The organism is Faecalibacterium prausnitzii (assembly GCF_003324185.1).
GTDB lineage: Bacteria > Bacillota > Clostridia > Oscillospirales > Ruminococcaceae > Faecalibacterium > Faecalibacterium prausnitzii.
This window is the reverse complement of record NZ_PXUP01000006.1, coordinates 57,364-115,034: the sequence shown is the minus strand read 5'-3', so window position 1 is coordinate 115,034 and position 57,671 is coordinate 57,364. Positions and strand designations below refer to the sequence as shown.

Sequence of the window (57,671 nt, the reverse complement as noted above, 5' to 3'; positions counted from 1 at the left end):
CGCAGGCGCTGGGCAAGGCAGAGGACGCAGTGCAGTACCGCGACACGGCAGAAAAGGCGGTAAAGGCGTACCGCGCCGCCTTTACGGACAACGGGAAAATCACTTCGGACCGCCAGTGCGAATACGTCCGCGCCATTGCCTTTGCACTGCTGGGCGAGGAGGAGAGCCAAGCCGCTGCGGATACCCTGAACCGGATGGTGGCGGAAAACGGCTACCACCTGAACACCGGCTTCCTTTCTACACCCTTCCTCTGCGAGGTGCTGGCAAAGTACGGCTATGCCGACACCGCCTATAAGCTGCTGTTACAGGACACCGCTCCCAGCTGGCTCTATGAAGTCAAGCAGGGCGCTACCACCGTCTGGGAGACATGGACGGGCATTGACGCAAACGGCCACCCCAGCGAATCCCTGAACCATTACTCCTACGGTGCCATCTGCGGCTGGCTGTTCGGCGGCGTGTGCGGCATCCGTCTGGCAGGGGAGACCCTGACCATCGCCCCCACCCCGAACCCGGCTCTGGGTTGGGCAAAAGCGGTGTACGATTCCCCGGTGGGGCGCATTGAAAGCGGCTGGCAGTATGCAGGCGATGCCGTGACCTACACCATCACCGTGCCCTGCAACAGAACCGCAGAAGTTACCCTCCCGGATGGCAGAAGTCTGACCTTGCAGCCGGGCACCCACACCCTGTAACGCAAAAAGATTCCCCGCAAAACACAACGCCCCGCACCGGAAGGAGTAACCGGTGCGGGGCATTGCTTTTATGGGGTAATGAAGAAGAAAAATGATGAGAAAATGGCAGATCAGAATTTTTGTGCAAGGTATTTTGCACTGAGCTGGAAGCTCTTGATGGGGGAATTGTCCACCCAGTTGCGGTGGCTTTCCAGAATGACGGCATCCACATCCATGGCAAGGGCCTGCGCCATCAGGCTGTCAAGGTCCATATTGCCGGTGCCCAGCTCCATGCTGTCGGTTTTCAGGATGGGTGTGATGGCGCTGCCGGTGATGCGGGTGCCCCGGTCGTTGATGTGCCACAGCTTCATGCGGGAGCCGAGCCGCTGCATCCAGGCCAGCGCATTCGCACCGCCCTCGGTGAACCAGTAGCTGTCAAACTCAAAGTTGACAAATTCGGGATTTGTTTCCTCGATTAAAATATCGTAGGCGCGCTTTTCTGCATTCACATGCCGCAGCTCGCAGTTGTGGTTGTGGTAGAGCAGGTGGATGCCCTCGGCTGCCAAGGTTTCGCCGGCTTTGTTCAGCCGCTGCGCAAGCTGGTGTATAACGGCTTCATCGCCGTAATCAAAGCGGTACATCCCGGTGATGACCACATACGGTGTGCCGAAGCTCTTGGCTTCCTCGGCCACTGCGTGGGCATCCCGCTCCAGAGAGCCTAGGTCGGTGTGCAGGCTGACCACCTTCAGGCCTGCCTCCTGCACCAGCTTGTGCCAGTCCAAGTTGCCGCCCTTGCCCACCGGCATTCCGGCGGCCTTGGTCAGCAGCTTTACCACAAAGCCAATGGGGTGGATCATAAATCCACACAGTTCAATGCCGTCGTACCCGGCGGCTTTCATGGCAGCAAGCGTTTCTCTTGCCTGCTGCTCGTTGCTCAGTACAGTGCCCAGCATAAATTGCTGCACGGCTTTGATGGGCATGGTTTACCCCTCCAGTTTGAAAATCTTACCCGGCGTGATGCCGTTTTCGTTAAAGCTGTCCACGCAGACATAGTATTCCTGCCCGGCGGTCAGGGTGGAAAGGGTCACTTCGTCTGCGTCATACACCAGCCAGCTCAGATAGAGTTTATCGGGCGCAGCGCCGTAGCGGACATTGCAGCCCTGTGTATTTTCGATGTGCTTCCAAGTGATCTTTGCATCCAGTGCATCTGTACGGGTCCCGGCAGCTTCGGCCTGTGCGGGCTTTGCATCCTCGCCGTTGCCGAACACCCGCAGACCGCTGATGCGCAGCGTCTGCCCATAGGGCAGTTCGCCGCCGGTGACCCGGACGTACCGGGCGCGGATGCCGTCTGCATATTCGTAGTAGCCGTTGGAGCACTCGCGCGCAACCGTTTCGCGGGTCGTCCAGTCTGCGCCGTTCACACTGGTCTCCACCGTGTAATGGGAAATCTGCGGGCGGGTCTCGATGTGGCGGGTCTTGCGGTCGTCGCCGTAGCTGTCCGCCGGGAAATCCACCACCAGCTTTTCATCTGCCATGTTTACCTGAATGGCACGGACATCATTCTCTTTGCCAAGGTCCACGCAGAGCCATTCGCCCGGCTCTGCACCGGCGGCACTCCACCAGCTGCGGCAGTCCTCGTTGACTGCCAGCTCCGGACTGCTGTTTTCTGCGGTGCTGGAAGCCGTGACCGGCTTTTTGTAACTCAGCAGCATCCATTCCGGCTGCTGGCTGGCGGCATCGAATTTGCCAGCCGGGATGCGGTGGGGGTAATCGGAAAAGTTCTGGTTGCAGTAAAGCACGCCGTCCTTGTCGAACCCGGCAGGGAACAGCCCCACCCGGCGCTCAAAGTCATAGTTGACGGAAATGCGCATGGTAGAGGCGTGCCACCAGTTGCCGTAGATGTCGGCAATGGTGCTGCCGTGGCCTGCGCCGGTGATGAATCCGCCGGGCTTTGCGGAAAACGGATTGGATGCCTGCTGCACAAAGGGACCCAGCGGAGAACGGGAGGTGTATACACCGTCGGCGTAGGTGTTGTACTGGGTGCCGGGGCAGGCGTACTGCAGATAGTAGGTGTCGCCGTGCTTTGTCATGAACGCACCCTCAATGTAGGGCTTGCCGATGGCGTTGAACATGGCAGTCAGGCTTTCGGCACTCAGGCCGGGGATGTTTGCCATCTGCGGCGGCAGATTCAGCTTGCCGGTCTTGGGGTCATAGAACTGCTTCATGGACTGGTACAGCACGCTGGCTTCCCGGTCTACGATGCCGTTGTTGCCGGGGCGTTCGTAGCCAAGGGTAGTTTCATTGCCGAAGATCAGCTCCTGTTTTTCACCGATGGGGGTCATGGTGTCCGGGTCCAGTTCCACGCCGTAGATAGGGGCGATGTTGGAACAGCCCCAGTAGAAGTACACCCGGCCATCGTCATCGCAGAACAGATCCGGGTCCAAGAAAGCAAAGGGCGCGGAAACCTCCGTAAACGGCTCGGTCAGGGGGTCAGCGGTGCGCAGGATGGGGCAGTTGCGCCCCTTGCGGCTGGCGCAGAAGTAGAGGTAATTGCCCACCTGCCGCACATCCGGCGCGTAGTCATAGATCAGCAGGTTGGGGTCTGCGTGGAAGTTCCAGTCCAGAAGATCCTCCGAGTACCAGAACCCCGCCGACATGGAAACGAACAGATAATATCTGCCTTTGAAGTACACCAGCGTCGGGTCTGCGCCCTCCCGGAAACCCGCCACGCGGGGGCCTTCCTTCATGTGCTGGTAACGGTAGCCCAGATCAAGAGGATTGCAATAGGTCTGTTTCATCGAAGCTTACTCCTTGGCAATGCCCTGCAATACCCGGTTCAGCTGCTTGATGTCCTCTTCCGAAGCGCCTGCCTGCATCAGCATGGATTGAATGGTCATCCGCTGCATGGCACGCTCCATCATGGCCACCAGAGCCGGATTGTCCTTCACGGCGGCAGCCACATCTCCGCGGGAAGCAGCGGCCTTTTCCCGGATCTGCTTCAGGATGGGACCAGCTTTCGGGTCTGCCATGGCGGCAGCCATGTTGTCCTTGACTGACCAGCAGCTTTCGTCCAGCTCGCCGTCAAACCAGTTGGTCACGTTCTTGCGGTTGTCCATGGCGTAATCCGGGTTGGGGGCGTCCACCTTGTTCACCAGGATCACGCTGCTGTGCTCGCCGGAGCGTGCCTCAATGCTGTGCTTGCCGGTAATGGGCAGCTGGAAGGTGAACACTTTGTCGCCATGCTTGGTCTCCACCAGCTGACCGTCCTTGTACAGCGAGACCTCCGGCAGATTGGAGTAGACCTTGATCTCGGTCACATCCTCGGCGCGGTCCACATAGCGGCTGCCGCACAGGTGCACGAACGGCTCCTTGCTCCAATAGGCCTTGTAGAGATAGAAGGGGTCTTTTTTGATCTTGCGGTCAAAGGTGACAAGTCCCTTCTGGTTCTCGCCATGCTTGCCGCCCTCATCGCGTCCATCGGCGGCAAAGTCGAACATGTTCCACACATGGGTCGCCCACAGCCAAGGACGGTCGGCAATCATCTTAGCAATGTGCTCGTGGTAAACGCACTGGTAGCTCTCGGTGTAGTCGCCTTTTTCCGGGTGGCTGCTCTGGTACTGGGGGTTGGCATCTGCGCCATACTCCGAAAAGCCGATGCAGCGGTCAGGGTAATCGGTATGGTATTTGTCAAAGAACTCGTCGTTCTGCTCAAGGTCCCCCAGATACCAGCCGAAGTAGAGGTTGTAGCTGTTCACATCGGGAATTTCCAGAATAGGACTGGTGGTCTCCAGCATAAACACGTTTGCCATGGTGGTCTTGCGGGTGGGGTCCAGCTTGTGCGCCAGCTCGTTCAGCAGACGGTGGTTTTCCAGCAGATCCTCGTTGACAGCAGAAGCAGCGGTGATCTCGTTAGAAAGGCCCCACACGGCAATGCAGGGGTGGTTGTAGTTCTGGACGATCAGCTCTTCCATCTGGGTCAGGGTGTTGGCACGGCCGTTGGTCATGTGCATGGTGATGTAGGGGATCTCTGCCCAGATGACAAGACCCTTTTCATCGCACAGGTCGTAGAAATACTGTGCGTGCTGATAGTGAGCCAGACGGATGGTGTTGGCCCCGATCTCCAGAATGATGGAAATATCCTCCTCCATCATTTCGTTTGTCAGGGCATTGCCCGCACCCTTGCGGTCCTGATGGCGGGAAACGCCGCGCAGGGGATAGCTGCGGCCGTTCAGGATAAAGCCCTTCTGGGGGTCAAACTCAAATTTCCGGCAGCCGAACCGGGCGGAAGTTTCCTCGCCATTGCCCAGCTTGGCAGAGACGATGTAAAGGAAGGGGTCGTCCACGCCATCCCACAGATGGGCATCGTGCAGGGTGAAAACAGCCTTTGCAGTGCCGTTTTCCACCGGGGCGGTGATGCTCTGGCCTTCCAGCGCAAAGGCTACGCTCTGTGCGCCGACCACGGCAGCTTCCACGGTGACCTCGACGGTCTTGGTGGCAAGGTCGGTGACGATAGGGGTCACCTTCAGCGCCGGTGCGCCATTAGCGGGCAGGGCAAAGTGCTCTGCCGGGACGATGTGCAGGGTCATATCCCGGTAAATGCCGCCGTAGAAGGTAAAGTCTGCCTTCTGGGGGTACACGGTGTCGTTGTCGCAGTTGTCCACGGAAATTGCCAGCAGATTTTCCTCTTTGAGGTGGTCGGTCAGGTCCACCCGGAAGGTGGAGTAGCCGCCCTTGTGCTCGGCCAGTTTTTCCCCGTTCAGGTAAACGGCGGCGGTCATGGCTGCGCCGTCCAGCTGCAGAACAGCCTTGCCGCCTGCCGGGATGGCGGGCTTTGTCAGGGCCAGTGTATACCAGCAGGTGCCGCGGTAGTAATCGTTGCCGCCGTCCTGACCGTCCACCGCGTTCCAGGTGTGGGGCAGGGCAATGGCCTCGCCCATAACGGCGGCGGGGATGCCGGGGTTCTCCTTGGTAAAATGCCAGTTGCTATGATTCAGCAGGATGGTCTTGCTCATGGTAAAAACTCCTTTGTGAAAGATAGATAGAATCAGCAAAAACCGAAAGAGCGTATGAGCCTTTTCGGTCTTTGCAGGGTGTTACTGCATATGTTCTGCAATTACTTCACGGCGAAGAGCGTCTTTTTTATCTGCGATGCGCTTCTGGACGTTGACCATTTCCTCCTTGGTCAGGGGGCAGCCCACCATGGCGAGCAGGGTGACGACCCAGCCCAGCATCGGCAGACCGTACTTGATGGCAACGGTCATCCAGAAGATGCCGGAGGTGTAGGCATCCGTGGGCTGAGGCATGGTGGTGGTGTAGCCCAGAACGGCGACGGCACCGGTGGCGATGACGGCAGCCACCGAGGTGATGAGCTTGTCGATCAGGCTGTAAGTACCGGAGACTACCGCCGGGATGTAACGGCCGCTGCGGTCCAGCTCGTAGTCGATGGTGTCAGCCATGTAAGAGTTGTTGGAGGTGGTGATGCACATATTGGAACCGTTCTGCAGCAGGGTCAGCAGGACGTAAACGATCATGTTCCAGCTGCCGATCACACCGATCTGACGGGTGTCGGTAAAGATGAAGAACAGGATCAGCACAGTGGTGATGGTCATGCTGATGCAGGTCCAGGTCACGATGCCCTTCTTGCTGCCTTTTTTGCCCACATACTTTGCGCCGAAGGCTGCAAAGAAGATGGAGGGAACCATGCTGATCATGCTAAGGGTGGTAGCAAGACCCATGTTGCCGATGAGGATGCCGTTCAGCATCGTGTTGATGATGGCCTGACTGCCTACCTGCTGAGCCAGCTTATCGGAAGCGTTGGAGGCAATGTAGCACTGCAGGGGCTTGTTGTGCTTGAGCACCTCAAGAATATCCGCAACCTTCAGCGGTTCGTGATTTTTACTGATGCTATCAAAGTTTTCGGGCTTGTCGTAAGCGGAGATGCCAGCGCAGACGATCAGGGTGCCGATGCCGGCAATGATCAGGACGATGGTGCAGACGGTGCTGAGGAAGTCCTGATTAAAGGTGCCGCCGCACTTGGGCAGGATGACGGTGTAGATCAGCATACTCATGCCCATGGGCACGGCGTAGTTCAGTGCAGTGGTCCAGACACCGATGGTGGGACGCTGCCGGGGATCGTTGGTCATGATGGCAGGCAGGGTCTGGGCGGTCATGTTGGTGACGGTGTAGCCGATGATGTAGATAATGTAGGTCAGGGCAAACACCGGCAGGCCGAAGCCCTTGCTGGAGCACAGGTTGAACATGCACAGCAGGCCGACTGCCTCGATCAGGTAGCCGCTGATCAGCAGAACGCGCAGCTTACCGAAACGGGTGTTGACGCGGTCGTAGACGAATGCCAGCAGCGGGTCGGTGAAGCCGTCCAGAATGCGGGCCAGCATCAGGATGATGCCGACGGTTGCAGTAGTGATGCCGTAGCCGATACTGGCAGAATAACTTGCCATACCGATCAGGGAATAGACGCTCATGCCCACAAAGGCGTTGCAGGCGTAGCAGATGATCTGCCAGGTTTTGGCGCGGCGGTACTGGACGCCGTCTACCTCACTGGCGCTGGGTTTCTTTTGGAACATAATGATTTTTCCTCCTTTTTGTGTGAAACGGGTTCCGCTTTTCTTGACACCAGAATAACAGAATGCAATAGGTACTGCCAGACAAAAAATTGGAATTAAGGATAAAAATTCGTGCAGTTCTGACCACTCGACGAAAAATTTACCAATAACGTGAAAAATTATCCTTTTTGCTCCGCACAGACCTGTTACAATAGGCACAGAGAAAACACGGCTTCTGAATAAAAAGGAGAATCATCATGCAGAAATTTGAAAAAGGCTTTTTCATCGGTGCTGCAACAGCAGCCCATCAGGTAGAGGGTAACAATACCAACAGCGACTACTGGGCACAGGAGCAGCTGCCCCATTCCAGCTTTACGGAGCCCAGCGGCATTGCCTGCGACCATTATCATCGGTACGAAGAAGATATTAAGCTGCTGGCCGATGCCGGGCTGAACGCCTACCGCTTTTCCATCGAGTGGGCACGGGTGGAGCCGGAGGAAGGAACGTTCAATCCGGAAGCCATTGAACACTACCGCAAGGTGATCGCCTGCTGCAAAGCGCATGGTGTAGAACCGGTGGTGACTCTGCTGCACTTCACCAGCCCCAAGTGGCTTATCTGCAAGGGCGGCTGGGAAGCAGAGTCCACGGTCGAGGACTTTAAGCACTATGCAGCCTTTGTCATGGAGCAGCTGGGCAGCGAGCTGCATTATGTCTGCACCATCAACGAAGCGAATATGGGCTTGCAGCTGGCCGCCATTTCCAAGCGGTTCCGCCTGATGGCAGAACAGGCAGCCAAGAATGCCGCTGCTGCCGGAAAGTCTGCCGAGGGCACGGTGCAGGTGGGCATGAACTTCCAGAAGATGATGGAAAACATGAAGTATGCTGCCATGGAGAACGCGCAGGTGTTCGGCACACCCCAGCCGCAGATCTTTGTCAGCGAGCGCACCTCGGAGGGCGACCTGCTGGTGCTGCGTGCCCATGCAGCCGCACGGGATGCCATCAAGGCCATCTGCCCGCAGGTCAAGGTTGGCCTGACCCTTTCTCTCCACGACTTGCAGGCACAGCCCGGCGGCGAAGCCTTTGCCGAGGCCGCATGGCAGGAGGAGTTCACCCATTATCTGCCCTACATCAAAGAGGATGATTTCTTAGGTGTGCAGAACTACACCCGCACCCTTTACGGCCCGCAGGGGCAGCTGCCGGCACCGGAGGGCGCAGAGCTGACCCAGATGGATTACGAGGTTTACCCGCAGGCACTGGAGCACGTTCTCCGCAAGGTGGCAGAGAAATTCAAGGGTGATCTCATCGTCACCGAAAATGGCATTGCCACCGCCGATGACACCCGCCGTGTGGCGTTTATCCGGCAGGCACTGGACGGCGTGCAACACTGCATTGCCGACGGCATCCCGGTGAAGGGCTACTTCCATTGGAGCCTGATGGACAACTTTGAGTGGCAGAAGGGCTATGCCATGCAGTTCGGCCTGATCGCCGTGAACCGTGAAACCATGGAGCGGACCGCAAAGCCCAGCCTTGCGGTGCTGGGGGAGTATTGCAGAGCTTGAGAGGGGGCTCCGGGCATCGGTAGAAAAAACGACGAAAGTATGATATACTATTTCTATCAATGAGTCAATGAGCCGGAGGGGTTACACATGGATGTTCTCCAGAATATGATGCTGTTTTCCGAGCTTGTCCAGTGCGGCGGCAATGTTTATACATGGTGCTATGATGCAAAGGGAAAGCTACTACGGAGCAACTGCCCGGACGAGGCCTTTCTTGCCAGCGCATTTGAGCTGTTCGGCTGCAAACAGCGGATGCTGGAGCATGGGAACCGGGACGATGTGCCCGTTACCTTGGGGACGGCATTGGGTCTTTTGTGGGGCGCAGCCTTTGAAAAGGAAGAGGGGAAACTGAAGCGTGTCTGGGTCATCGGGCCGGTGTTCCATCGGGATGTGACAATGCGCGGGATCGAGGAAGGGCTGAAATATTACAGCAAGCTGGAGATCAGTGTGGCATGGACGATCCAACTTTACAAAGCCCTTGAAAAAGTTCCTACCCTGCAAAACACCATTATGAACCGCTATCTGCTGATGATGCACTACTGCCTGACCGGGCAGCGGCTGGAGTTGAGCGATGTGAACAGCAGTGCAGCACAGGACGAACGGCTGAAAAGCGATGCGATTCCCCATGACCGGTATAAAATCTGGATGGCGGAGCAGGGAATGCTGCAGATGGTCCGCACCGGAGATATGAATTACAAGCAGGCGCTTTCTAACTGTATGAGCATAAGTGCAGGTGTACCGGTGCAGAGCAGCGATGTGCTACGCCAGAGCAAGACCTCCATCATCGTGTTCACCTCTCTGGTCTGCCGTGCCGCCATTGAGGGCGGCCTGTCCCCGGAGGAGGCATATTCGCTTGGGGACAGCTACATTCAGACGGCAGAAGCGGCAAAATCGCTGGATGAGCTGGCCCCCCTTGCAATGATGATGTACGACGACTTTATCCGGCGTGTCCACAAGCATCGGACGAACCCGAACCTCAGTATGCAGATTCAGAAATGTGTGGATTACATCGAGATGAATCTGGACAAAAAGATCGTAGCGGAAGATCTTGCCGCCCTGGTGGGCTACACGGAATATTATCTCACCCACAAATTCAAGGAAGAAACGGGTCTGAGTGTGACGAACTATGTAAAGTTTGCAAAGGTCGAACGTGCGAAAGTTCTGCTGAAAAGTACACCGCTCAGCGTCCGGGAAATTTCCGAACAGCTTGGCTTTGCCACCCGCAATTATTTCAGCGCAGTCTTTCAGCAGGTCACCGGAAAAACGCCCATGGAATTCCGGGAAACATAAAGCAGAACAGGCATCCTGCGTTACCGTTTGGCGGTATCGGACGGGATGCCTGTTCTGCTATGATGAAGAAGAATGGAGAAAGATGGCTTAGTTGAGAAACTTCTCGTTCAGGGTCACACCAAAGTCGCGGGCGATGGCGCGCAGGTCGTCGTCGGTGATGGTCTGACGGATGATGCCGCCGCCCATGGAGAGCACCTTGACGTAAATTTCGGCACTCTTTTCGATGGTGTGGGCCAGACCAAAGGTGATGTCAAAGTCCGGGCCGGAGGCAAACAGACCGTGCTGTGCCCAGATGGCGGCCTGATAAGTCTTCATCAGCTCACTGGTGGCCATGGCAATGTCTGCCCCGCCGGGCACCATCCACGGGCAGACGCCCACGCCCTCCGGGAACACCACCGGGCACTCAGTAGCGCTCTGCCACAACGCACGGGTGAAGTCCCGGTCGGTCAGGGGCAGAATGTAGGTCAGGGCAATGACGTTGGTGGCGTGGCAGTGGTAGATAACGCGGTTTGCGCCATTGGTGGCGGCTTTGCGGACGCTGTGATTCATAAAGTGGCTGGGGAACTCACTGGTGGGCTTTGCGCCGCCTTCCAGACCCCAGACGATGCGCCAGCTGTCGCCCTTGCCGTTGATCTCCACAATGCCGATGCTGTGGACAGGGTCCGGCTCCACGTTGCGGAAAAACTTGCCGGAGCCGGTGGTAATGAAATACTCGCCCGCCAGATTGTCCGCCTGCACGCCCATGTTCACCCATTCGTGGGGCTGCGGGTAAAAGAAGGGGCGGCACTGGGCCACTTCCTCTTCCTTCATGCGGTAGGTCAGGTTGCCGCCGTTGCGCTCGTGCCAGCCCTGCAGCCAGCCATCGTTGCACATCCGCATAAAACCTTTGACAATTTCAATATCCAGAATACCCATCTTCAAAAACCTCTCTCATTCAAATGCGCTTGCTCAGCACGTTCTGCTCGTATTTCTTTACTTCCTCAAACCATGCGCCGTCCACCGGCACACCGTTCCGGCGGCAGTATTCGTCCCAGACCACGCCAAAGGGCAGGGTCTTCAGCTCCTCCTGCCGCACCATCAGCTCGGTGAACTGGTTGGTGTCCTGCAGCTCCTTCAGTACCGTATGCGGGGTGCACAGGGCAGACAGCAGCGCCTTTTCCACGTTGCGGAAGCCCACCGTCCATGCGGAGATGCGGTTGATGGAAGCGTCAAAGTAATCCAGTGCAATGTTCACCCGGCCGTCCAGACCGCCGCAGCGCACGATCTCCTTGCAGATCTCCTTCGTTTCATCGTCAAACAGCACCACATGGTCGGAGTCCCAGCGGATGGGGCGGGTGATGTGGAGGGCAATCTCCGGGAAGAAGGCCAGCAGGGCGGGAATCTTGTCGCTGACTACTTCGGTGGGATGGTAGTGGCCGTTATCCATCAGAGGAATGCACTTTTCCCGGTTGAAGGCGGTATAGCTCAGGGCAAACTCGGCACTGCCCACGGTGTACGCCTCCACACCGATGCCGAACACCTTGCTCTCGATGCAGGGCTTCACCAGCTTGAAGTCGTAAGGCTCGCTCAAAATCTCGTCGATGCTGGCCTTGTAGCGGTCGCGGGGACCTTTGCGATCCGCCGGTACGTCCTTGAAGCCGTCGCCCGTCCAGATGTTCATGGTGCAGGGCTGCCCCAGCTCCTCGGCCAGATACTGGCTGATGCGGATGCAGGCCTTGCCGTGTTCCACCCAGAATTTCCGGGTCTCCTCATTGGGGCTGGCAAGGGTCAGCGGGTCGCACTTGGGGTGGGAGAAAAAGGTGGGGTTAAAGTCTGCGCCCAGCCCTCTTGCCTTGCAAAAATCTACCCATTTTTTGAAGTGCTTCGGCTCCAGTTTGTCCCGGTCTACCCACGGGTTCTCCTCGTCAAAAATGGCGTAGGAGGCATGGAGATTGATCTTTTTGGTGCCGGGGCAAAGGGAAAGCACCTTGTCCATATCTGCCATCAGTTCCTCCGGGGTGCGGGCACGGCCGGGGTAGTTGCCGGTGGTCTGGATGCCGCCGGTCAGGGGCTTGGTGGGGTCGGTATCAAAGCCACGGACGTCATCTCCCTGCCAGCAGTGCAGAGAAATGGGCACGGTCTTTAACCGGGCAATGGCGGTTTCGGTGTCCACGCCAATGGCGGTGTAGCGGGCTTTTGCTTCTGCGTAACTCATACGGTTCCTCCTTTAGAAATGCTCATCTGAATCTTCAAATTGCCGATGGCGGTGGCCTCGATGGGCAGAGCCACGACCTGTTTTCCGGTATAATGGGCGGTCAGCTCGTTCAGGGTGGCGTTCTTTGCGCCGCCACCTGCGATGTAGAGTTTATCCCAGTGCTGCCCGGTCACAGCCTCCATCTCACGATAGGCTTCCCCGTAGCAGTACGCCAGCGAGTGGTAGATGCTGTTGATGAGGTCGGCATCCGTGGCAGGGGCTTCGCCGGTCTCGGCAAGAGCCGTGCGAATCTCTGCGCGCATATCCTGCGGGGCAGAGAAGCGGGCTGCGTTTACATCAAAAATGCGGGTGTAGGTGCTGGTCTTGGCCAGCTCCACCATCTCGGCAAAGGAGATGCCCAGCTGCTTTTGCACGCACTGGATGATCCACAGACCCATGATGTTTTTTAGGTAGCGGATGTACCCCACGCCGCCCTCGTTGGTAAAGTTGGCGCGGCAGCTCTTCGGGCTGGTGATGGGCTTTGCCAGCTTGACCCCCAGCAAACTCCATGTGCCGGAGGAGAGAAACGGTGCATCGCCCTGCTCCATGGGGATGCCCTCCACGGCGCTGGCGGTGTCGTGGGTGGCGCACAGCACTACCTTGGTCTGTCCGCCCACCTCGGCGGCAATGTCCGCCTTCAACGGGCCCAGCACCGTACCGGGAGCCATCAGCTTGGGGAACATCGCCTCCGGCAAGCCCAAAGCTTTGAGAATCTCCGGGTCGTACTCTTTGGTCTGAGCGTTCACGAGTCCGGTGGAGGTGGCGTTGGTGTACTCCCGTGCCTTTACGCCGCAGAGCTTCCACAGCAGATATTCCGGGATCATCAAAAAGTCCTCGGCCTGCGCCAGCCGCCCGGCTTTTTTGTCGGCATACAGCTGATAAATGCTGTTGAAGGGCTGGAATTGGATGCCGGTGCGCCGGTAGAGCTGCGCGAAGGGCAGGATGCTGTGGACTTCATCCAGCACCGCCTGCGTCCGGCTGTCGCGGTAGGCGTAGACAGGGGAGAGGGGCTGACCGTTTTTCAGCAGCACATAATCCACCGCCCATGTGTCGATGGAAAGGCTCTCAATTTCCGGGAACTTTGCAAACGCTTCCCGGATGCCCTGCTTCACGTTGGTAAACAGGCTGTCGATGTCCCATTCCAGATGACCGTCCACCCACCGGACGCTATTGGGAAAACGGTACACTTCTTCGGTGCAGAGAACGCCGTTCTCCATCCATCCGACAATGTGCCGCCCGCTGGATGCACCAATGTCGATGGCAAGATAGTTTTTGTACATAATGCGCCTCCTGTGTGGCTTTGACTGCTACCAGTATAGCGGTAGAACACGGACGATTCCATCTGCAAAGGTGACGCATTCTTTGTGAAAAGTCTACTCTTGCACTGCAAAGGCTGGTGCGCTATACTGAACCTAGGGTGTATCTGAAAAGTCGAAAATTTAGTCTATTTCTACAAGCACAGCTGGATTTTGCGTTAAACAGCCTTGAAATCCACAAAGGATTCCTGCGGCTATTTGCCTTAAATCCCGCTTGTGCTTGCGAAATATTCGTCATTTTCTTTGTTTTCAGATACACCTCGGAAAGAGAGAAAACAGAAAATGCTGACCTACAACATGGATGTGACCCCGGAAAGCGTCTGGAAACGCACCACTCCCAGCGAAGCAGAGCTGGCGCAGCCCTATTACTGCACCGAGGCAGGGGTGTTCTACGCCCAGCAGCATTTTTCCACCGCCCGCACGGATAAAGAAAGCTATCTTCTGTTTTACACCCTCCGGGGTGCAGGGCTCATCGAGCAGGGGGAAAGCCATGTGGAGCTCCGCACTGGGCAGGCGCTGCTGCTGAACTGCCGCATCCCGCAGAGCTACTGCACCGCCCCGGGGCAAAGCTGCTGGCATCATTATTGGGTGCATCTGGACGGTGCAGGAGTCGCCGCCATGGAGCCGCTGCTGCTTCCGGGCAAAAAACTGACCCCGGTGCAGCTCACCGGGGTCAAGATACAGGAATATTTTGAAATGCTTTTGGGGCAGATGGAGCGCAGCACCGTGGACAGCATGGTGACCGCCGGGCTGGTGCTCCACGAGATGCTGGCGCTGTGCGCCCGGAGCATTCTTTCACAGGCCGAAGCCACCAGCGCGCGGCAGGTGATTTTGCAGGCAGCGGAGACCCTGCGCAAAAATTACCAGAAGGAGCTTTGCCTTGCCGACCTGCTGGCCGATGCCCACATGAGCAAAAGCTATTTTCTGCGGCTGTTCCGGCGGTATATGGGCACGACACCGTATAATTATCTGGTCAACTTCCGCATTACACAGGCAAAGGAACTGCTGGTTCTCACCGACCACAGCGTCAGCGAGATCGCGCAGAAGGTAGGCTTTGGCGATGCCAGCAACTTTTCCACCCGGTTTGCAAAAGCCACCGGGCAAAGCCCCCTGCAATACCGCAAAAGGGCGTTGAAGCCGCAGGAGGGCACAAGGTGAACAAAGGTTCTTGACCTTTTTGCCGGAGCTATGCTGTATGTGGTGGTGTAGGAACTGATCCCGGAAATAGGGCTTTATGGGGGCGGAATCTTTTCCGCAGGGGAAAAGCGTGGTATACTGAACGCAATGAACCGGAACGGATCAAAGAAAGATGAGGACTGTGAAATGAACATCAAAGAACGGGCAGCACAGGCTGCCGCATGGAAAGCTGCCGGACAGTGCAACTGCGCGCAGGCGGTGCTGAAAGCATTTGAGGATAAGCTGCCGGTGGATGCCGACACCCTGATGAAGCTGGGAGCAGGCTATGCCGCCGGCATGGGCTGCATGGAGAGCACCTGCGGCGCACTGATCGGCGCAGTGATGGTGGCGGGCGTTGCCACCGACGGCAAGGGCACGCCCCGCATTTCCAAGGAACTGCTGCAGAACTTTCAGGAAAAATGCGGCGCTACCATTTGTAAAGACCTGAAAGGTGTGGAGACCGGTGCACCGCTGTGCCCCTGCCCGGAGTGCGTCCGCAACGCCGTGCTGGCACTGGGCGAGGTGCTGGGGGAGTAAGATGAAAAAAGTCTTGTTTATTTGCCACGGCAATATCTGCCGCAGCCCCATGGCGGAATTTGTGATGAAGGACTTAGTGGAAAAGGCCGGGCTTTCCGCGCAGTTTGAAATTGCCTCGGCTGCCACAAGCACCGAGGAGATCGGCAACCCGGTCTATCCGCCTGCCCGGTGCAAGCTTGCGGAGCACGGCATCTCCTGCGCGGGCAAGACCGCCCGGCAGATGACCCGGCGGGACTACGAGACTTACGATTATCTTATCGCCATGGATCACAACAACCTGCGGAACATGGCACGGTTTGTGGGCGGCGACCCGGAGCACAAGGTCTCGCTGCTGATGGATCACACCCGCCGCCCCGGCGATGTGGCAGACCCGTGGTACACCGGGGACTTTGAAGCTACATGGCAGGATGTGCTGGAGGGTTGCACCGCCCTGCTGGAAAAACTGCGATAAAAAGGGGAAGGCTACGACAGAACGTTATTGCGAAGGTGAACGGTTTACCGGCCTGTCATTTGCAGGGGAAGCCTTTGAAAGCTGCGATTTTGCGGACTGCGTATTTGTGGACTGCTCCTTTTCAAAATGTGAGCTGGACCACACCACCCTGAACGAGTGTCGGTTCGTGCGGTGCGAGATCACCGGGCTGCGGAGCGTGTCCTCCTCAGTGCAGTCGCTGGATTTTGAGGACTGCCGCCTGCAGGAGATCGAGTGGGCATCGTTGCTGTCAAACGGCGCATTCCCGGACCCTATCCACACCCTGAAGGACTGCAGCCTGAAATACAACACCTTTACCGAAATGAACTTCAACCGCTTCGATTTTTCAAACGGAAACGAGATCGTAGGCTCCATGTTTGCCAAGTGCGAGATGCAACTGGCAAGTTTCAAGGGCACAGAGCTGCACGAAACGGAGTTCTACCAGTGCGATCTGCGCAAAGCGGATTTCCGGGACGCCACGGGCTATAAGGTGGATATTCTGGGCAGCCGCATGAAGGATGCCAGGTTCTCGCTGCCGGAGGCGGTAAATCTGCTGGCTGATTTGAAGATCAAGCTGTCCTGAACAGGGAGGGCAACAGCCACACCGCCATCAAGCGGAACTTGCAGAAGCCGGAAGGCGGCCAAGGCACAATACGATAAACGCAAAAGGGAGCTCTGCCCGGACATTGGTCCGGGACAGAACGCCCTTTTTTGCTTTGTGTTTCACGAAAAAAGACCTGATACACCGACAAGGACAAGGCAGAAAAACACCTTGCCTAGGTCTGCTGCTTTCGGCAGAACGACAGAAATTTTCTTTAAAATTTGTGCAATTTTCAACGGAAGCAAAGTGACCTGCAGTCAGCACTTTATTATTTTAACACGGTAAAGGCTTTTTGCGGCGTCTCCTGTCGGAAATGTATCCAAAAGCTGTTCGCGCTTTAGTCATACTCATTTGACAGAAACTGCTTTTTTCGGTATCTTGTCCGTATCACGAGGACGGCGGGCAGAAAATACCCGCTTTTTTTCGTTTATTCTGTATTTATAGGAAGGACAATCTATGGCAACCATGAAAGATATCATCCAGAGCCCGCTGCTGCTGGCGATGGTCATCGGCGGTCTTTTGTACATTTCCGCATTCTCGCTGGTCTACCTCAAAAAGGCCTACGACCACTGTTTGGAGTTGGGCATCACCCACAAGGAACTGAGCAACGTGATCAAATCCAGCCTTATATTTTCCGTCGTGCCCAGCCTTTCCATCGTGGTGGGTCTGTTCGTGCTCATTGCGGTGCTGGGCAGCGTGTGGGCATGGTGGCGGCTGTCGGTCATCGGTTCTCTGTCCTACGAGACTATGATCTCCAGCTCCATTGCGCAGGTGCTGGGCTACGCATCCTCTGCGGAAATGCTGGAAAGCGCCACCGGACGGCAGTTCGGCGTGGTGATGATCCTGATGAGCGTGGGTATGCTGAGCGGTTTCCTGATCCTGCTGCCCCTCGGCAAAAAGCTGTGCAAGAGCGTGGACCGCTCTGCAGCCGAAAACGGCGGCAGCACTTGGAAAAACGTGCTGTCCGGCGTGTTCATGCTTGTGATGTTCTCGGTATACATTCCCATTCTGCTGTTCACTGACAATGTGCAGGCTGCCGTTATGATCACCGGTCTTGTGATCGCCATTGGTGTGGGTGTGCTGGCAAAGCGCCCGGGGCTTGCATGGCTCAATAACTTCGTGATGGCATTCTCCATGCTGGGCGGTCTGATCTCGTCGCTGGCGTGGGTACGGATTTTCGGTTGAGGAGGGAAACGGACATGAGCAAAGCAAAGATTGAGACCAAAATGGACTCCTTCCAGAGCTGGGCGCACCGCTGGGGCCGTGTGGGTACTCTGATCGCCCTCATTTACATGGTGGCGCTGCCCTTTGTGGTGCTGGCTGCCTACGACAGCATCCCGTCTCTGGGCGAGGTGTTCAACGTGAACACCTTTTCCATCCTGCTCATCTACATCCCGGTGGGCTTTTCGGAAGCACTGAGCTACACCCCCATTCTGGGCTGCTCGGCCTATCTGGCCTTCATCACCGGCAACATTATGAACCTGAAGCTCCCGGTGGCAGCAAACGCCATGAACCTGACCAAAAAGCAGCCCAACACCCCGGAGGGTGAGGCCATTGCCTCGGTGGCTGTTGCGGTTTCCTCCCTGATGACGGTTGCCATCCTGACGCTGGCAGCGGTGTGCGCCTCCTTCATCAGCCCGGTGTTCGAGCTGCCCGCCGTCAAAACGGCCTCCGGCTACCTGCTGCCGGCCCTGTTCGGCTCCATGGCGCTGGGTCTGTTCGCCAGCTCGTCCAGCGGCAGCAAGGTGGTCAAGGGTGGCATCAAGGGGGTGCTTCCGGTGCTGATCATCATGACGGTGCTCTCCCTCGCCGCACGCCTTGCGGGCTACGGTTCCGTGCTGGGCGGACTTGTGGGCATCTTTATCATCGTGATGCTGCCCATCGGCATCCTGACTTCCTATGTGTTGTGGAAGAAGGGCAAGATCCAGGTAGTGGACAAAGAGCAGAAGTAAAGCAATCGGAACGGTCTGGATCCTGTATGGTACAGGGCTCAGGCCGTTTTGCTTTCATTAGGGGGCAGGGGTGCCTACTCCGCACCTTTCGAAAATTGACAAATAATTCTCAATTTTAGTATTCTCAACGAGGCCATTGAGCAGATCAGCTTTCAGGCTGTGAAGGCCCGAGCCTTTGCCGCTGGCAGATAAAGGCATAGAATAACAAAAAAGTCTGAACTGAGGCATGAGCCACCGGTTCAGACTTTTTTCATACTATGAAAACACCAGCTGCTGCGGATAGCAGCGTGCAGTTCAATTTGTTATCAGCACTCGTCGTACTGTTTTTGCAGATATTGCAGGCACTGGACTGCGTTTTCCGGGGTGGTGTTCTCCAAGGTGGCGAACACATAGGGCTTCTGTTCCTTGGCAAACCGCAGAATGGTGCGGTAGTCGCCCATACCGCCCTGTCCGGCACCGGTGGCAGCCAGCTGCCCGTCGGCGTCCTGCAGCAAAAAGTCCTTGAAGTGGATCATGGCCACATCCTTGCCCAGCAGCTCAATGGTCTCGGCGAACACTTCCTCCCGCTGGTCTACGTTTTCCATGTTCAAAAGGTTCACCGGGTCGAGCAGAATCTGCAGATTGGGGCTGCCGATCTCGTCCAGCACGGTGCGGGCGCGGCGGGCGTCATACACAATGTGTCTGACCACCGGCTCAATGGCAATGGTCACGCCGTACTGCTCGGCGCAGCGCACCACCGGCTTGAAGTTCTTGATAAAGGTAGCAAGGGCGGCATCGCTGCGGCACTCCGGGCAGAACTTGTACTCCGCGTTGGGTGCACCGGTCTCGGTGCCCACCATGCCGCAGCCCAGCAGGCTGGCAAAGCGGATATGCGCATAGTACTTTTCCTGAATGGCGTGCAGGGCAGCCGTATCCGGGTGCGCCAGATTCAGGTAGTTGCCCAGCACCGCAATGTCCAGCTCGTTTTTGGCAAACAGGCGGCGCAGATAGGCCGCGTAGCCGGGGGTGAGGGCAGAGGGGGTGTTGGGCACCTCCTTCAGGGATTTGCTCAGCGCCAGATGCACGCAGGAAAAGCCCTTCTGGCGTACCAGCGGCAGCACCTGTTCAATGGGCAGCTTTTCTGCATCGTGCAGACGTAGACCGAATTGGATCATGCTTGGTTCCTCCTTTTGTTCCGGGGCGTGTTTTCTCTATTATACAACAAGATCCGCCATTCGCAAACACCCGGACAGAGAAAAAAGTGCAGGTTTTATGCTTCTTCGATCCGGCCATCCTGCATCCGCAGCACCCGGTCTGCCTGCGCCGCAAGCCCCTGGTCGTGGGTGACATACACAACGGTCTGGTGCTGCTGTGCGGCTGCCTCCCGCAGCAGGCGGAATACCTCCACGCTGTTCTGGTGGTCCAGGTTGCCGGTAGGCTCGTCTGCCAGCACGACCGCAGGGCGGGTGATCAGTGCCCGGGCAATGGCGGCGCGCTGCTGCTGCCCGCCGGAAAGCTGGGTGGGCTGGCGCTGCAGCAGCGCGGTCAGCCCCAGCTGCCGGGTAAGCAGGGCAAGGTATTCCTCGTCCGGCTCCCGTTTGTCCAGCAGCAGCGGCAGCAGGATGTTGTCCCGCACCGTATACTCCGGCAGCAGGTGGAATGCCTGGAACACGAACCCCAGCCGCGTACGGCGCAGCCGGGCAAGTGCGGCATCCGGCAGCGCATACAGATCCTGCCCTTCCAGCAGTACCTTGCCGCTGGTGGGGGCATCCAACCCGCCAAGTGCCTGCAGCAGGGTAGATTTGCCGCAGCCGCTGGCCCCGATGATGGCGGTAAACCTGCCCTGCTCGATCTCCACATCCACCCCGCGCAGGGCGTGGGTGGCACCGGTGCCGGTGCCGTAGGTACGGGTCACAGCCCGGGCTTCCAGTACGATCTCTCTCATCGCGTTACACTCCTTTTTTCAGATTGTCCATGGGCTGGCTGCGTGCCAGCCGCTCCAGCGGGGCCAGCTGCAGCGCCAGCACGAACAGCAGATAACCTGCGCATACCGCAAGGTGCAGCGCCCAGGGATACTCCGATACGGCCATAGGCAGGGCCGCAAAGGTCAGGATGCGGCCGCTCTGCCGGGTGACCAGGCTGTGCCAGCTCCAGCGCCACAGGCCCCATACGGCCAGGTTGCCCAGCAAAAGCGCACCCAGCACTGCAAGCACGCCCTGCCGGATGCCGCAGTGCCGCAGCATGGCAGCCGAGGTGCCCTCTGCCTGAAAGATACCGATGCGCAGCCGCTGGTGCTGCCAGTACAGCCCGAACAGGTTCCACAGTAAAAACAGGGCCAGTGCAGCGCCCACCACTCCGGCGACCGCCCAGAAGAACGCGCCGGTGCTGCCTTCCTGATACATCCGGCTGGCAGTTTCGTAGCTGTTGGTGCGCAGTACGCCGCCCCGGCGGGTCACCAGCCCTGCAATGGATTTCTGGGTAGCGTAGCTGGCGTTGGCTTTTAGTTTCAGGTTGATGGCGGTATACCCGTAGGGCGTGCCGTATTCTTCTGCCCAGAGGGCGCGGCCCAGCGCCTGGCTGCAGTACAGCTGGTAGGTGGTGGGGGAGCTGTCTGCAAAGGGCAGGCTGTCCATATCAATGCTTGCAATCACGCCGCCGATGGTCAGGCTCTTTTGGCTGTGTGCGCCGTCCAGGGTAGGGTACTCCAGCACTGCCGTGCAGCCCGCAAAGGGTGCGGCCTGCGTGCCCCACTGGGTCTGGCCGTTTTCGTCCAGTACAAAATCCGGCGCATACAGCAGCACGGCCTGCCCGCTGCGCAGTGCGTCCAGATCCACAGGGGTGCTGCACTGCGCAGCCAGCGCTTCCAGCTCTGCATCCGGCAATGCGGTGACAAGGGTGTTTACCGTGTCTGCATCCTGCATGGTAAACATGGTGTAGAGGCTGTCCTGGTGGGTATACAGTCCCCACAGGTCATGCGCCGTAAAGGCATCGCTGGAAAGGCCGCACAGATAGTTCATATCGGTGCGCATGGCGGCCTGCTGGACGTCCGGCAGGCGCAGCAGATCCTCCGCAAGGCCGTCGGTCAGGGTGTTCTGCCCGGCGCTTACCTGCACCGCTGCCGAAGCCGCCGTGCGGCGGTAGGGAAGCAGCTTCCAGGTGCTCAGGAACACACAGCACAGCGCCAGCGTAAGCCCCAGCGCATTGAGCACCACCAGCCGCAGCGGCAGCGGCGTAAGCAGCCGCACACGGCGCTGTAATCTTACCTTTTTCTGGGGCAGATGGGTCAGCTTTTGCCCGGCCTGCCGCAGGGCAGGCAGCAAAAAGCCCAGCAGCACGGCCCCGGTGCCGGTAGCCCACGCCAGCGCCAGCTGTCCCCACGGCAGGCTGAGATAGCGCACGTGCCCCTGCACGGCAAGGGTGGCGGCACACAGGCCGACCCCCAGCAGGCTGCCGATCGGCAGGCAGAACAGCAGCAGAAAAACGGCTTCCCACAGGCACAGCGCCACGAGGGCGGTTTTTCCGGCACCGATCATACGCAGAGTGACAAGGCTCTGCTCCCGGCGGCGCAGCTGCAGGGTGCACAGCACGAGCACCGCGCACAGGGTCAGCAGGGCACAGCCGCCCATAAAAGCCCAGCTGCCGCTCCGGGTCAGATCCGCTTCCGGATAGGCGTAGGTGTTGCGCACCCAGGTGGGATCCTGGCTGCCGTCTATATAAGGAGCCAGCGGCACGGCACCAGCATAGCAGCACAGCAGCTGTATTTTGCTGTCCCAGCTTTGGGGCAGACTGTCGGCGGTGACCAGCGCATCCACCGGCAGGTTGCTGCCCACCGCCCAGTAGGCATCGTAGGAGGGCAGCACCCCGCACAGGGTAAATTGCAGCAGGACCGGTGCATCGTCCCCATGCACCGCCTGCAGGGTCACGGTCTGCCCCAGCTCATAGGAGGCCCCGATGCTGTCCAGCACCGAGGTGGTCAGCGCTGCCTCTCCGGCGGTGCCGGGCAGCCGTCCGCTGAGCAGCTGCAGCTGCCCACAGGAGAGATATCCCTCGTCCACAGTGCCCAGCGCGCCAAAGGCAAGGTCCTTGTCGTTGACAAGGATCGCATACTGCGCCGCACGCCCCACCGCAGCGGGGGCTGTCTGCTGCACAAAGGCATCGGCATCTGCGGCGGTCAGGTCGTAACGGGCAAGCTGCCAGGCACCGTAAAGATCCTGGCGCTGCACCTCCATGGCGCGGCTGCCGCTCTGCTGATAGCACAGCACCGCTGTAAGCAGCGCAAACACTGCCGCCAGCACGCAGAGCATCATAGCGGTATCGCGGCGGCGGCCTTTCAGCCCGCGCCAGGCGATGGTTCCCAAAGAGTGACGCATTCCATTTTCCCTCCTGTTAGTTGTTGTTGCTTGTATTATACTGCTTTTTTTTACGAAGACAATATTTTTGCGACATCTTGCACAAATTTTACGAAGAAAGTCGTTCTTTGCGCAGGAAGGAGCCTGCGTTCGGCACAAAAAAATCCCCGGATCCAAATGGATCCAGGGATTTTGTATGGAGCTGGTGACAGGAGTTGAACCTGCAACCCACTGATTACAAATCAGTTGCGCTGCCATTGCGCCACACCAGCAAAGGTTACTAAGATAGTATAACACAGGCACGGCCATTTGGCAAGGATTGTTTTTTTGCAGGGGATAATAATGCCGGAAAACAGACAAAAATGACAGAAAATAATACACAAGTATAAAAATATACTACAAATTTAAACAATTTTACATTGCAAATTTTTTGACGATGTGCTATGCTGAAACGTAGAGGAACGCCGCCGGAAGGGCGGCTGCAAACAGATTTGGAGGATTTGTATTATGGCTGACCGCATTGTTCTGAATACCATCTCCTACCACGGCCACGGTGCTATCGAGAACATCGTTCCCGAGCTGACCGCCCGTGGCTACAAGAAGGCTTTCGTCTGCTCCGACCCCGACCTGATCAAGTTCGGCGTCACCCAAAAGGTCACCGACCTGCTGGATGCCGCAAACTTTGCCTACGCTGTTTACAGCGAGATCAAGCCCAACCCCACCATCGCTAACGTGCAGGACGGCGTGGCTGCCTTCAAGGCTGCCGAGGCTGACTGCATCGTGACCATCGGCGGCGGCTCCTCCATGGATACCGCAAAGGCCATCGGCATCATCATCAATAACCCCGAGTTTGCGGACGTCCGCTCTTTGGAAGGCGTTGCTCCCACCAAGAAGCACGCAGTGTTCACCATTGCAGTGCCCACCACCGCCGGTACTGCTGCCGAGGTCACCATCAACTACGTCATCACCGACGTGGAGAAGAAGCGCAAGTTCGTCTGCGTGGACACCAACGATATCCCCGAGATCGCTGTGGTCGACCCCGACATGATGTCCTCCATGCCCAAGGGTCTGACTGCCGCCACCGGTATGGACGCGCTGACCCATGCCATTGAGGGCTACATCACCAAGGGTCACTGCGTCATCTCTGATATGTTCCATCTGGAAGCCATCAAGCTGATCAGCCAGAGCCTGCGCGGCGCTGTGCAGAACACCCCGGAGGGCCGCGAGGGCATGGCTCTGGGCCAGTACATTGCCGGTATGGGCTTCTCCAACGTGGGTCTGGGCATTGTGCACTCCATGGCACACGGCCTGTCCGCTCTGTATGACACTCCCCATGGCGTGGCCTGCGCTATCCTGCTGCCCGTTGGTCTGGAGTACAACAAGAGCGTTGCCGGCGAGCGTTACCGCGCTGTGGGCAAGGCTATGGGCGTTATGGGCATCGACGAGATGAACGATGTGGAGGCCGCTGATGCTACCATCGCCGCCGTCAAGCAGCTGAGCGCAGACGTGGGCATCCCCGCAAATCTGCACGGCATCCTGAAGGAAGAGGACATCCAGTTCCTCGCCGAGTCCGCTTTTGCAGACGCCTGCCGTCCCGGCAACCCCCGCGACACCAGCGTGGAGGAGATCGTGGAGCTGTATAAGAGCCAGCTGTAAGCTGTAAAATAAGAACTCCGAGAGCCGCTGCACCGTGCTTGTGCAGCGGCTCTTTTTGCTGGGAAGGATGCGTTTGTAAAAGGAAATCCCACGCCAATTGTAACATTTTCCACCACCCCCTTGTATAAACCGGCGCAAGCGAGTACAATCAGAGCATAAAATTTGAAGGCGAGGAAAGCGCGATGACACTGAACTTCTACACACTGGGTGTGCTGTATCTGGTCTATTCCTTCCTTGGGTGGGTAGGGGAGACCGTGGTGGCTACCTTCCGGGGTAAGCGGTTTGCAAACCGTGGTATGGCGGCGGGGCCGTTCTGCTTTGTCTACGGCACCACGGCCATCCTGATGGCAGTAGGCTTTGCAGATATGCGTACAAAGCCCGTGGCGCTGTTTGTGGCCTGTATGCTCACGGCTACCGTGGTGGAGTGGCTCACGGCAAAGCTTTTGGAGCGGCTGCACAACCGCAAATGGTGGGACTATTCTGATAAAAAGTTCAACCTGAACGGCTACGTCTGCCTGCAGTATTCGGTACTGTGGGGTGCGCTGGGCATGGTGACTGTGCTGTGGGGCAACGGGCTGCTGCTGCGGCTGTGTGCTCTTGTGCCGGACTGGCTGCTGCATCCGCTGGTATGGGTCGCGCTTGGCATTGCGGCGCTGGATCAGCTGGGCTCGGCGGTGCTGGTGGGACGATATGCGGCGCAGCACCCGGTGCTGGAACAGCTGAACCAGAAACTGGAAGCGCGCTCCGATACCTTGCGCCGCCGCATTGCCGTGTATGTGGAAAAGCGCATCCAGCGCGCCTACCCGGAAGCCGCCCGGCAGCAGCCCACGGCGGTGCAGAAAGGGGAGATCGACTTCCTCAGCGCGGCAGACCTGCTGTGGCTGTTCGTCATCGGGGCGTTTCTGGGTGATATGGTGGAGACGGTGTTCTGCCGCCTGACCGCCGGGGTGTGGATGAGCCGTTCCAGCTTGGTGTGGGGGCCCTTCAGCGTGGTGTGGGGTCTGGCGCTGGCCATGGCTACCGTGCTGCTGCGGCAAAATCAGGATAAAAGCGACCGCTATCTCTTCGCCTTCGGCACGGTGCTGGGCGGCGTGTACGAGTATGTGTGCAGCGCTGTCACCGAGCTGCTGTTCGGCACGGTGTTCTGGGATTACAGCAAGTTCAAGTTCAATCTGGGCGGGCGCATCAACCTGCTGTACTGCTTTTTCTGGGGCATTGCGGCGGTGCTGTGGATGCGCTACGGCTACCCACTGGTGCTCAGGCTGATGAAAAAGGTGCGCAGCCATATCCGCCCGTGGATGACGGCGGTGCTGGCGGTGTTTATGGCGGTGAATATGCTCACCAGTGCGCTGGCACTGGCGCGGTACGATGCCCGCACCAGCGGCGAAGCGCCCAACGGGCAGCTGGAGGTATTTTTGGACGAGCATTTCGACAATGCCCGCATGGAGCGCATTTATCCCAACGCCAAAAAAGTGACCAAGGCAGAATAAATTCCATTTTCCCCTTGCGTTTTTGTCCCAAAGCAGGTATAATACCCTCTGGATAAAAGGGAGTAAGGGGCGTACCTTTGTAAAAAAGTGCGCTGTGCTGCAGCGACAGACCCGGCAGAGATGCCCGATGCAGTACCGATGCTTGAGACTTTTATCACATTTCCCCGTTCCGGGCAGGATGTGATAAAGGTCTTTTTTATTGCGCTTCTGCCGACACCATTCGAAAAAGGAGAGATTTTATGCTGATCCCTGTTCTGTTGTTTATCGTGGGTCTGCTGTGCCTGATCAAGGGCGGCGACTGGTTTGTGGACGGTGCCACCGGCATCGCCCGCCGCTTCCATGTGCCGGAGCTGCTCATTGGTGCCACGGTGGTGTCTATCGGTACCACCCTGCCGGAGGTCATGGTGTCCACCACCTCTGCCCTCACCGGTCACGGCGAGATCGCCTACGGCAACGCCATCGGCTCGGTCATCTGCAATTCTGCACTGATCGCCGCCATCACCATTGCGGTGCGCCCGGGCAAGGTTGACCCCAAGAGCCTGCGCACCCCGGTGGCCTTCTTCTTTGTGGCTGCCGCTTTCTATGCCGGTGTGGCCTACACCACCGGCTCCTTCACCCGCCCGGTAGGTCTGATCCTGCTGGCCATGTTCGTGGCTTACATCGTGTGCAACGTGCTGGCTATGAAAAACACCCCCGCCCCGGAAGAGGAGGAGCAGGCTGAGGAAGGCCCCTTTGCCAAGGAGCTGGGGCTGCTGGCCATCGGCGCAGTGCTCATTGCTGTGGGCGCTGACCTGCTGGTGGACAACGGCACCCTCATCGCGCAGGCACTGGGCGTGCCGGAGTCGGTCATTGCGCTGACCTTTGTGGCACTGGGCACCTCGCTGCCGGAGCTGGTCACTGCCATCACCTCGCTGGCTAAGGGCCACGGCGCGCTGTCGCTGGGCAACGTCATCGGTGCAAACGTGTTCAATCTGGTGCTGGTCAGCGGCGTGTCCGTTACGCTGGCACCCTTCAGCATCCCGCAGAACTCCACCATCGCAGGCATGAACGCTTCGCTGGTGATGGATATCCCGGTCATGTTTGCCGTGATGCTGCTGCTCACCGTGCCCGCTCTGATCAAGGGCAAGCTGAGCCGCCCGCAGGGCATTGCACTGCTGTGCATCTATGCCGCCTTCTGCGCCGTGCAGTTCAGCATCTGATCCGCAAGTTAAATAGTTAAGGCTGCTGCACAGGGTTTTGTGCAGCAGCCTTTTTATGTGGGACGATTTTGAATGCGCTCCGCGTTCGCTTTGCGCATATTCAGCGGAAAGATTATTTATAATTTCGCGTTTGTCGCACTCTGCGGAGTGCGACAAACGCTATTTTCACAGGAGGGGTCGTGGAGGCAAACGGCAGCTGCCGCGCTTGTTTCCACGCGGAAACAGTCATGCGGCGGGGGCGCTGCGGCACGGAAGTCAACATGACCCTCTCAGTCATCGCTGCGCGATGCCAGATTTCCCCCTTTCGTCGCTGCGCGCATCTTCCCCCCGGAGCGGGTGGAAGTCTTTCCTCAAAGGGAGAGCCAAGAGCACTGCCGAAAGCCTCCTCATGATGCCTAATACTTTAGCAACGGGCTTTAAACCTTGGCTACCCCCTTCGGGGGAGCTGGCGCGGGAGCGCCTGAGAGGGTAAAAAAAGTGGGTCAGAAGCGCCCACAGGCGTTTCTGACCCACAAATAGAACGATATTTTTTGTTTTACAGCTGGCAGGCGGTATCGTAGCCGGTGCGGATGGCGTTGGAGATATCCGCAGCCTTGCCGGCGGCATCGCCGATGGAATACACCGGGATACCGGCAGCTTCCAGCGCAGCAGCGTCAAATGCGTTGGAGCGTGCGCCCATGGCCAGCACGATGTAATCGCAGGGGATGGTCACCTCTGCGCCGTCCTTGTTCTCGCAGACGACGGCGTCCATGCGGAACTCCTTGACCTTGTGGCTGGGGTACTGCTCCACGCCGTAGGTCTTGTAGTTTTCCAGCAGGGTGGGCAGAATGGTGCTGCTCTCGCCTGCGGCGATCTTGTCCATCATTTCGATAACGGACACCTTGCAGCCGCGGGCAGCCAGATACTCTGCGGTCTCGCAGCCTACCATGCCGCCGCCGATGACGGCAACCGTGCCGTACACCTGCTGCTCACCGGCCAGCACCTTCCAAGCGTCGGCAACATTCACGCTGTCGATGCCGGGAATGCGGGGTGCGGCACTGTGTGCGCCCACAGCGTTGATGACGGCCTCGAAACCGGCGTCCTTCAGCTGCTCTGCGGTGCGGGTCTGACCCATGCACAGGTGCACACCGGCGTTGCAGACAGCGTGGATCAGGTCCTGTGCGGCACGGCGCATCTCCTCCTTGCGGGGAGGCACGCAGGCAATGTTCAGCTGACCGCCCAGAGTGGTGGTCTTTTCAAACAGGGTCACGTCATGGCCGCGCAGCGCTGCCACACGGGCGGCTTCCAGACCGGCAGGGCCGCCGCCGAGGACGGCAATCTTCTTTTTCTGTGCTGCGGGCTGGATGCTGCGGGTGTTCTCGTAGCCATTTTCCGCGTTCAGCACGCAGGAGAGGAACTGACGGTTCTGGATGGCATCGGTGCAGCCCTTGTTGCAGCTGATGCAGCGGCGGATATCGCAGGCCTTCCCGGCAGCGATCTTGGTGCCCCAGTCGGGGTCTGCCAGCAGCGGGCGACCCATGGCAACTATGTCGGCCATGCCGCTCTCGATGACACGCGCAGCCATGTCGGCGTCCACGATACGACCCACGGCGCTGACCGGCACATTGACGGCTTTTTTGATGTCCCCGGCGATCTTGACAAAGAAGCCGTAGGGCTGTACGCCCATGGGAGGAATGGTGTCGGCCATGTTGCCGGTGTGGTTGGCCTGGGCAACGTGGAACATATCCACGCCGTCCTCTACCAGCCACTGGGCAAACTGCACGGCGTCGGCTTCGTCAATGCCGCCCTTGCCGCGCTGCGGGGTGACGATGGACAGCTTGTAGTCGATGACCATATCCGGCACAGCCTTGCGGATGGCGCGGGTCAGCATGCGGGCAAAGCGGACGCGGTTCTCCAGACTGCCGCCGAACTTATCGGTGCGGTGGTTCATGCGGGTGGAGCACAGGCAGCCATTCAGGCGGTCGCCGTGGATCTGGATGACGTCCACACCGGCCTTCTGGGCACGCACTGCGCAGGCGCACATTTTATCGATGATGGACATCAGCATCTCCTCGCTGGCCTCATCGGTAAAGAACATCATGTCGTGGTGCAGGCGCTGACGCATCTCGTCAAACTTCTTCTGCATAAACAGGCTGTTGATGGCGTCCACATCGTACTCCGGGTGGAAGAGCTGGACGCCCAGCTTTGTGCCGTAGGCGTGTACGCTGTCAGCCAGTGCCTTGAAGGCAGGGATCTGGCTGTCATCAAACAGCTTGGGGGTGGGAGAAAAGCTGTTGATGGGTGCCACATCGCCCATAACGATGTAGCCCACGCCGCCCTTTGCCAGACGGGTGTAGAAGCCCATGTCCTGCTCGCTGATCATGCCGTTTTTCTCGTAGCCGGTGGTCAGCGGGGGGAACATGATGCGGTTTTTAAAGGTCTGTCCGCCCACCTCGATGGGCTGCAGAATTACGTTTTCCATACAAAAGCCTCCTTGCAGATACGCTTTGCTTTACAGATTTGCTTTGATGAATGCTGCGGTCTTTTCCTCCACGGCGGCACGGGCTGCCAGCGTGGCAAAGTTGTGGCCGCCGCCTGCAATGGTGTCCACCTCGGGTGCGGTGTACACCTGTGCGTAACGGCTGCAGGTGCCCTCGTCTACCAGACGGTCATCGTCGGCGCGCAGCAGCAGCACCGGGCCGTTGTAGCCCTTGGCCTCGGTAAAGGGATCGGGGTGCTTTGCCATCTCGTAGTTAAAGGCCATCTTGTAGCACAGACCCTCCATGTCGGTGTAGTCCCTGCCGGTCTGCACAACGCCGTCGGCACGCTGTGCGCAGCCGAACCACATCCCGGCGCCCGGGCACAGCAGGATCAGGCCGTGGGGCTGGATGACCGGTGCGCAGGAAGCGGCAATGTAGCCGCCCATGCTCTGGCCGGAGAGGAACAGCTTTTCGCTGTCCACATAGGGCTGCTCAGCGGCCCATGCAAAGATATCCTGTGCATCGGTGTGCAGGCCGTCGAAGCTCATATCCTCGAACTCGCCGTCGCTCTCGCCGTTGCCGTAGAAATCGAACCGGGCGCTGCCGATGCCCTGCGCTGCCAAAGCGCGGGACAGGTGGGTGTACATGGACTTGTAGCCGCTGCAGCTGCCGGCAAAGCCGTGCAGGTGCACCACAAAGGGTACCTTGCCCTCGGTATCGGGCAGGGTCACGATGCCGCGCAGAGTGTGACCATTGCGGTTTTTAAACTGAACCTGTAAAATCTTCATGGTTTACTTGCTCTCCTTTGCGGCGCGGCGAGCCTTCAGCTCGGTCAGCATCTCGGCAGTCTTCTGCTTGGTCAGGGGGTAGACGAAGAACAGGATGGCAACTGCAATGCCGTAGCCCAGGAAGTAGACGCCGGTGTAGCTCTTCCAGATAGCGTTTACAACGCCTGCGGTCTGCACAGCGCCTGCGGTCACGTTGTAGCCGATAGCACCCAGCACAAAGCTGGACAGGCTGCCGGAAATGGCGCTTGCAAGCTTGCGGAAGAAGGAGTAGGTGGAGTAGACGATGCCCTCGTTACGCTCGCCGGTCTGCAGCTCGTGGTAGTCGATGGCGTCGTTGACCATGGCCCAGATCAGCACCTGCATACCGGAAGCGCCCAGATAGCAGATACCGTTGATGACGATGAAGGCCACGGGGTTATGGACGGGGAAGAAGAACAGGATGCCGAACACGATGGCGGCAAAGCCGGCACCCATGCAGCACCACTCCTTCTTGCCGAACTTGTTGGCCAGAGGCTGGGTGATGGCAAAGGACAGCACAGCGTACAGAACGCTCAGCATACCGGAGACAGCCTGAATTTTAACGTTGCCGAAGAAGTCCTTATACAGGTAGGTGTTCAGACCGTTGACCACGGAAGCACCGATCATGCCGGTCAGGCTGAAGAACATAACGCCCAGCAGAGCCTTGTTATGAGAGATCTCCTTAAGCACGTGCAGGTAGTTCAGCTTTTCGCCCTGCGGACGCTCGGGCACTTCCACGCGCTCCTTGCACCACACGCAGGTGATCTGCAGGCACAGCAGGCCCAGCATAGCGCAGATGCAGGCCAGCATCAGGAAGCGGCCAGCCACGGGCTTGTTGTCCACATACAGGAACAGGGGGCCGATCATGACCATGACGGTCATGAAGATGGTGCCGCCAAGGCTGCGGTAGCGGGACAGTGCGGTGCGCTGGCTGACATCATCGGTCATCACGCTGGACAGGGTACCGAAGGGCACGTTGACGCAGGTGTACAGTGCCTCGTACAGAACGTAGGTGACGAACATGTAGGCCAGACGCAGGCCGTAGTTGATATTGCCCACATTGACAAAGCCCAGTATGCACAGCACTGCCATGGGGAAGGAGAAGGCGCGGATCCAAGGGATGAACTTGCCGCCCTTGGTGGCCTTGCGGGAGTCCACGATCGCGCCGATGATGGGGTCGTTCACGGCGTCCCAGATCTTGGTGACCAGCAGCAGGATACCCACATGGAAGGGGTTGACCTGCAGGATCAGGGTGTAGAAGATCGACAGATACATGGCACGGTACTGCTCAGTAAAGCAGCAGCCCAGATCGCCCAGTGTATAGCCGATCTTGTCCTTCATGGAGAAGGGTCGGACGGTCTTTTTCTGGTCCATTGTGTTTTATCCTCCTTAAAAACAGTGAAACCACGAGACTTTTCGCACAAGTCTCTTTTCTACACTTTGCATTATACGTTAAATTTCCATCAATACATATCCAAAAAATGATTGAAAACTATCACGAATTGATGTATTATGCAATTATAACAGTTGTACTTTTCTGTTGTGTACAACAAATTGTTGCACATGACAGTTTCACGGAGGTTTTTTTGGTGAACTATACAGTCAAGCGTTATTTTTTTGAGCAGAGCGCCGTCCGGGAGTTTTATTCCGGCGCGTATTATGATTTGTTTCTGGTCATGCGGGGCAGCGGTGTGTTCCGGTGCAGTGAGGTGGTGCTGCCCGCCCAACAGCAGAACCTGATCATCTTCAAGCCCGGTCAGGGCGGCAGGCTGGAATATGCCGGTGCCTACGGCCCGCTGGAGCTTATCCGGGTACAGCTGTCCCCCCAGACGCTGGCGCAGCTTTCGGATGCAGACACCGACCTTGAAAAAAGCTTCAACGTAGTCCCCTTCCGGCAGGTGGCTGTCCGCCCGGACAGCCAGATCTATATGCTGCTGAAAAACCTTGCCCGGAAGCTGCTGATGCTCCCGCAGGAGCGCACCCAGTTCGGCGCAGCGGTGTTCGAGCACGGTATTCTGCAGATGTTCGTGGTGCTGGCGCTGCGTGCCTGCATCCATGCGGAGTTCCACACCGCATCGGTCAGCCGCCACCACCTGATGCTGGACGAGGTGTTCCTGTTTATTCAGGCGCATCTTACCGAGGAGCTGACGCTGGAACGGCTGGAGAAGGAGTTCTTCGTCTCCCGGGAACATATTGCCCGGGAATTTAAACGCCAGACCGGGCAGACGGTGCACCGCTACATCGTAAAGGCGCGGTTGGACCGCTGCTGCACCCTCATCGAGCAGGGGCTGCCCATTACCGAGGTGTACAAGACCAGCGGCTTTGGCGGCTACAACCACTTTTTCCGCGCCTTTAAAAAGGAGTACGGCATGACCCCCAAGGAGTACTTCCACACCACCCGGCAGGACGCCCGGGGATGAATCCGGCAAAAGCAGCGCCGTCTGCGCCTGTGAAAAAAGCCGCCAGGGAAGATCCGCAGATCCTCCCAGGCGGCTTGCTTATCCTATTTTTTTCTTTTACTTGCGGCGGGTGAGGCAGTTCAGCGCCATCACCACCAGCACGAGAAAGCCGATGACCAGCAGGATACCGGTCATGCCGATGAGCATCATGGGCAGAGTGGTCATCCAGGAAGAAAGATGAAGCATAAAGGCACCTCCGTTAAGCCATCAGGGAAAGGATCAGTCCGCCGGCAAGGACGGATGCGATCTGCCCGGAAACGTTGACGCTGATGGAATACATCAGTAGGAAATTCTGGTTGTCCTCGGCCAGACCCATCTTGTTGACCACGCGTCCGCTCATGGGGAAGGCCGAGATGCCTGCCGCGCCGATCATGGGGTTCAGCTTTTTGCCCTCGGGCAGGAAGAGGTTCACCAGCTTGGCGAACAGCACGCCGCCAGCGGTATCAAAGATAAAGGCTACAAGACCCAGCGCCATGATGAGCAAAGTGTCCGGCCGGACAAACTTGTCGGCGGTCATCTGCCCGGCTACGGTCAGACCCAGCAGCAGGGTGATGAGGTTTGCCAGTACGTTCTGGGCGGTCTCGCTCAGGGAGTTCAGCACCCCGCATTCCCGCAGCAGGTTGCCGAACATCAAAAAGCCCACCAGCGCCACGCTGGCCGGGGCTACCAGACCGGCGACCACCGTGACCACAACAGGGAACAGGATCTTGGTCAGCTGGGTGACATTGCCTTTTTCGTAGGGCATACGGATGCGGCGTTCCTTCTGGGTGGTCAGCAGACGGATGACCGGCGGCTGCACGATGGGCACCAGCGCCATGTAGCTGTAAGCTGCCACCATAATAGCGCCCAGATACTGGGATTTCAGGGTGTTTGCCACAAAAATGGCGGTGGGGCCGTCCGCTGCGCCGATGACCGCAATGGACGCGGCGTCCTTCATATCAAAGAAGAACCCGGCCAGAAACAGGGTGAAAAAGATGCCGAACTGTGCCGCTGCGCCAAACAGCATGAGCCACGGCTTTTCCAGCAGCGGGCCAAAATCGATCATGGCACCGATGCCGATGAACAGCAGCAGCGGGAACAGCTCGTTGGACATCCCTGCCTCGAACAGGGCAGAGATGGGGCCAACGGTGTCTCCCTGCGTGATGGCGCCGGATGCGGGAAGATTGACCAGAATGGCGCCGAACCCCATGGGCAGCAGCAGACTGGGCTCCATCTTTTTGACGATGGCAAGGTAAATGAGCAGGGCACCGATGCCCCACATGACCACCATCTGCCATGTCAGCGCCCCGAAGTTTGAAAAGAGCGCGGCGAATGTGTTCCAGAAATTCATAATGTTTTCCTGCCTCCTTTTGTTTTGATGCTGCGGCAAGAAAAAAAGAGACCCTTGCCACAGCGTAAGATCTGTGACAAAAGTCTCAAGCGAACACATGACATCGGGCATTGCTGCCGTGATGACGCTGCCATGCAGCGGCCTGCCGGAAAAAGCCTTGACCGGCGGGCTGCCCTTTACTCCCCTTTATCTTTTTTATTGATACCAGAAACTGCCGCTTCTGTCAAGGGGGAAAATGCGGTTTTGCGCAAAAATTCAACCGTTTAAATCGTCAGTCCACCACCGGTACATCCAGCCCGAACTCCTGCGGGCGGAAGCGGGGACAGACGTTCTCGGTGATGCAGATGACCGAAGCAGCAAGACGGCTGCCGATCTCGCAGGATTCTGCCAGCGTTTTGCCGTAGGTCAGGCCGATGACCGTGCCGGCAAAGAAGGCGTCCCCCGCGCCGGTGGTGTCCATAACGTCCACCTTTTTGGCGGGCACGATGCCGCAGTCACCGTCCGCACAGGCGTATACCGCGCCCTGCCCGCCCATGGTCACCACCATGCTGGGAATGTTGGCGCTGCGCACGTTGCCCGTGAGCACCCGGCACATCTCGTCCGGGGAGAGGTGGTCGTAGTCATCCGAGAACAGCAGCCCGGTCTCCTGCTGGTTGCAGATGAAACAATCGATCTGCTGCAAAAAATCCCGCCGCTCCATGGCGATGCTCATGTTGGAGACCACGGCAAACACCTTTTTGCCGTACTTTTTGGCGTAGCGCAGGGTCTGCTTTACCGTTTCTTTTTCGAGGTCCAGCTCCAGTGCAATGGAATCGCAGTCTGCAAAGATCTCATCGCCCTGCTCCTGCAGCAGGCCGGTCAGCGGGGTGGTGTCCGGTCGCTTGGAGATGGCGGCGTGCACATCGCCGTCGTTGTCAAAAATGGCCAGCCATGTGCCCATGCCGTCCGGCTTTTTCTGGATAAAGCGGGTGTTGACCTTGTGCCTTGCCAGCTTGTCGATGACGTCCTGTCCCATGCCGGTGTCATCCACCAGACCCACAAAGGTGGGGCGCAGCTCTACGTTGGCGATATCCTCCACCACGTTGCGGCTCACACCGCCGTGTACCTGCTCGATGCGTCCGGCGTTGCGCCCGCCGGGGATATAGGTGGAAAGGGGATAGCCCTTGATATCCACAAAAACAGCTCCGATGACTACGATGCCCATAAACGATAAACCTTTCTGACTTCAGTTGATTTTACCTGTATTATACAGGAAGCAGACAAAAGATGCTATCCTTTTGCGAAAAATATCTCTCGGTCACGCCCCCTTTCCGTGAAAAAGGGCTTCCGAAAAGTCCGCAGACTTTTCGGAAGCCCAAATAAAAAATAATTTTTCCTCTGATGATGCCCAGAGCGCAGCGGAGGGCATTCTGAATCAGCCCCTGTCACATCGCCGTGCGGGCGGTGCGCACCAGATACTCCATGGCCTGCACCGGATACTGTCCGGCGGCGGTCTCGCCGGTGAGCATCAGGCTGGATGCGCCGTCCAGTACGGCGTTGTAGATGTCGCTCACCTCGGCGCGGGTGGGTACAGCCCGGGTGTGCATGCTGTCCAGCATCTGGGTCACCACCATAAAGGGTACCCCGGCTGCCCGGCAGGCGGCGGAAAGCTGCTTCTGGCAGCGGGGCAGCTCCCACAGGGGCATGGCGTTGCCAAGGTCGCCCCGGGCAATGACCACCTCGTCCACCAGCGGCAAAAACTCCGGCAGCGCCTGTACGCCCGCAAGGTTTTCAATTTTGGCAAGGATCTTCAGCCCGGGTGCACCGGCCTCTGCCAGCGCCTGCCGCAGGTTGCGGATATCCGCAGCGCCGCGCACAAAGGGCAGCATGACCCCGGTAACGCCGCAACCGGCGGCGATGGCAAGGTTCTCCTTGTCCTCGGTGGTCAGGGTGGGCATCTGGATATCCGCCCCCGGTGCTGCCAGACTTTTGCGGCTTTGCAGCACTCCGCCCCGCACTACGGTGCACACGAGTGCTTCCGGCTCTGCGGTGTCCACCCGTGCCAGCAGCTTGCCGTCATCCAGCAGCAGCTCCTGCCCGGGCTGCACACCCTGCACCAGCGCGGCAGGGCAGGGGATGCCCTGCGCGCCCAGACGCACGGTCTGCCCGGCGGTCAGGGACAGCGGCTGCGGCAGACGGCCGATGCGCAATTCCGGCCCCTGCAGATCAATGAGAAGCTTTTTGACCCCGGCTTTGCACAGCAGCGCCAGCCAGTCCTTGTGCGCTGCCAGCGGCCCGTGAGAAAGGTTCATGCGGATGCCGGTCATACCGGCTTCCACCATCTGCTGCAAAAGCTTTACATCGGCACAGGCAGGGCCGATGGTTCCGTAAAAATCCATAATTCCTCCTGCAATTCACGTTTTCTTTCTATTGTAGCATGACCGCGCTGCAAAAGATAGCCCGGCGGCGCACAAAAAAACACCGGAAGCTGATGCAAAGCCTCCGGTGTCTTTTTATGATGCCTTATGGGGTTTACTGCTACACTTTGCACCGCCTGCGTTCAGTACAAAGCTTACAGCTCCCTCTATTTTTAAAGGTTGTACTTAGTTTACAGCATTTCGGGCGGTTCGTCAAGAGCTTTTTCCAGCTTTTGCCGGCAAAAACCGGAATATCACAACATTATCACAACTGCAGCTGGTGGTAGCACGCGCCCTCCATGGTCTTCCAACAGGCGGTGCTTCCCTCCAGGGTCATGTAGCTGTGGGCGGTGTTTTCCTTGGGCAGGCTTACAGAGCCGGGGTTCAGGTAAAGGCTCCCCTGCCCGAAGTTTGTCCATGCGGGCACATGGGTGTGACCGTGGAGCAAAATATCCCCCGGGGCAAGGGGCGGCAGATGGTTCAGGTTGAACACATGGCCGTGGGTAACGTAGACCAGCCGCTGCCCCACCGGCAGCACGGCGTAGTCTGCCAGTACCGGGAAATTGAGCACCATCTGGTCCACCTCGGCGTCGCAGTTGCCGCGCACACACAGCAGCCTGGGCGCAAGGCTGTTCAGCAGCGGAATCACCTTTTTGGGGGCGTAATCCCGGGGCAGGTCGTTGCGGGGGCCGTGGTAGAGCAGGTCTCCCAGAAAGAGCAGGCGGTCGGCCTGCTCCCGTTCAAAGGCCTGCTGCAGCTGCTGCGCATAATAATAGGAGCCGTGCAGGTCTGATGCGATCATCCATTTCATATACAATGCCCTCCCTCAGAGCCGGTTTGCCTTATTGTAGCGCCTGCTGTAAAAATGGTCAAGTGATTACAAAAGTCATACTTTTGTACCAAAACCCCTTGACACGCCGCTGAGAATGTGGTATTCTGCTGGAGTTGCAGCCCGCAAATGCGCAGGCTGCATATCGCGGACAGCTGCCGCGATCATAAAAACCGTGTGGATTTTTACAGCAACATTGCTACTTTTCGCCACACAATGACCTCACAAGGGCCATTGTGTGGCTTTTTTGTGCGCCGGAAACCGGCTACAGGCCGGTGCTGCGCCTTCCACATTTTTACTTTTTACAGATAGCAGGTGAAATTTTTCAATGAACGAAACTTTTATGAAGGAGAAGCCGGTGCTGCCGCTGCTGCTCTCGATGGCACTGCCCAACGTGGTCTCCATGCTGGTGAACAGCCTCTACAATATCGTGGACAGCCTGTTTGTGGCGCGCATCAGCGAGGACGCCATGACCGCGTTAAGTCTGGTGTTTCCCATCCAGAACTTTTCCAACGCCATTGCCATCGGCTTTGGCATCGGCATCAACGCCATGATCGCGCTGTATCTGGGCGCAGGCGACCGCGAAAAGGCAGAGACGGCCGCAACCCACGGCTTTGTGCTCAGCCTTGTGCACGGCGTGGTGATGATGGTGGTCAGCATTGCCATCATGCCCGGCTTTCTGCGCCGCTTTACGCAGGACGAGGGGCTGATCGCTGCCGGTATCACCTACTCCACCATCGTGTTCCTGTTTTTGGTCGTGAACATGGTCTCGCTGGCCTTTGAAAAGATCTTTCAGGCGGTGGGCCGCATGAAGGTGTCCATGGTCGCGCTGATCACCGGCTGCGTGTGCAATATTTTGCTGGACCCGGTGCTCATCTTCGGGCTTGGGCCGGTGCCTGCCATGGGCATTGCAGGCGCGGCACTGGCTACCGGCATCGGTCAGGTGCTCAGCGTGGTGGTCTACCTTGTAGTCTACCTGCGTACCGAGCTGCCGGTGCGGCTGCGCCGCAGCTGTCTGCGCCCGGATGCAGTGCTGGATGGCAGACTGTACGCCATCGGCGTTCCGGCCATCCTGAATCTGGCGCTGCCCTCGCTGCTGGTCACCTTCCTTAACGGATTGCTGGCGGCTTTTTCTCAGAGCTATGTGGTGGTGCTGGGCATCTATTATAAATTGCAGACCTTTTTGTACCTGCCTGCCAACGGCTTCGTGCAGGGTATGCGTCCCCTTATCGGCTACAACTACGGCGCGCGGGAGCACGCCCGGGTGAAAAAGCTGTTCCGGTTGACCCTGCTCATGAGCGCGGCCATCATGGCGGCGGGCACTGTCATCTGTCAGATTGCTTCCGGGCAGCTGATAGGACTGTTCACCCAGAACCCCGAAACCATCGCCGCCGGGCAGACCGCGCTGCGCATCATCAGCATCGGCTTTGTCATCTCGGCAGTCTCCACCACCGCCTCCGGTGCGCTGGAGGGTCTGGGCAAAGGTGCAGAATCGCTGGTCATCGCGCTGTGCCGGTACGTTGTTTTCATCATGCCGCTGGCTGCACTGCTGTGTAACTGGCTGGGCGCAGACGGCGCATGGCACGCCTTCTGGCTTACCGAGGTGCTGGCGGCAGTGGTCTCCGGTGCGGTCTACCGCCGGGCGGTCACACATAAAAAATAAGAATTTCTGATAGGGGCGTTTCATAACGTCCCTATTTTTCATTGACACTACGGGAAAAGTACGGTAAAATAATTTTCGTGTTTTGACAAAAACTGTCAGTGCGCAAGATATTACAGAGGATGTGGAAGTATATGATCGAGACCATTGCCGCCGTCAATCAGGCGGTGAACAGCTTTATCTGGGGCATCCCCGCCATGGTGTGCATCATTGGCGTGGGGCTGCTGCTCAGTGTCCGCACGGGCTTTTTGCAGATCCGCAAATTCCCTTACGCCATCCGCACCACCGTGGGCCGGATGTTCCGCAAGCGGGACGCCTCGGACGGTGCCATGACCCCCTTTCAGGCGGTGTGCACCGCGCTGGCGGGCACAGTGGGCACCGGCAACATTGCCGGTGTGGCGGGTGCTATTGCCATCGGCGGCCCGGGTGCCGTGTTCTGGATGTGGTGCTCTGCGCTGCTGGGGATGTGCACCAAGTTTGCCGAGGTGACGCTGGCCGTGCATTTCCGGGAGCGCAGCGATACCGGCGAGTGGGTGGGCGGCCCGATGTACTATATTAAAAACGGCCTTGGCCGCCGCTGGCAGTTTCTGGCCGTGCTGTACGCGCTGTTCGGCGTGCTGACCGTGTTCGGCACCGGTAACGCAACGCAGGTGAATACCATCGTGGCAGCAGTGGATACCGCCCTGCTGGAATACGGGCTGGTGGGCGGCAGCTTTCTGCCCACCCTCAACCTCATCGTGGGCATCCTTGTGGCGGTGCTGGTGGCACTGGTGCTGCTGGGCGGCATCAAGCGCATTGGCAGCGTAAGCGAGAAGCTGGTGCCCTTTATGGCACTGTTCTATATTGTGCTGTCGGTGGGCGTGGTGGTGCTCAACTTCTCCCGCCTGCCCTATGTGCTGGAATCCATCGTGGCGGGTGCGTTCAACCCTGCTGCTTTTACCGGCGGCACCATCGGCAGTTTGTTCGTCAGTATGCAAAAGGGCGTTTCCCGCGGCATCTTTTCCAACGAGGCCGGTCTTGGCACCGGCTCTATCGCCCATGCCTGCGCCGACACCAAAAAGCCGGTCAAGCAGGGCATGTTCGGCATTTTTGAGGTGTTTGCCGATACCATCGTCATCTGCACCCTGACCGCGCTGGTCATCCTGTGCAGCGGCACCCCGGTCGGCTACGGCGCAGCTGCGGGTGCTGAGCTGACCATCTCCGGCTTTACCACCACCTACGGCGGCTGGGCTTCCATTTTTACCGCCGTGGCGCTGTGCTGCTTTGCCTTTTCCACCATCATCGGCTGGGGTCTGTACGGCTCCCGTTTTCTGGTGTTCCTGTGCAAGAGCAACAAGGTGGCGCGCCCCTTCTTTGTGGTGTATGCTCTGGTAGCCATTCTGGGTGCTACCATGGATCTTGGCCTGCTGTGGAGCATCGCCGATACCTTCAACGGCCTGATGAGCATTCCCAACCTCATTGCATTGCTGCTGCTTTCCGGTACGGTGGTGCAGCTGACCCGCGCCTTTTTTGAATCGGAAGGGTGAACGGCAGCTCTGCCCATAGTGGACAGAAACGCCGGAACGCGGTATACTGAGAAAAAACAACGGTGGCTATGCACCACAGGAGGTTCTAACGTGGAAAACTTTAACGAACTGCTGCAAAAGTATGCAGATTTTATCGTCCGGGTGGGTGTGAACCCGCAGCCGGGGCAGACCCTGATCATCAACTGCCCGCTGGAAGGTGCCCCGCTGGCACGGCTGTGCGTGCGCAGCGCCTACGAGGCCGGTGCGCGGGACGTGCAGGTGAACTGGCAGGATGATGCCGTTACCCGCATCCGCATGGAGCTGGGCAGCGAGGACGCCCTGACCGACCACAAGGGTTGGCAGCTGCGCCGCTATCTGGACTACGCCGAGAGCGAGGGCGGTGTGTGCGTGCTGCACCTCATCGCGGACGACCCGGAACTGTTTGCCGGGCTGGACGGTGCCAAGATCAGCCGGGTGAACAGCGCGAACCGCAGCTTTATGCAGCCGTGGCGGGAGTACACCATGAACGACCGTGTGCAGTGGTCCATCGCCGCCCTGCCCGCAGAGCCGTGGGCAAAGAAGATGTTCCCGGAGCTGGACACTGCAGCCGCCATTGAAGCACAGTGGAAGCTGATCTTCGACACCTGCCGCGTGACCGGCGGCGACCCGGTAGGGGAGTGGCAGAAGCATCTGGACCGCCTGAACGAGCTGGGCGCAAAGATGAACGCCCTGGATCTGGAAAGCGTGCATTTTGAAAGCGCCAACGGCACCGACCTGACCGTGGGTCTGGCGGAACAGGCGGTGTGGGAGAGCGCCGGCAGCAAAAACGAGAAGGGCGTGCCCTTCCTGCCCAACATCCCCACCGAGGAGGTGTTCACCGCGCCCCATAAGGATAAGGTGGACGGCATCGTTTACGGCACAAAGCCTTACGTCTTTAACGGTCAGCTCATCAAGAATTTCCACGTTACCTTCAAGGACGGCAAGGTGGTGGAGCACGGCGCCGACGAGGGCGCAGACCTGCTGGGCCAGCTGCTGGATACCGACGAGGGCGCACGCCACATCGGTGAGGTGGCGTTGGTGCCTGCCTCCAGCCCCATCAACCGCAGCGGCAAGCTGTTCTACAACACCCTGTTTGACGAGAACGCTGCCTGCCACATCGCCTTTGGCGACAGCTACCCCGGCACCACCGTAGGCGGCACCGGCCTTTCCAAGGAAGAACTGGCAGCCCGCGGCATGAACCACTCCTCCCTGCACGAGGACGTGATGATCGGTGCAGAGGACAGCCGCATCACCGGTAAATGCCGCGATGGCCGCACCGTGCCGCTGTTTGAAAACGGCGTCTGGGTGCTGTAAAAAAGCCCCAAAGGGCGCGCAACGGTAAAAAAATTGCGAAAATGCTTGCATAAATCGCAAGAGTATGCTATATTCTAGTAGTACGATATAGTTTAACCTGAAACGTGGGCCGCAAGGTCCGCGTTTCTTGTTTGTTTGGAGGTTTTTTATGGCGAAGCAGTCTGGCGGCAACACCGCGCAGAGAGTGGAAGCGCTTGTCCGTCCCACGGTGGAAGGCATGGGTCTGCGCCTGTGGGATGTGGTTTTTGAGAAGGAAGGGCCGGACTGGTATCTTCGCATCCTCATCGACCGGGACGGTACCATGGATACCGACACCTGTGCAGAGGTGTCCCACGCACTGGACCCCATTCTGGATGAGGCAGACCCCATCGACCAGAGCTATTATCTGGAAGTGGGCAGCCCCGGCCTTGGCCGCAAGCTGACCCGCCCGGAGCACTATGAGGCGCTCAAGGGCCAGAAGGTGCGGGCAAAGCTCATCCGCCCCAACGCTGACGGCGTGCGGGAGCTGTCCGGCATCCTGACCGGCCGCGATGGCCGCACCGTGACGCTGGAGACCGAAAACGGCCCCGTGACCTTTGAGGTGAACGCAGCCTCCGGCGTGCAGCTGTGCGACGACGAGGATCTGTTCAACTGAGAAGAACCGTCTCTGATGGAGAAAAGAGAACAAAATATATAGGAGGAACCCGAAAAATGACAGCAGCGAATAAGGATTTTTTTGAAGCGCTCTCCATGCTGGAGCATGAGCGCGGCATCACCGCAGAGTACCTGATCGAAAAGATCAAGGCGGCTATCATCATTGCCGTCAAGAAGAACTATGAGGTCGAGGAGGATCACATCCGGGTGGATATCGACCCCGACACCGGCCGCTTTGACGTGGCACTGATCCAGGATATCGTGGCAGACGAGGACTGGTACGACGAGCACGCCGAGATCGGTGTGACCGAGGCGCGCAAGATCCGCAGCAGCTACGAGGTGGGCGACCGCATCATCACCCCGCTCAAGACCCGCGATTTTGGCCGTATTGCCGCCCAGACCGCAAAGCACGTCATCCGTCAGGGCATCCGCGAGGCTGAGCGCAACCAGCAGCTCAGCGAGATCCAGTCCCGCGCACATGACATCGTGCAGGCCACCGTTACCCGCGTGGATACCGAGAAGGGCATTGTAGCGCTGGATCTGGGCAAGGGCGGCGAGGCTGTTCTGCCCCGCAACGAGCAGGTGCCCGGCGAGGTGTACACCGAGGGCGAGACCCTGCAGGTCTACATCGTGGACGTGGTCAGCACCGAGCGCGGCCCCCGCGTGATGATCAGCCGCACCCATCCCGGCCTTGTCAAGCGCCTGTTTGAGCTGGAAGTGCCCGAGATCTTTGACGGCACTGTGGAGGTAAAGGCCATCAGCCGCGAGGCCGGTGCCCGCACCAAGATGGCTGTCTGGTCCAAGGACCCCAACGTCAACCCTGTTTCCGCCTGCATTGGCGAGCACGGCGCCCGCGTGGCCGCTGTTGTGGAAAAGCTGGGCGGCGAGAAGATCGACATCGTCAAGTGGAGCGAGGATATCTCGGAGTTTATCTCCGCAGCCCTGAGCCCCGCCAAGGTGGTCAAGGTGGAGTTGCTGCCCGGCGAGACCCGCTCCTGCCGCGTCACCGTGCCCGACCAGCAGCTGAGCCTTGCCATTGGCAATAAGGGTCAGAACGCCCGCCTGTGCGCCCGCCTGACCGGCTACAACATTGATATCCGTCCCGAGAGCGGCTACTACGGCGAGGACGAGGAGCCCAAGAAGGACGCAGCAGACGCTGAATAAGCCCGGCACCATCTGCCGAAGGAGGGAAACCGGATGGCACAAAAAAAGATCCCTGCCCGCCAGTGCATCGGCTGCATGACCAGCCGCCCCAAAAAGGAGCTGGTGCGCGTGGTGCGCGCACCCAGCGGGGAGATCAGCATTGATCTGGTAGGCAAAAAGCCGGGACGCGGCGCATATCTCTGCCCGGACCCGGACTGCCTGACCAAGGCAAAAAAGAAAAAGGCGCTGGAGCGCTGCTTTGAGCAGCCGGTTCCCGCCGAGGTATACGACGCGCTGGCTGTACAGCTGGCCGCAGCCGCAAAGGAGGCAGCAGCCGATGGCAAAAAAGAATAACGCCCCCGCAAAACCCAAGCTGCCCCCGGAGGAGGCGCTGTATCAGGCCGTGAGCCTGTGCCGCAAGGCCGGTGCGTTGACCATGGGCTTTGATGCCGTGGAGGAAGCCTGCGTCAAAAGCAAGGCATGGCTGGTGATGACCGCATCGGACATCAGCCCCAAGACTTTGCAGCGTTTGAACTACGCCGTGGGGGACTTGGTGGACGTGTTCACCATGCCGCTGACGCAGGATAAGCTGGCCGATATCAGCCACAAGCCCGTGGCTGTTTACGCGGTGACCGACCGCAACCTCGCAAAGCTCTGCTTCGACCGCCTGTCGGACTGCGGAGCAATCAAAAATGAGGAGGATATGAGCGAATGATCGTAAAATATAAAGTGAGTGACTTTGCAAAGGATCTGAACCTTTCTGCAAAGAAGGTACTGGACGAACTGGCCGCTATGGGCAGCACCGGCAAGAAGAACAGCTCCAATCTGGAGGAGAACGAGCTGAACTACCTGCTGGAAAAGTTCAGCAAGGCAGGCAGCGTGGCAAATCTGGACGAGTTTTTGAACAGCGCCAAGGCTCCCAAGGAGGAGCCCAAGGCTGAGAAGAAGGCCGAGAAGAAGGCTGAAAAGAAGCCCGAGGCTCCCAAGGCTGACAAAAAGCCCCAGCAGCCCGCCGCAAAGGCCGAGCAGCCCAAGGCAAACAATAATAATAACAATAACGGCAAGCACGGCGACAAGAAGCCCGAGCAGCATAAGAAGCGCGAGGAAAAGACCGTTTCCTTCAGCGAACTGGCACGTGAGACCGGCGCAAAGGCTACTGCTGCCCCCGCACAGGCTGTTTCTGTCCGCCGCGAGGACAATCAGGTCACCGTGGATACCCGCACTGTGGATATGAACGTGGATCGCTTTGATGCCCGTTACGATGATCTGGCCTCTACCAAGAACACCGAGAACCGCCGCAAGCCCACTCCGCAGGGCAACAAGCAGAAGTTCACCCAGCGTGGTCAGCGTCAGCGCCAGCAGTTCCAGAAGGGCAAGCGCGAGACTGAGTTCGAGCGTCTGCAGCGCATCCAGCTGGAAAAGGCCCGCAACGCCCAGCTGAAGGTGATGATCCCTGACGAGATCACCGTGGGCGAGCTGGCTGCCCGTCTGAAGCAGCAGGCCGGTAAGGTCATTGCCAAGTTCATGCAGATGGGCGAGATGCACGCCATCAACGACGTGATCGATTTCGACACCGCAGCTCTGCTGGCAGAGGAGTTCCACGCAAAGGTCGAGCACGAGGTGCACGTTACCATCGAGGAGCGCCTGTTCACGCAGGAAGAGGATGCACAGGAGGATCTGGTGGAGCGTCCCCCGGTGGTCTGTGTCATGGGTCACGTTGACCACGGCAAGACCAGTATTCTGGATGCGATCCGTAAGACCAACGTCACCGCAGGCGAGGCCGGCGGCATCACGCAGGCCATCGGTGCATATCAGGTCAAGGTCAACGACAGCCTCATCACCTTCCTGGATACCCCGGGCCACGAGGCATTCACCTCCATGCGTGCCCGCGGTGCCAACATGACCGATATCGCCGTTCTGGTGGTTGCTGCCGATGACGGCATCATGCCCCAGACCATCGAGTCCATCAACCACGCCAAGGCTGCAAATGTCAAGCTCATCGTGGCAATGAACAAGATGGATAAGCCCACCGCAAACCCCGAGCGCGTGATGGAAGGCCTGACCAAGTACGGCATCATCACCGAGGACTGGGGCGGCGATGTGGCCTGCATCCCGGTGTCTGCCCTGACCGGCATGGGCATCAACGACCTGCTGGAGCGCATTGCTCTGGAAGCTGAGGTCATGGAGCTGAAGGCAAACCCCAACCGCCGCGCCAAGGGTGCGGTCGTTGAGGCCCGTCTGGATAAGGGCCAGGGCCCCATTGCCACCATTCTGGTGCAGAACGGCACCCTGCACTCCGGCGACGTCATCATTGCCGGTACCGCTGTGGGCCGCGTGCGTACCATGCGCAGCGACAAGGGTCAGCTGCTGAGCGATGCCGGCCCCTCTACCCCTGTGGAGATCACCGGCCTGACCGCAGTGCCGGAAGCAGGCGACCTGTTCGAGGCTGTTGAGGACGAGCGTCTGGCCCGTGAACTGGCCGAGCAGCGCATCGCTGCCGCCAAGGAGAAGCAGTTCTCCTCCTTCCAGAAGGTCACGCTGGATAACCTGTTCAGCCAGATGGCACAGAACGACATGAAGGAACTGGCCATCGTGGTCAAGGCCGACGTGCAGGGCTCTGCCGAGGCTGTGAAGCAGAGTTTGGAGAAGATCTCCAACGACGAGGTGCGTGTGCGCGTCATCCACGCCGGTGTCGGCGCCATCAGCAAGTCTGACGTCGATCTGGCCGATGCCTCCAACGCCATCATCATCGGCTTCAACGTCCGCCCGGACAACGTGGCCAAGGAAGAAGCTGCTGCCACCAAGGTGGAAATGCGTATGTACCGCGTCATCTACGATGCCATCAACGATGTCACCGACGCTATGAAGGGTATGCTGGCACCCAAGTTCCGCGAGGTCTCTCTGGGCGAACTGCAGGTGCGTCAGGTGTACAAGATCTCCAACGTGGGTACCGTTGCAGGCTGCCGCGTGACCAGCGGCAAGATCACCCGCGACAGCAAGGTGCGTGTGGTGCGTGACGGCATCGTCATCGCCGAGGACGAGATCGCATCCCTGAAGCGCTTCAAGGACGACGCCAAGGAAGTGGCCGAGGGCTACGAGTGCGGCGTGACGCTGGAGAAGTTTGCGGACGTCAAGGAAGGCGACGTGTACGAGGCCTTCAAGATGGAAGAGTACCGCGACTAAGCAAAAACCGAATATATAACAGCTTCCCGGCAGAAAAGGCTTCCCCCGTCCGGGGGAAGCTGTCGAACGAAGTGAGACTGATGAGGGCGTATCTTTCGCAGGTGTGGAGCGTGCGCCCTCATCCGTCGTTTTGGCAGACAAATGCCGCCTTGCCCCGGCCGGGGCAAGGCTTTGGGAAGCTGCCGGACAGAATTTGGAGAAAACTATGTCTCAGAAAAATATGGGCCGTCTTGCGCAGGATATGAAGCGCGAGGTCATTGCCATCATCGGCCGGCTGAAGGACCCGCGGCTGGAGGGCGGTCTGCTGACCGTCACCCGTCTGGATGTGACGCCGGATCTGGATGTGGCAAAAGTGTATGTAAGCGTGATGGGCCGCGCAGACGGCCCCAAGCCCGCAATCGAAGCGCTGAACCGTGCCGCAGGCCATGTGCGCACCGAGGTCAGCAAAAAAATGCACATCCGCAAGGCACCCCGCTTCATCTTTGTGGAGGATGACGGTGCCGCCTACGCCGCCCACATCAACGAGCTGCTGCGCAGCCTGAACGTGAACGGCGAGGAAGAAGCACAGCCTGCTGATACCGAACAGACCGAGGACTGACTGCCTTTGCGGAAAGGATGGATCATTGGATGACAGAACAACTGGATGTGCAGCAGATGGCGCAGCGCCTGCTGGCTGCGGACAACATTTTGATTCTGTGCCACAAAAACCCGGACGGTGACACCATCGGCTGCGGCAGCGCCCTGTACTATGCGCTCAAAGCGCTGGAAAAAACAACGGCGGTGCTCTGCTCCGATGACATTCCGTCCCGCTACGCCTTTACGAACCCACGGCTGTTCAAGGGCGAGTTCGAGCCCCGCACTGTGATCGCGGTGGACGTGGCCGGTTTGCAGCTGTTTGGCGAAAATAACGGTGTGCCGCAGTACGCACGCCATGTAGACCTGTGCATCGACCACCACGCAGGCAACAACGGCTATGCCGATTTTACCCTTCTGGATGCCGGTGCCGCTGCGGCAGCGGAACTGCTGTATCAGGTCATCGTGGAGATGGGGGTGACTATCACCCCCCACATTGCCGACTGCCTGTACACCGGCATTGCCACCGACACCGGCTGCTTCAAGTTCTCCTCCACCACCGCCAACACCCACACGGTTGCTGCAAAGCTTATTGAAGCCGGCTGCCATGTGGAGGAGCTGAACACCCTGCTCTTCGACACAAAGCCCCGTGCCCGCATGGAGGCCGAGCGCATCGCCCGCAACCATCTGGAGTACTATCTGGACGGCCGCTGCGCCCTGATCTACCTGACGAGGGACGAGATCCGGCAGAGCGGGGTAGACCCCGCAGATCTGGAGGAATTGACCAGTCTGCCCATCAGCATCGAGGGAGTCAAGGTGGGTCTGACCCTGCGCCAGCAGCCCGGCGGCAGCTACCGCATCAGCGTGCGCACCGCAAAGGGCGTGGACGCCTGTGCCATCGCCCGGCGTCTGGGCGGCGGCGGCCACACCCGCGCAGCGGGCTGTGAACTGCTGGGCGACCTTGAAAACGCCAAAAATGCGATCCTTGCAGAGGTGGAAGCCGAACTGGACGCACCGCAGGAGGAAGCATGATGCAGGGCATCCTGATCGTAGACAAGCCCATGGACTGGACCAGCTTTGACGTGGTGGCAAAGCTGCGCGGTGTGCTGGGCACCCGCAAGCTGGGGCACAGCGGTACACTGGACCCCATGGCCACCGGCGTTCTGCCGGTGTTCTGCGGCGGTGCCAGCAAGGCGGTGGACCTGCAGCTGAACCATGATAAAGCTTACCGCGCAACCCTGCGCCTGGGTGCACGCACCGATACCGGCGATAGCACCGGCACGGTGCTGGAGACTGCCCCCGTCACCGCCGGAGAAAAGGAGCTGCTGGCAGTGCTGCCGCAGTTTATCGGCCCGCAGATGCAGGTGCCGCCCATGTACTCAGCGGTCAAGATCAACGGTCAGCCGCTGTATAAGCTGGCGCGTGAGGGCGTGACCGTGGAACGCAAGGCGCGCCCTATTGAAATTTACGGCATCGAGTACGGCGGCAGTCCGGCAGAAAACGAGTATGTGCTGACGGTGCGCTGCTCCAAGGGCACCTATATCCGCACCCTGCTGGAGGATATCGCCGCCGCCATGGGGCAGAAGGGCACCATGAGCGCGCTGCGCCGTACTGCTGCCGGTCTGTACACCGAAGCAGATGCCCACACGCTGGAAGAAATTCTTGCCGCAAAGGAGCAGGGGAACGCTGCACTGGAAGCACTGATGCTGCCGGTGGAAAGCGTGTTCACCCCGCTGCCGCTGCTGGTGGTGGAGCCATGGGTGGAGCAGCACCTGTACAACGGCTGTCCCACCAGCCGCTACCCCGCAGCAGACGGACGCTACCGGGTGCGCAATGCCGCCGGGCAGTTCCTTGGCCTTGCCAACATTACCGGCGGGGTGCTCCGGGTGGAAAAACTGTTCGTGGAACGTAATTGAGCAATAAAGGAAACAAGACCCATGCAGATCATTTCTCAGTTTGCCCCGCTGCCGCTGGCACGGCCTGAAAAAGGCACCGCCGTGGCCATGGGCTACTTTGACGGCATCCATATCGGCCACCGGGCGGTGATCGAAGGGGCGGTACAATGGGCAAAGACCCATGATGCGGCTCCGGCGGTGTTCACCTTCCGCCTGCCGGTGGAGAATAAAATGAAGGGCAAGCGCCTGCTCTCTACCGAGGATAAGCACGCCCTGATCCATAGCCTTGGGGTGGAGTATTATCTCACCCCGGACTTTGAGGCGATCAAGGCGCTGAGCCCGGAGGAGTTCGTGCGCGGCATCGTGGAAAACTGCCACGCCCGGGCGCTGTTTTGCGGCGAGAACTTCACCTTTGGCGCAAAGGCTGCCGGTACGCCGGAGCTGCTGCGCACCCTCTGTGCCCCTCTTGGGGTAGAGGTAGTGGTGGTGCCCATGGCACAGTTTGAGGAAAAGCCGGTGTCCTCCACCCGCATCCGCACCGCGCTGGAGGGCGGGGACATCCCGGCCGCCAACGCTATGCTGGGCATGCCCTACGCCATCCGCTTTGCGGTGCAGCACGGGGCAGGGCTGGGACACACCCTCGGCGTGCCCACCATTAACCAGCTGTACCCGCAGGGCTTCCAGATGCCCCGCAGCGGCATTTATATCACCCGCACCTGCATCAACGGGGTGTGGTATCCCTCGGCCACCGGTCTGGGCAGCCGCCCTACTGTGAACGATGACGCCACCAAGGTGACCTGCGAGACCTTTATCCCGGGCTTTTCCGGCAACCTGTACGGCACCGACCCGGTGGTGGAGTTCTACGCTTACCTGAGTCCCAGCAAAAAGTTTGATACGCTGGACCAGCTGCGGGATTGTATCAACGATGCCGCCCGCCGCGCACAGGAATATTTTGCATAACGCCTGAACAGCGGAAAAATTATTTTTATTTGGGGTCGAGAAACGCCTGTGGGCGTTTTTCGACCCCTTTTGTCATGAAGGAAAACAGCATTTCCGGCGTCTGCGGGCAGAAAAAACCGCACTTCGGGCAAAATAGACACATTTCCGTGCAACAATGGCAAATGTTTGTTAAACAATTATCTATCTCATATCCTTGCAATACACGCAGTTTTTGTTTATAATAGTAACTGTACGGGGCAACGCCCCGATTGTGAGCGAGACTCTGGTTCAGAATTATAATTTGAGAGGAGTTTTTACCATGGGTTTAGGTAAGAAGACGATCGACGATCAGAACTACTGCGGCAAGAAGGTGCTTGTCCGCTGCGATTTCAACGTCCCGATGAAGGACGGTGTCATCACCAACGAGAACCGCATCAACGCAGCACTGCCCACCATCCAGAAGCTGGTCAACGATGGCGCTAAGGTCATCCTGTGCAGCCATCTGGGCAAGCCCAAGAACGGCCCCGAGGCTAAGTTCAGCCTGGCTCCCGTTGCTGTGGCTCTGAGCGCAAAGCTGGGCAAGACCGTTGTGTTTGCTGACGACGACAACGTTGTGGGCGAGAACGCAAAGGCTGCTGTGGCTGCTATGAACAACGGCGACGTCGTTCTGCTGCAGAACACCCGTTTCCGCAAGGAAGAGACCAAGAACATGCCCGAGTTCAGCGAGGAGCTGGCTTCTCTGGCTGATGCTTATGTGGACGATGCCTTCGGCAGCTGCCACCGTGCACACTGCTCCACCGCAGGTGTCACCGACTACATCAAGGATACCGCTGTCGGCTACCTGATGGAGAAGGAGATCAAGTATCTGGGCAACGCCGTCAACGACCCCGTCCGTCCCTTCACCGCTATTCTGGGCGGTGCCAAGGTTGCTGATAAGCTGAACGTCATCTCCAACCTGCTGGAGAAGGTCGATACTTTGATTATCGGCGGCGGCATGGCTTACACCTTCGTCAAGGCTCAGGGCTACGAAGTGGGCAAGAGCCTGTGCGACGACACCAAGCTGGACTACTGCAAGGAAATGATGGCAAAGGCCAAGGAGAAGGGCGTCAAGCTGCTGCTGCCCGTGGATGCAGTCTGCATCAAGGACTTCCCCGATCCCATCGATGCTCCCGTGGATGTGACCGTGGTGCCTGTCACCGCAATCCCCGCTGACATGGAGGGCTGCGACATCGGCCCCGAGACCATGAAGCTGTTTGCTGACGCTGTCAAGGCTTCCAAGACCGTTGTCTGGAACGGCCCCATGGGCGTGTTCGAGAACCCCACTCTGGCAGCTGGTACTCTGGCTGTTGCCAAGGCTATGGCTGAGAGCGATGCTACCACCGTCATCGGCGGCGGCGACAGCGCAGCAGCTGTGCAGCAGATGGGTCTGGGCGACAAGATGACCCACATCTCCACCGGCGGCGGCGCTTCTCTGGAGTATCTGGAGGGCAAGGAACTGCCCGGCATCGCTGTCATCCAGAACGCATAATTTTTCCGGCATCACAATGGGTGCGGCGGCATTTACGCCGCCGCATCTTTTCTTTTTGTGCAGGCAATTTGTAAATATTTACGAAGGTAAGGAGAAAATAACAATGGATAAGGCAAAGCGCAAGGCTATTATCGCTGGCAACTGGAAGATGAATAAGACCGCCTCCGAGGCTGCTGTTCTGGTGGATGAGCTGATCCCCGCCGTGAAGGACGCTACCTGCGAGGTGGTCATCTGCACTCCGTTTACCGATCTGGTCACCGCTGTGGCTAAGACCAAGGGCACCAACATCCATGTGGGTGCCGAGAACGTCCACTTTGAAAAGTCCGGTGCTTTCACCGGCGAGATCAGCGCCGATATGCTGGTGGATCTGGGCGTGGAGTACGTCATCGTCGGCCACTCTGAGCGCCGCCAGTACTTTGCAGAGACCGACCAGACCGTCAACAAGCGCACTCTGGCTGCTCTGAATGCCGGCCTGAAGGTCATCCTGTGCGTGGGCGAGAGCCTGCAGCAGCGCGAGGAGGGCGTTACCGAGGAGCTGGTCCGTATGCAGACCAAGATCGCTCTGCGTGACGTGACCGCCGAGCAGATGGCAAATGTTGTCATCGCCTACGAGCCTGTCTGGGCCATCGGCACCGGCAAGACCGCTACCTCCGATCAGGCAGAGGAAGTCTGCGCACAGATCCGCAAGGTGGTGGGCGAGCTGTACGGCGAGGCTGTGGCCGAGGCTACCACCGTGCAGTACGGCGGCAGCATGAACGCCAAGAACTGCGAGGAGCTGCTGAGCAAGAAGGACGTGGACGGCGGCCTGATCGGCGGCGCATCCCTGAAGGCTCCCGACTTTGCAGTCATCGTCAATGCAGCCACCAAGGGCTGAGCAACTGCCTTTTCTTAATTAGCTGTTTCAGCGCCCGGCTGCGCCGTTTTTTCAGCGCTGAGCCGGGCGCTGATCTGTTTTTACAGCAGCCGCTCGGGTGTTATGCACCCGCAGGCTGCACTCCCGCAGGCAGGGCGCTTAGCCTTGCCCGCAACGCGTGATAAATTCAAAGGAGATTCAATTTTATGGCAAAGAAACCTGTTCTTCTGTGCATCATGGATGGCTTCGGCTGGGTGCCGAACGAGACCTTCGGCAACGCCGTTGTGGCTGCCAAGACCCCCCATCTGGATGCTCTGATGGAAAAGTACCCCATGACCACCATTGATGCTTCCGGCATGGCTGTCGGTCTGCCCGACGGCCAGATGGGCAACTCCGAGGTCGGCCACACCAACATGGGCGCAGGCCGCATCGTGTACCAGCAGCTCACCCTCATCACCAAGTCCATCCGCGACGGCGAGATGCTCAAGAACCCTGTGCTGGTCAAGAACATGAAGGCCGCCATCGAGGCCGGTAAGGCCATCCACCTGATGGGTCTGGTGGGCACCGGCGGCGTGCACAGCCATGCCGACCACTGGTTTGGCGTGCTGGAGATGGCAAAGCATCTGGGTGCGAAGGAAATTTACCTGCACTGCATCACCGATGGCCGCGACACCGACCCCCACTCCGGCAAGGGCTTCCTGGCTGACCTGCAGGCCAAGCTGGATGAGCTGGGCGTGGGCAAGATCGCCAGCGTTTCCGGCCGTTACTACGCCATGGACCGCGATAACAACTGGGACCGTGAGGAGAAAGCCTACGCTGCCTTCGTCTACGGTGAGGGTGAGCACGCTGCCAACGCTGCCGAGGCCATCGAGGCTTCCTATGCCGCAGACAAGACCGATGAGTTCGTGCTGCCCTGCGTCACCTGCGAGGGTGGCCGCGTGCAGGATGGCGACACCGTCATCTTCATGAACTTCCGCCCCGACCGTGCCCGCCAGATGACCCGCATCTTCTGCGACGATGCTTTTAGCGGCTTCGAGCGCCGCGGCGGCCGCAAGCAGGTGAACTACGTCTGCATGGCCGAGTACGATGCCACCATGCCCAACTGCGAGGTCGCTTATCCCCCGGTGGAGCTGAAGAACGTTCTGGGCGAGTATCTGTCTGCCCACGGCAAGACCCAGCTGCGCATTGCCGAGACTGAGAAGTACGCCCACGTTACCTTCTTCTTCAACGGCGGCGTGGAAGCTCCCTACGAGGGCGAGGACCGCTGCGTCATCCCCAGCCCCAAGGTTGCCACCTACGACCTGAAGCCCGAGATGAGCGCCCCCGAAGTTGCTGCCGAGTGCGTCAAGCGCATCGAGAGCGGCAAGTACGATGTGGTCATCCTGAACTTCGCAAACTGCGATATGGTCGGCCACACCGGCGTGTTCGATGCTGCGGTCAAGGCCGTTGAGGCTGTGGATACCTGCGTGGATCAGGTGGTCACCGCTGTGCTGAACGCCGGCGGCTGCGCCTTCATCACCGCCGACCACGGCAACGCCGAAAAGATGATGAACCCGGACGGCACCCCCTTCACCGCCCACACTACCAACGTTGTGCCCTTTGTGGCAGTTGGCTGCGGTGACGTGAAGCTGCGCGAGGGCGGTTGCCTTGCCGATATCGCACCCACCATGCTGCCCTATATCGGCCTGCCCGTTCCCGCCGAGATGACCGGCAAGAGCATCATCGTGGAGTGATGCCAGACGGGATAACCGGATAAACAAACAAAAGGCTGCTGCACATTGCGTGCGGCAGCCTTTTTGCGTAAAGAGACGATTTTGAATGCCCTCCGCTTTGCTCTGGGCATAAATAGCGGAAAGAAAATTTTTTGTTTGTTTTTCCGAAAAGTCTGCGGACTTTTCGGAAAAACTTTTTCACGGGAGGGGGTGCAATGCCGTTGTCCTTTACGACCCCTTCTGTGAAAAGGGAATAGCGGAGCGTCCGCAGACGCTCCGCTATTCCGAAATAAAAAATAATTTTTCCGCTGAAGATGGCCAGAGCGCACGCGGAGGCCATTTTGATCGTCCCACCTGCAAAAAACTTACTTTTTCAGGTGGCTGTCCCAGCCGCTGGAGGTGGTGGCCTGCTTATCGGGCGTGCACCACATGGCTTCTACGCCGTCCAGCGACTCCACCAGCTTCTGCCCCTCTTCCAGCGGCATACAGAACAGGGCAGTGGTCAGGCAGTCTGCCATGCCGGAGTCCGGGCACAGCACGGTGACGCCGTTGTAGTAGGCAGCGGGCCAAAGGGTGTCCGGGTCGATGATGTGGTGGTAGCGCTTGCCGTCCACCACAAAGTAGCGCTGGTAGTCGCCGCTGGTCACCAGCGCAAGGTCGCTCATGTTGATGGGCGAGCCGAAGATGGAACTGGTGTTGGTATACACCTCAGAAGCGTTCCACGGATTCTCCACGCCACCCGTCCACTGACTGCCGTCCGGCTTTGTGCCGATGGCGCGCAGGTTGCCGCCCACGCTCACCAGTGCGCTGGTCAGGCCCCGGGCTTCGGCGGCGCGGCAGACCATCTCCACCGCGTAGCCCTTGCCCACACTGCCCACGTCCAGCGACATCTCCGGGTCGGACAGATAGACCGTTTTGGCGTCCTCATCGATGACAAGACCGTTGATATCGCAGTGCTGGGCAGCAGCTTCCAGCTCCTCCTGCGTGGGCAGGGTGTTGTCGGCATCGGAAGCGTCCTTTTCAGCGGCTTCGCGGTGGTCGTGCCAGATGCCCAGCACACTGCCCATGGCAATGTTGATCTTGCCGCCGGTCAGGTCGTACATCTGCCGCGCCAGCTCCAGCATGGAGAGAATGCGGTCATCCACCTGTACCGGGGCTTTGCCGGCGTTTTCGTTGATGGTCTTAACGTTCACAACGCCGTCGTAGTCGTTGTAGATATCGTAGAGCTGGTTGTAGGCGATCAGATCCTGATGCAGCGCCTGCATCTGGGTGTTGAACGCTTCCTCGCTCTCGCAGTAGGCGATGACCTGCGTCACCGTGTCGAATACGTCATAAAAGATGGTGGTGTACCGGGTCAGCTCCTTTTTGGGCTTGCAGCCGGCCAGAAGGCTAAGGCTCAGCACCGCCGCCAGCAGTGCAGCGGTTATGCGGGTGATGCGGCTCTTCATACGGTCTGGCTCTCCTTTGCAGCGCTAAAGGCGGTGTGCTCCTCCTGCAGATGCGCCAGCAGGTCTGCAAACATCCAGTTGCGGTTTGCGGGGGTGACCACCGCCTTGAGGGGGATGGTCACCTGTGCCTGCCGCATCAGGTCCAGCAGGGTGTCCACGTCCTTATCGCGGAAGTTTGCCAGCACCAGCGCCGGGGGATAGGCACCGGGCTCCAGCACCAGCGTTCTGGGGGGTTTTACCTCTACCTCGCCCAGCAGCTGGGCGACGGTCTTGCCGGCATCGGCGGGGGCAACGGGCAGCAGCTTCATGCCAAAGGCGGGTGCCATGCCCTCCAGCTTGCCCCGGTCGGCGGGGGAAAGGTTCCAGCCCAGCGCCAGCGGCACCCCGGCGTTCTGGTTGCGTGCAATGTGTGCTTTCATCTTTAAAACCTCTTTCGGCAGTGTTTTTTCAAAATACACTATAGTATACCATAAAACCCGTGAAAAGAAAATGAAAACCCGCCGGTGCACAGAAATCAGGGGTATTTAAGGTAAAATGCTGCTTGGCTGCGCGCGAACTTTCCGGCAAAAAGAACTGCTGCACCCGGTCGGCACAGCAGTCCCTGTGTATAACAATATTCTTTCGGGCGGGCTCAGTTCATTTTTTTGCCGAAGAACTCCACCTCTTTGCCGATGAACTGCATCAGCGCATCGAACTGGTCGGGGGTCAGGCTCTGAGCGCCGTCGCACTTGGCCTTGGCGGGGTTGTTGTGCACCTCGATCATCAGGCCGTCGGCACCGGCGGCGACCGCAGCTTTAGCCAACTCCGGCACCATCCATGCGTGTCCGCAGGCGTGGCTGGGGTCCACCACCACCGGCAGATGGGTCATCTTGTGCAGCATGACCACACCGGCAAGATCCAGCGTGTTGCGCATACTGGTCTCGAAGGTGCGGATGCCGCGCTCGCACAGGATGACGTTCTCGTTGCCCTCGGCCATGATGTACTCGGCGCTCATCACGAACTCTTCCAGCGTGTTGGCAAGGCCGCGCTTGAGCAGCACCGGCTTTTTCTGGCGTCCGACGGCTTTGAGCAGCTCAAAATTCTGCATATTGCGGGCACCCACCTGGATCAGGTCCACGTTTTCAAACAGGGGCAGGTGCTCGGTGTTCATGATCTCGGTCACGATGGGCGAACCGGTGGCGCGGCGCGCCAGCTTGAGCAGATCCAGACCCTCACTGCGCATACCCTGAAAAGAGTAGGGGGAGGTGCGGGGCTTGAACGCACCGCCGCGCAGCAGGGAAGCGCCTGCCGCCTTTACCCGCTGGGCGCAGTAGGTGATCTGCTCCTCGCTTTCAATGCTGCACGGCCCGGCGATGACTGCAAAGTTGCCGCCGCCGATCTTGACGCCTTCCACGTCGATAACGCTGTCGTCCGGGTGGAACTTGCGGTTGGCCTTTTTGTAGGGCTCGGACACGCGGCGGCAGGTCTCCACCACCGGGTTTGCCAGCACCCAGCTTTCCGCAATGGCCTTGGTATCGCCGATCAGACCCAGAATATGGGTGTCGCTGCCCTTGGAATCGTTGATCTGCAGCCCCATATCTTCCAGCTCGTGGCAGAATTCGCGTACCTGTACGTCGGGTGCATCCTGTTTGAGTACGATGATCATAGTATTTTGTCTCCTTTGCCTTTTCCTATCGTGTAAAACGGCGAGGGAGATCGGCTCCTTTGCCGCAGCTTGCAGTGTAAAACTTCAGTGCTCTGAAGTGCGTGACGCTATGATATCACTTCATGAAACTGAAGTCAAGAGAAATTTTGAATTTTTTCGGAAAAAGTGGTAGAATAAAAACAGAGCAAATGTAAAAGAGGGAATAACAATGGGAAAAGAAGCTAAAACCAACGCAATGCGCATTCTGGAACGGGAAAAGGTGGCCTATACCGCCCACGAGTATCCCCA

At 58.7% G+C, this 57,671-nt stretch carries 51 protein-coding genes and 1 tRNA gene (2 of these 52 only partly in view); 30 read left to right on the top strand and 22 right to left on the bottom strand.

The genetic code is table 11. The features are described 5' to 3' along the window. Positions 1–689 carry the 3' portion of a family 78 glycoside hydrolase catalytic domain gene (locus C7J97_RS05730; RefSeq protein WP_341458548.1) on the top strand. 1,930 nt of this gene lie to the left of the window's left edge, so the window shows 689 of its 2,619 coding nt (coding positions 1,931–2,619); its start codon lies beyond the left edge, outside the window; it ends in the stop codon at positions 687–689. A gap of 110 nt (positions 690–799) precedes the next feature. Here C7J97_RS05730 and C7J97_RS05725 read toward each other — a convergent pair whose 3' ends face one another. From C7J97_RS05725 to C7J97_RS05710, 4 genes are all read right to left on the bottom strand, one after another. Continuing rightward, positions 800–1,648, bottom strand: a complete 849-nt coding sequence (locus C7J97_RS05725; protein ID WP_113993156.1) for a sugar phosphate isomerase/epimerase family protein — start codon at positions 1,646–1,648, stop codon at positions 800–802. A 3-nt stretch (positions 1,649–1,651) separates the two neighbouring features. After that, entirely contained in the window at positions 1,652–3,466 is a 1,815-nt protein-coding gene (locus tag C7J97_RS05720; RefSeq protein ID WP_113993155.1) for a family 43 glycosylhydrolase, read from the bottom strand. Positions 3,467–3,472: 6 nt separating this feature from the next. Beyond that, entirely contained in the window at positions 3,473–5,680 is a 2,208-nt protein-coding gene (locus C7J97_RS05715) for a glycoside hydrolase family 2 protein (RefSeq protein ID WP_113993154.1), read from the bottom strand. Between the two features lie 81 nt (positions 5,681–5,761). After that, positions 5,762–7,252: an MFS transporter gene (locus C7J97_RS05710; protein ID WP_113993153.1), complete on the bottom strand. Its 1,491-nt coding sequence runs from the start codon at positions 7,250–7,252 to the stop codon at positions 5,762–5,764. A gap of 236 nt (positions 7,253–7,488) precedes the next feature. On the opposite strand from C7J97_RS05710, the gene C7J97_RS05705 reads away from it, so the two are divergent. Both C7J97_RS05705 and C7J97_RS05700 read left to right on the top strand, forming a co-directional pair. Then, entirely contained in the window at positions 7,489–8,790 is a 1,302-nt protein-coding gene (locus C7J97_RS05705) for a glycoside hydrolase family 1 protein (protein ID WP_113993152.1), read from the top strand. Between the two features lie 87 nt (positions 8,791–8,877). Then, positions 8,878–10,077, top strand: a complete 1,200-nt coding sequence (locus tag C7J97_RS05700) for a helix-turn-helix domain-containing protein (protein ID WP_112121966.1) — start codon at positions 8,878–8,880, stop codon at positions 10,075–10,077. Positions 10,078–10,164: 87 nt separating this feature from the next. Here the strand turns inward: C7J97_RS05700 and rhaD are convergent, their stop codons facing one another. From rhaD to C7J97_RS05685, 3 genes are read right to left on the bottom strand one after another with little or no spacing between them, the layout of a single operon-like run. Continuing rightward, positions 10,165–10,992, bottom strand: coding sequence for a rhamnulose-1-phosphate aldolase (gene rhaD / locus C7J97_RS05695; protein ID WP_113998218.1), 828 nt, complete (start codon positions 10,990–10,992; stop codon positions 10,165–10,167). A gap of 19 nt (positions 10,993–11,011) precedes the next feature. Further along, positions 11,012–12,271 (bottom strand): L-rhamnose isomerase, encoded by a 1,260-nt coding sequence (locus tag C7J97_RS05690; RefSeq protein ID WP_113998217.1) that lies wholly within the window; start codon positions 12,269–12,271, stop codon positions 11,012–11,014. After that, positions 12,268–13,590, bottom strand: a complete 1,323-nt coding sequence (locus tag C7J97_RS05685; RefSeq protein WP_113993394.1) for a rhamnulokinase — start codon at positions 13,588–13,590, stop codon at positions 12,268–12,270. The genes C7J97_RS05690 and C7J97_RS05685 overlap by 4 nt, the downstream gene beginning before the upstream one ends. A gap of 318 nt (positions 13,591–13,908) precedes the next feature. On the opposite strand from C7J97_RS05685, the gene C7J97_RS05680 reads away from it, so the two are divergent. The 6 genes from C7J97_RS05680 (at position 13,909) to C7J97_RS05655 (ending at position 18,361) form a co-directional block, all read left to right on the top strand. Then, positions 13,909–14,784, top strand: a complete 876-nt coding sequence (locus C7J97_RS05680; protein WP_113998216.1) for a helix-turn-helix domain-containing protein — start codon at positions 13,909–13,911, stop codon at positions 14,782–14,784. A gap of 165 nt (positions 14,785–14,949) precedes the next feature. Then, positions 14,950–15,339, top strand: a complete 390-nt coding sequence (locus C7J97_RS05675; RefSeq protein WP_113992948.1) for a C-GCAxxG-C-C family protein — start codon at positions 14,950–14,952, stop codon at positions 15,337–15,339. A gap of 1 nt (position 15,340) precedes the next feature. Continuing rightward, positions 15,341–15,790, top strand: a complete 450-nt coding sequence (locus C7J97_RS05670; RefSeq protein ID WP_113992947.1) for a low molecular weight protein-tyrosine-phosphatase — start codon at positions 15,341–15,343, stop codon at positions 15,788–15,790. Then, positions 15,747–16,391, top strand: coding sequence for a pentapeptide repeat-containing protein (locus C7J97_RS05665; RefSeq protein WP_113992946.1), 645 nt, complete (start codon positions 15,747–15,749; stop codon positions 16,389–16,391). Before C7J97_RS05670 ends, C7J97_RS05665 begins: the two co-directional genes overlap by 44 nt. Before the next feature lie 474 nt (positions 16,392–16,865). Further along, on the top strand, positions 16,866–17,594 hold the full coding sequence (locus C7J97_RS05660) for a DUF5058 family protein (protein ID WP_113992945.1): 729 nt from the start codon (positions 16,866–16,868) through the stop codon (positions 17,592–17,594). A gap of 14 nt (positions 17,595–17,608) precedes the next feature. Beyond that, positions 17,609–18,361 carry a hypothetical protein gene (locus C7J97_RS05655; protein ID WP_015538175.1) on the top strand — a complete coding sequence of 251 codons (753 nt, stop codon included), beginning with the start codon at positions 17,609–17,611 and terminating at the stop codon, positions 18,359–18,361. A gap of 305 nt (positions 18,362–18,666) precedes the next feature. Here C7J97_RS05655 and C7J97_RS05650 read toward each other — a convergent pair whose 3' ends face one another. From C7J97_RS05650 to C7J97_RS05635, 4 genes are all read right to left on the bottom strand, one after another. Next, complete coding sequence (locus C7J97_RS05650; RefSeq protein ID WP_113992944.1) at positions 18,667–19,515, bottom strand: sugar phosphate isomerase/epimerase family protein; 849 nt, start codon at positions 19,513–19,515, stop codon at positions 18,667–18,669. Positions 19,516–19,610: 95 nt separating this feature from the next. After that, positions 19,611–20,285, bottom strand: a complete 675-nt coding sequence (locus C7J97_RS05645; protein ID WP_005922379.1) for an ABC transporter ATP-binding protein — start codon at positions 20,283–20,285, stop codon at positions 19,611–19,613. A 4-nt stretch (positions 20,286–20,289) separates the two neighbouring features. Next, positions 20,290–22,710: an ABC transporter permease gene (locus C7J97_RS05640; RefSeq protein WP_005922375.1), complete on the bottom strand. Its 2,421-nt coding sequence runs from the start codon at positions 22,708–22,710 to the stop codon at positions 20,290–20,292. A 176-nt stretch (positions 22,711–22,886) separates the two neighbouring features. Further along, a tRNA-Thr gene (locus C7J97_RS05635) sits at positions 22,887–22,961 on the bottom strand. Positions 22,962–23,196: 235 nt separating this feature from the next. Here C7J97_RS05635 and fucO point away from each other — a divergent pair. From fucO to C7J97_RS05620, 3 genes are all read left to right on the top strand, one after another. Continuing rightward, positions 23,197–24,345 carry a lactaldehyde reductase gene (gene fucO / locus C7J97_RS05630; protein WP_113992943.1) on the top strand — a complete coding sequence of 383 codons (1,149 nt, stop codon included), beginning with the start codon at positions 23,197–23,199 and terminating at the stop codon, positions 24,343–24,345. Between the two features lie 182 nt (positions 24,346–24,527). Further along, a complete protein-coding gene (locus C7J97_RS05625; protein ID WP_113992942.1) occupies positions 24,528–25,835 on the top strand; it encodes a putative ABC transporter permease in 1,308 nt (435 codons plus the stop codon). A gap of 239 nt (positions 25,836–26,074) precedes the next feature. Next, on the top strand, positions 26,075–27,034 hold the full coding sequence (locus tag C7J97_RS05620; RefSeq protein WP_113621277.1) for a calcium/sodium antiporter: 960 nt from the start codon (positions 26,075–26,077) through the stop codon (positions 27,032–27,034). Positions 27,035–27,569: 535 nt separating this feature from the next. Here the strand turns inward: C7J97_RS05620 and bilR are convergent. From bilR to C7J97_RS05605, 3 genes are read right to left on the bottom strand one after another with little or no spacing between them, the layout of a single operon-like run. Further along, positions 27,570–29,495, bottom strand: coding sequence for a bilirubin reductase, long form (gene bilR / locus C7J97_RS05615; RefSeq protein WP_113992941.1), 1,926 nt, complete (start codon positions 29,493–29,495; stop codon positions 27,570–27,572). A 30-nt stretch (positions 29,496–29,525) separates the two neighbouring features. Next, positions 29,526–30,281, bottom strand: coding sequence for an alpha/beta hydrolase family protein (locus C7J97_RS05610; RefSeq protein WP_112090258.1), 756 nt, complete (start codon positions 30,279–30,281; stop codon positions 29,526–29,528). 3 nt (positions 30,282–30,284) lie between these two features. Then, positions 30,285–31,673, bottom strand: coding sequence for an MFS transporter (locus C7J97_RS05605; RefSeq protein ID WP_055185386.1), 1,389 nt, complete (start codon positions 31,671–31,673; stop codon positions 30,285–30,287). Positions 31,674–31,888: 215 nt separating this feature from the next. On the opposite strand from C7J97_RS05605, the gene C7J97_RS05600 reads away from it, so the two are divergent. Further along, the gene (locus C7J97_RS05600) at positions 31,889–32,719 is read left to right on the top strand and encodes a helix-turn-helix domain-containing protein (RefSeq protein ID WP_242983446.1); all 831 of its coding nucleotides are present in this window, start codon (positions 31,889–31,891) and stop codon (positions 32,717–32,719) included. A gap of 96 nt (positions 32,720–32,815) precedes the next feature. On the opposite strand, the gene C7J97_RS05595 is transcribed toward C7J97_RS05600, so the two are convergent. Then, on the bottom strand, positions 32,816–32,944 hold the full coding sequence (locus C7J97_RS05595; protein ID WP_015538181.1) for a hypothetical protein: 129 nt from the start codon (positions 32,942–32,944) through the stop codon (positions 32,816–32,818). Positions 32,945–32,957: 13 nt separating this feature from the next. Further along, a complete protein-coding gene (locus tag C7J97_RS05590) occupies positions 32,958–34,088 on the bottom strand; it encodes a sodium ion-translocating decarboxylase subunit beta (protein WP_005922357.1) in 1,131 nt (376 codons plus the stop codon). Between the two features lie 73 nt (positions 34,089–34,161). Here C7J97_RS05590 and C7J97_RS15485 point away from each other — a divergent pair, with 73 nt between their 5' ends. Then, a complete protein-coding gene (locus C7J97_RS15485) occupies positions 34,162–34,290 on the top strand; it encodes a hypothetical protein (protein ID WP_278320571.1) in 129 nt (42 codons plus the stop codon). 69 nt (positions 34,291–34,359) lie between these two features. Here the strand turns inward: C7J97_RS15485 and C7J97_RS05585 are convergent, their stop codons facing one another. From C7J97_RS05585 to yfcE, 3 genes are all read right to left on the bottom strand, one after another. Next, positions 34,360–35,292, bottom strand: coding sequence for a carbohydrate kinase family protein (locus C7J97_RS05585; RefSeq protein WP_113992938.1), 933 nt, complete (start codon positions 35,290–35,292; stop codon positions 34,360–34,362). A 220-nt stretch (positions 35,293–35,512) separates the two neighbouring features. Beyond that, positions 35,513–36,466 (bottom strand): pyruvate kinase, encoded by a 954-nt coding sequence (locus C7J97_RS05580; protein ID WP_113992937.1) that lies wholly within the window; start codon positions 36,464–36,466, stop codon positions 35,513–35,515. 283 nt (positions 36,467–36,749) lie between these two features. Then, positions 36,750–37,295, bottom strand: a complete 546-nt coding sequence (gene yfcE / locus C7J97_RS05575; RefSeq protein ID WP_113621272.1) for a phosphodiesterase — start codon at positions 37,293–37,295, stop codon at positions 36,750–36,752. Between the two features lie 346 nt (positions 37,296–37,641). Here yfcE and C7J97_RS05570 point away from each other — a divergent pair, with 346 nt between their 5' ends. The 15 genes from C7J97_RS05570 (at position 37,642) to gpmI (ending at position 54,311) form a co-directional block, all read left to right on the top strand. Then, positions 37,642–38,976, top strand: a complete 1,335-nt coding sequence (locus tag C7J97_RS05570) for an MATE family efflux transporter (RefSeq protein WP_113992936.1) — start codon at positions 37,642–37,644, stop codon at positions 38,974–38,976. Positions 38,977–39,107: 131 nt separating this feature from the next. Continuing rightward, entirely contained in the window at positions 39,108–40,499 is a 1,392-nt protein-coding gene (locus C7J97_RS05565) for an alanine/glycine:cation symporter family protein (RefSeq protein ID WP_113992935.1), read from the top strand. Positions 40,500–40,589: 90 nt separating this feature from the next. Further along, positions 40,590–41,831, top strand: a complete 1,242-nt coding sequence (locus C7J97_RS05560) for an aminopeptidase (RefSeq protein ID WP_097779909.1) — start codon at positions 40,590–40,592, stop codon at positions 41,829–41,831. Positions 41,832–41,979: 148 nt separating this feature from the next. Then, positions 41,980–42,465 (top strand): ribosome maturation factor RimP, encoded by a 486-nt coding sequence (locus C7J97_RS05555; RefSeq protein WP_113992934.1) that lies wholly within the window; start codon positions 41,980–41,982, stop codon positions 42,463–42,465. A 56-nt stretch (positions 42,466–42,521) separates the two neighbouring features. Beyond that, entirely contained in the window at positions 42,522–43,628 is a 1,107-nt protein-coding gene (gene nusA, locus C7J97_RS05550; protein WP_097783735.1) for a transcription termination factor NusA, read from the top strand. Between the two features lie 33 nt (positions 43,629–43,661). Continuing rightward, positions 43,662–43,961, top strand: a complete 300-nt coding sequence (rnpM, locus tag C7J97_RS05545) for an RNase P modulator RnpM (RefSeq protein ID WP_005922334.1) — start codon at positions 43,662–43,664, stop codon at positions 43,959–43,961. Further along, the gene (locus tag C7J97_RS05540; protein WP_005922333.1) at positions 43,945–44,322 is read left to right on the top strand and encodes a L7Ae/L30e/S12e/Gadd45 family ribosomal protein; all 378 of its coding nucleotides are present in this window, start codon (positions 43,945–43,947) and stop codon (positions 44,320–44,322) included. Before rnpM ends, C7J97_RS05540 begins: the two co-directional genes overlap by 17 nt. Then, positions 44,319–46,790: a translation initiation factor IF-2 gene (infB, locus tag C7J97_RS05535; protein WP_113992933.1), complete on the top strand. Its 2,472-nt coding sequence runs from the start codon at positions 44,319–44,321 to the stop codon at positions 46,788–46,790. The genes C7J97_RS05540 and infB overlap by 4 nt, the downstream gene beginning before the upstream one ends. A gap of 205 nt (positions 46,791–46,995) precedes the next feature. Then, a complete protein-coding gene (gene rbfA, locus C7J97_RS05530) occupies positions 46,996–47,388 on the top strand; it encodes a 30S ribosome-binding factor RbfA (protein WP_015538188.1) in 393 nt (130 codons plus the stop codon). Between the two features lie 17 nt (positions 47,389–47,405). Beyond that, positions 47,406–48,395 (top strand): DHH family phosphoesterase, encoded by a 990-nt coding sequence (locus C7J97_RS05525; RefSeq protein WP_113621265.1) that lies wholly within the window; start codon positions 47,406–47,408, stop codon positions 48,393–48,395. Then, positions 48,395–49,279, top strand: coding sequence for a tRNA pseudouridine(55) synthase TruB (truB, locus tag C7J97_RS05520; protein WP_113992932.1), 885 nt, complete (start codon positions 48,395–48,397; stop codon positions 49,277–49,279). Before C7J97_RS05525 ends, truB begins: the two co-directional genes overlap by 1 nt. Positions 49,280–49,300: 21 nt before the next feature. Next, positions 49,301–50,218, top strand: coding sequence for a riboflavin biosynthesis protein RibF (gene ribF / locus C7J97_RS05515; protein ID WP_113992931.1), 918 nt, complete (start codon positions 49,301–49,303; stop codon positions 50,216–50,218). 298 nt (positions 50,219–50,516) lie between these two features. Continuing rightward, complete coding sequence (locus C7J97_RS05510; protein WP_055185372.1) at positions 50,517–51,725, top strand: phosphoglycerate kinase; 1,209 nt, start codon at positions 50,517–50,519, stop codon at positions 51,723–51,725. 103 nt (positions 51,726–51,828) lie between these two features. Next, positions 51,829–52,599 carry a triose-phosphate isomerase gene (tpiA, locus tag C7J97_RS05505; RefSeq protein ID WP_097786034.1) on the top strand — a complete coding sequence of 257 codons (771 nt, stop codon included), beginning with the start codon at positions 51,829–51,831 and terminating at the stop codon, positions 52,597–52,599. 185 nt (positions 52,600–52,784) lie between these two features. Continuing rightward, positions 52,785–54,311, top strand: a complete 1,527-nt coding sequence (gpmI, locus tag C7J97_RS05500; RefSeq protein ID WP_113992930.1) for a 2,3-bisphosphoglycerate-independent phosphoglycerate mutase — start codon at positions 52,785–52,787, stop codon at positions 54,309–54,311. 344 nt (positions 54,312–54,655) lie between these two features. Here the strand turns inward: gpmI and C7J97_RS05490 are convergent, their stop codons facing one another. From C7J97_RS05490 to aroF, 3 genes are all read right to left on the bottom strand, one after another. Next, the gene (locus tag C7J97_RS05490) at positions 54,656–55,738 is read right to left on the bottom strand and encodes an FAD:protein FMN transferase (protein WP_113998215.1); all 1,083 of its coding nucleotides are present in this window, start codon (positions 55,736–55,738) and stop codon (positions 54,656–54,658) included. Next, a complete protein-coding gene (locus C7J97_RS05485) occupies positions 55,735–56,157 on the bottom strand; it encodes a DUF3783 domain-containing protein (protein ID WP_113992927.1) in 423 nt (140 codons plus the stop codon). The genes C7J97_RS05490 and C7J97_RS05485 overlap by 4 nt, the downstream gene beginning before the upstream one ends. 212 nt (positions 56,158–56,369) lie before the next feature. After that, complete coding sequence (gene aroF / locus C7J97_RS05480) at positions 56,370–57,383, bottom strand: 3-deoxy-7-phosphoheptulonate synthase (RefSeq protein ID WP_015538196.1); 1,014 nt, start codon at positions 57,381–57,383, stop codon at positions 56,370–56,372. Between the two features lie 208 nt (positions 57,384–57,591). On the opposite strand from aroF, the gene ybaK reads away from it, so the two are divergent. Further along, positions 57,592–57,671, top strand: partial view of a Cys-tRNA(Pro) deacylase gene (gene ybaK, locus C7J97_RS05475; protein ID WP_113992926.1) — the start only. Its footprint extends 403 nt past the window's final position; only the first 80 of its 483 coding nucleotides appear in the window; the start codon lies at positions 57,592–57,594; its stop codon lies beyond the right edge, outside the window.

Coding starts and splice junctions, on each gene's coding strand:
- C7J97_RS05725 (WP_113993156.1), bottom strand. CDS start 1,648: ATGCCCATCAAAGCCGTGCAGCAATTTATGCTGGGCACTGTACTGAGC.
- C7J97_RS05720 (WP_113993155.1), bottom strand. CDS start 3,466: ATGAAACAGACCTATTGCAATCCTCTTGATCTGGGCTACCGTTACCAG.
- C7J97_RS05715 (WP_113993154.1), bottom strand. CDS start 5,680: ATGAGCAAGACCATCCTGCTGAATCATAGCAACTGGCATTTTACCAAG.
- C7J97_RS05710 (WP_113993153.1), bottom strand. CDS start 7,252: ATGTTCCAAAAGAAACCCAGCGCCAGTGAGGTAGACGGCGTCCAGTAC.
- C7J97_RS05705 (WP_113993152.1), top strand. CDS start 7,489: ATGCAGAAATTTGAAAAAGGCTTTTTCATCGGTGCTGCAACAGCAGCC.
- C7J97_RS05700 (WP_112121966.1), top strand. CDS start 8,878: ATGGATGTTCTCCAGAATATGATGCTGTTTTCCGAGCTTGTCCAGTGC.
- rhaD (WP_113998218.1), bottom strand. CDS start 10,992: ATGGGTATTCTGGATATTGAAATTGTCAAAGGTTTTATGCGGATGTGC.
- C7J97_RS05690 (WP_113998217.1), bottom strand. CDS start 12,271: ATGAGTTACGCAGAAGCAAAAGCCCGCTACACCGCCATTGGCGTGGAC.
- C7J97_RS05685 (WP_113993394.1), bottom strand. CDS start 13,590: ATGTACAAAAACTATCTTGCCATCGACATTGGTGCATCCAGCGGGCGG.
- C7J97_RS05680 (WP_113998216.1), top strand. CDS start 13,909: ATGCTGACCTACAACATGGATGTGACCCCGGAAAGCGTCTGGAAACGC.
- C7J97_RS05675 (WP_113992948.1), top strand. CDS start 14,950: ATGAACATCAAAGAACGGGCAGCACAGGCTGCCGCATGGAAAGCTGCC.
- C7J97_RS05670 (WP_113992947.1), top strand. CDS start 15,341: ATGAAAAAAGTCTTGTTTATTTGCCACGGCAATATCTGCCGCAGCCCC.
- C7J97_RS05665 (WP_113992946.1), top strand. CDS start 15,747: ATGTGCTGGAGGGTTGCACCGCCCTGCTGGAAAAACTGCGATAAAAAG.
- C7J97_RS05660 (WP_113992945.1), top strand. CDS start 16,866: ATGGCAACCATGAAAGATATCATCCAGAGCCCGCTGCTGCTGGCGATG.
- C7J97_RS05655 (WP_015538175.1), top strand. CDS start 17,609: ATGAGCAAAGCAAAGATTGAGACCAAAATGGACTCCTTCCAGAGCTGG.
- C7J97_RS05650 (WP_113992944.1), bottom strand. CDS start 19,515: ATGATCCAATTCGGTCTACGTCTGCACGATGCAGAAAAGCTGCCCATT.
- C7J97_RS05645 (WP_005922379.1), bottom strand. CDS start 20,285: ATGAGAGAGATCGTACTGGAAGCCCGGGCTGTGACCCGTACCTACGGC.
- C7J97_RS05640 (WP_005922375.1), bottom strand. CDS start 22,710: ATGCGTCACTCTTTGGGAACCATCGCCTGGCGCGGGCTGAAAGGCCGC.
- fucO (WP_113992943.1), top strand. CDS start 23,197: ATGGCTGACCGCATTGTTCTGAATACCATCTCCTACCACGGCCACGGT.
- C7J97_RS05625 (WP_113992942.1), top strand. CDS start 24,528: ATGACACTGAACTTCTACACACTGGGTGTGCTGTATCTGGTCTATTCC.
- C7J97_RS05620 (WP_113621277.1), top strand. CDS start 26,075: ATGCTGATCCCTGTTCTGTTGTTTATCGTGGGTCTGCTGTGCCTGATC.
- bilR (WP_113992941.1), bottom strand. CDS start 29,495: ATGGAAAACGTAATTCTGCAGCCCATCGAGGTGGGCGGACAGACCTTT.
- C7J97_RS05610 (WP_112090258.1), bottom strand. CDS start 30,281: ATGAAGATTTTACAGGTTCAGTTTAAAAACCGCAATGGTCACACTCTG.
- C7J97_RS05605 (WP_055185386.1), bottom strand. CDS start 31,673: ATGGACCAGAAAAAGACCGTCCGACCCTTCTCCATGAAGGACAAGATC.
- C7J97_RS05595 (WP_015538181.1), bottom strand. CDS start 32,944: ATGCTTCATCTTTCTTCCTGGATGACCACTCTGCCCATGATGCTCATC.
- C7J97_RS05590 (WP_005922357.1), bottom strand. CDS start 34,088: ATGAATTTCTGGAACACATTCGCCGCGCTCTTTTCAAACTTCGGGGCG.
- C7J97_RS05585 (WP_113992938.1), bottom strand. CDS start 35,292: ATGGGCATCGTAGTCATCGGAGCTGTTTTTGTGGATATCAAGGGCTAT.
- C7J97_RS05580 (WP_113992937.1), bottom strand. CDS start 36,466: ATGGATTTTTACGGAACCATCGGCCCTGCCTGTGCCGATGTAAAGCTT.
- yfcE (WP_113621272.1), bottom strand. CDS start 37,295: ATGAAATGGATGATCGCATCAGACCTGCACGGCTCCTATTATTATGCG.
- C7J97_RS05570 (WP_113992936.1), top strand. CDS start 37,642: ATGAACGAAACTTTTATGAAGGAGAAGCCGGTGCTGCCGCTGCTGCTC.
- C7J97_RS05565 (WP_113992935.1), top strand. CDS start 39,108: ATGATCGAGACCATTGCCGCCGTCAATCAGGCGGTGAACAGCTTTATC.
- C7J97_RS05555 (WP_113992934.1), top strand. CDS start 41,980: ATGGCGAAGCAGTCTGGCGGCAACACCGCGCAGAGAGTGGAAGCGCTT.
- nusA (WP_097783735.1), top strand. CDS start 42,522: ATGACAGCAGCGAATAAGGATTTTTTTGAAGCGCTCTCCATGCTGGAG.
- rnpM (WP_005922334.1), top strand. CDS start 43,662: ATGGCACAAAAAAAGATCCCTGCCCGCCAGTGCATCGGCTGCATGACC.
- C7J97_RS05540 (WP_005922333.1), top strand. CDS start 43,945: ATGGCAAAAAAGAATAACGCCCCCGCAAAACCCAAGCTGCCCCCGGAG.
- infB (WP_113992933.1), top strand. CDS start 44,319: ATGATCGTAAAATATAAAGTGAGTGACTTTGCAAAGGATCTGAACCTT.
- rbfA (WP_015538188.1), top strand. CDS start 46,996: ATGTCTCAGAAAAATATGGGCCGTCTTGCGCAGGATATGAAGCGCGAG.
- C7J97_RS05525 (WP_113621265.1), top strand. CDS start 47,406: ATGGATCATTGGATGACAGAACAACTGGATGTGCAGCAGATGGCGCAG.
- truB (WP_113992932.1), top strand. CDS start 48,395: ATGCAGGGCATCCTGATCGTAGACAAGCCCATGGACTGGACCAGCTTT.
- ribF (WP_113992931.1), top strand. CDS start 49,301: ATGCAGATCATTTCTCAGTTTGCCCCGCTGCCGCTGGCACGGCCTGAA.
- C7J97_RS05510 (WP_055185372.1), top strand. CDS start 50,517: ATGGGTTTAGGTAAGAAGACGATCGACGATCAGAACTACTGCGGCAAG.
- tpiA (WP_097786034.1), top strand. CDS start 51,829: ATGGATAAGGCAAAGCGCAAGGCTATTATCGCTGGCAACTGGAAGATG.
- gpmI (WP_113992930.1), top strand. CDS start 52,785: ATGGCAAAGAAACCTGTTCTTCTGTGCATCATGGATGGCTTCGGCTGG.
- C7J97_RS05490 (WP_113998215.1), bottom strand. CDS start 55,738: ATGAAGAGCCGCATCACCCGCATAACCGCTGCACTGCTGGCGGCGGTG.
- C7J97_RS05485 (WP_113992927.1), bottom strand. CDS start 56,157: ATGAAAGCACACATTGCACGCAACCAGAACGCCGGGGTGCCGCTGGCG.
- aroF (WP_015538196.1), bottom strand. CDS start 57,383: ATGATCATCGTACTCAAACAGGATGCACCCGACGTACAGGTACGCGAA.